Origin of the sequence: Sphingomonas sp. Leaf357, assembly GCF_001423845.1 — a bacterium.
Taxonomy (GTDB): domain Bacteria; phylum Pseudomonadota; class Alphaproteobacteria; order Sphingomonadales; family Sphingomonadaceae; genus Sphingomonas.
On the sequence record NZ_LMPM01000002.1, the window covers coordinates 1 to 55,115 of the forward strand.

The following is a 55,115-nucleotide window of genomic DNA, read 5'->3' on the forward strand; positions in this document are numbered from 1 at the left end:
CGAAGATCGGAAGGCATCGATACGGTATCGAGAAGCGGCGTGGTGCTGACGTCGGACATCGAACCGGTCTAGCCCAGCCCCAAACGCCTGTCGATTGCCCTGCATCAACCTGCATCGAAACGCTCACATCTTGACGCGTCCTTCGCCGCTGGTGGACACAACAGGCATGGGCGCCTTCACCGACCGCATCGCCACCGAAGCCGACATTCCGGCGATCGCCGCGCTGATGGACCGCGCGATCGATTCGCTGCAGACCGCCTTCCTCACCCCGGAGCAGATCATGGCGAGCCGGGTCAGCATGGGCCTCGACACGCAGTTGATCGCGGACGGCACCTATTTCCTGATCGAGGAAGAAGGCGCGCTCGCCGGATGCGGCGGGTGGAGCCGCCGTGCGACACTGTATGGCGGCAATCACAGCGCCGCTCAGCGCGACGATCGCCTGCTCGATCCCGCGACCGAGCCGGCGCGGATCCGCGCGATGTACACCGATCCGGCCTTCACCAGGCGCGGCGTCGGCCGCCTGATCCTCGGCCTCGCCGAGAGCGACGCCCGCAACGCCGGTTTCCGGCGCGCGGCGATGATGGCGACCCTGGCGGGCGAACCGCTGTATCTCGCCTGCGGCTACGCACCGATCGAACGGGTGACGAGAATGTCGGCGGATGGCCCTGCCGTTCCCGGTGTGCGCATGGGCAAGACGCTTGCATAGGTTCGCGCCGAACCCGCGCTAGGTATCGTATGTTATTAACCGATATTGTTGTCGGGTTTGCCGATTGGGCAGACACACGGTCCATGCCGCGATATTTCTTCAACATCCATAACGACACACTTACCCAGGATTACGAGGGTCGAGAATTCGCCTCGCTCGATGCGGCACGCGAATATGCCATCTCGGAAACCCGGATCCTCGCCGCCGAGTCGGTGCGAGAGTTGGGACACCTGATCCTGGATCATCGCATCGATATCCTGACCACCGGCCACGAGCGGGTCGCCACGATCAGATTCGGCGACGTCATCAAGATCAAGCCTCACGAGATCGGCCGAAAATCCTGATCTCCCGCACCATCCTATGTATGCCGCACCGCATTGATGCACCCCAAGGACGACCCGGCGATCGAAGCGTAACAGACCTCTAATGGCTGACAGCGAGACCAACCGGGTGCATCTGCAGAGGCTGATCGATCGTATCGGCGAGGCGCTGACCGCCGCCGATGCGGGCGACCAGCCATTGATCGCGGCGATGCTGTCGGACTGCCTCGAAAACGCGCAGCAGACGCTGGCGTCGCTGGGCCCCTCACCGATCCGGCCCTGATCCCGACGGAGACGTCAGTTCGGCGCGTCGCATTCCGCGCAGGTGCCGCGCACCTCGATCACCGGACGGATCGGCGAGAAGCCGGTCGCCTCCGCCGCCGATCGCACGCCCCTGGTGATGACGTCGTCGTCCAGATGCACCGTATTGCCGCACGAATCGCACACCAGGAAGATGCAGTCGTGCAGGCAATCCGGATGCGCGTTGGCGACATAGGCGTTGGCGCTTTCCACCTTGCGGGCGAGATTCGAGGCCACGAACAGGTCGAGAATGCGGTATACGCTGTTGGCGGCGACGCGGCGCCCCTCCGACTTAGACACCGCCTCGGCGATGTCATACGCGGAAGCCGGCTTGTCGAACCCGGCCAGCGCCTTGAAGATCTGAGCGCGCATCGCAGTCCATTGCTCGCCGGATTTCTCCAGCGTCGCTTGTGCTGCGGTGGCCAGATCGGGCCCCTGCGGTTCGTGGTGATGATGATGCGCGGCCATGACGGGAACGTAAGCCTTCGGGAGCGCCGCGGCAAGTTGCCCACGGCGCGGTTCGTCGTTCAGTTCACCGCGCGACGGTTCAGATCGTGGCCCAAGGCGAGCAAACCGACACCCACAAGCGTCCAGATCGTCTCATTGCCCGAACTGTCGTGCGGCAGGCTCATCGCGCCGGCCATGATGCCGAGGCCCAGCGCGCCGACCGCCGCCGGCATCATATAACCGTGCTGCACGATGCCGCGCCCGAGCGCCAGAATGCCGAACCCGATCGCGATCGTCAGCCCGACTTCATGAAATAAGGGATTGAGCAGCAACCCGCCCGCCGTCGACAACAGCGCCAGCAGGACCGCGCTGGTCAGGCAATGCACCATGCACAGCCCGGAGAGCCCGATCGCCAGGCGATCGGCATGCGACTCGATCCACTCGAGATAGCGGGGATGGGCATGGGACGACATCGTGCGGCGAATATGGCACGCGACCTGCGAAGTTACAATATATCATTTGAAAACGGATTTTCGTTAGGCGCGCGATATCGAGCAGGCTCATCCCCATCTCCGCCCGGCGATGTCGGCAACCGAAGTTCACACAAAGTCACGCGAAACCGCCCACCGCGACGAACTCGACGTCGGAGATTTCGAAACTGGCGAGCGCTGCGGTCATACGCCCGATACGACCAGCGGATCTCCAACATTTCCAGCGAATAGCGCCTATCGACGATCATGGACGGGCTGGCGGCGCTCAAGTAAGCGGCATCATGCTTCAGGCTTCCACCGACTCCCCCGCCCGCCCGCGCGCACTCTCCAACTGGCTGTTCGTCGTCGCGGCGCTGATCGTGCTGATCGTGGTCGTCGGCGGGATCACCCGCCTGACTGAATCCGGCCTGTCGATCACCGACTGGAAACCGATCACCGGGATCGTACCACCGCTTACCGATGCGCAGTGGCAGGCCGAGTTCGCCAATTACCGCAAGATCCCACAATATACCGAGTTGAATGCCGGAATGGGGCTGGCCGGATTCAAGGCGATCTTCTTCTGGGAATATCTGCACCGCTTCCTCGGGCGATTCATCGGCATGGCCTTCCTGTTGCCGCTGATCTGGTTCGCGGTGCGGCGGCGGATCCCGCGCGGTTATGCGCCGCGACTGGTCGCATTGTTCTCGCTGATCCTGCTGCAAGGAACGCTCGGCTGGCTGATGGTCCGTTCGGGACTGACCGATCGCACCGCGGTCGCGCCCGGCTGGCTCGCGACGCACCTGTTGACCGCCCTGTTCACGCTGGCGGGCATGGTGTGGACCGCGCTCGACCTGCGCGCGCTGGCGCGAGGAGAGACGCGGACGGCGCGGCTGACCGCGCTGACGATTCTGATCGGCATCGTGCTGTTCGTACAGATCCTCTACGGCGCGCTGATGGCCGGGCTGCGCGCCGGACTCGTGGCGCACGACTGGCCGCTGATGAACGGCGCGCTCTTCCCCGGCGCGAGCAACAGCGGTGAATCGATCGGGACGCTGCTGTTCGGCGATCCGGCGATCGTCCATTTCATCCATCGCTGGTGGGCCTGGATCGCCTTCGCTGCCCTTATCGTGCTGGCGCGCGCGGTGAAGCGTGCCGGGCAACGCCCCGCCGCGATCGCCATCCACGCCGCGCTCGGGCTGCAGATCCTGCTCGGCATCGCCACCGTGATGAGCGACGTTAACATCACGCTCGCCGCACTCCACCAGCTGGTCGGCGCGCTGTTGCTGATCGCCGCCGTGTGGGGCGCGCATGCGATCGGGCAGTCGCGCCGCGCCTGATACCAGCGCCGATCGACCTGCGGTATTCCGGCAGCTTTAAAGCGTGATAACCTCTTGCGGGATTTCAACCGTCCGTTCTTTTCGAGCGCGGTTACACAAAAAAAGCCGTCACCCCGGACTGGTTCCGGGGTCCACCAAGCGGCTTTCGACATGATTGTTGCAGACCGCCACGCTGGCGGCACGGTGGACCCCGGAACAAGTCCGGGGTGACGAGGGTCGGAAGCTTAAACGTATCGGAAGAATGACCGCCAGTCCGTCGCAAGGTTATGGTATCATGATACCCGTCAGGAAACCCGCGCAAAGCTTGACTTCGCGCACCCTTCCGATCATTAGGCCCACATTCGCGCTGTCGGGAAACCGGCGGCGCGTTCTGTTTAACCTGGAAGGTCTGCCATGAAGGCGCTGATGAAGACCACCAAGTCGGTCAAGCCGTACGAGGTGGAGAAGAAATGGCATATTATCGATGCCGACGGTCTGGTCGTCGGCCGCATGGCGTCGATCGTCGCCAACGTCCTGCGCGGCAAGCACAAGCCGAGCTTCACCCCGCACGTCGATTGCGGTGACAATGTCATCATCATCAACGCCGACAAGGTGAAGTTCACGGGCAACAAGCTCAAGGACAAGATCTATTACCGCCACACCGGCTATGCCGGCGGCATCAAGGGCGTTCCGGCCGGCAAGATCCTCGAGGGTCGCTTCCCGGAGCGGATCATCGAAAAGGCGATCGAGCGCATGATCCCGCGCGGTCCGCTCGGCCGTGAGCAGATGCGCAACCTGCGCGTCTTCGCCGGCAGCGAACATCCGCACGCCGCTCAGGACCCGCAGGTCCTCGACATCGGCAGCATGAACCGCAAGAACAAGGTGGGCGCATAATGTCCGACAACCGCCAGTCGCTTTCCGATCTCGCCGGCCTGACCGGCCAGGCTCCGGCCACCTCGAACAACGGCCAGGGCAGCACGCCCGTCCTCGCCGGTGACGAATACGCACCCGCCGCTCCGGTGGTCGAGCGCGAGCCGATGCCGCTGCGCGAGCAGATCCTCGACAAGCAGGGTCGCGCTTATGCCACCGGTCGACGCAAGGACGCGGTTGCCCGCGTGTGGATCAAGCCCGGCACCGGCAAGATCACGATCAACGGTCGCGACCAGGAGGTGTATTTCGCACGTCCGACGCTGCGCCTGGTGATCAACCAGGTGTTCGGCGTGACCGAGCGCGAAGGCGCGTACGACGTCAACTGCACCGTCAAGGGCGGTGGCCTTTCGGGCCAGGCCGGCGCGGTCAAGCATGGCATCAGCCAGGCGATCACCAAGTACGAGCCGATCCTGCGCGCACCGGTGAAGGCGGCAGGCTTCCTGACCCGCGACAGCCGCACCGTCGAGCGCAAGAAGTACGGCAAGGCCAAGGCCCGCAAGAGCTTCCAGTTCTCGAAGCGCTAAGCTTCCTTGGGTTTACCCAATCGCGAAGGGGCGGTCCGGCAACGGGCCGCCCTTTTTCGGTCTGGGCATCGCCGGCCGTGCGTCACTCGCCGCGATCCCGTCGCCAGGTCTGCGATTGGCAGAACATCAGCACGCATCCGCGCACGTCCAGCGTGCGGCCATCCGCCGTCGCGATGAACGAGCGATAGGTCCGCCCGCTGCGCGGATCATAGACCTGTCCGCGCCACCGCGCGCCATCCGCCACGAAGCCGGCAAGGATGACCACGCTATCCGCACGGCGATGGCGCAGGCGCGGGTCGGGATTGTTGACGTCGGTTTCCGCCGCACCGGGATCGCGGCGGAGGATCCGGGCGATGCGGCCGCACAGGCCGCCGCCGCACGGGCCGATCGCGATGATCGCCGCGCCATCCTGCGTGATCCAGCGGCCGACCGGCGACGGCGCGCCCGGCATCGCCGTTGCCGATCAGGCGAGCGTCATCGCCAGCGCCGCCGCCGCGCCGCTGCGCATCAGCCGATTACGTATCGCGATCACGACGCCGTACCGCAGGCCAGCGTCGCGCCGCGCAATTCATAGCCCGCGATCAACGCGTTCCATCCGATATCGGGTGCCCGCTCAAGTCGCAGGTTCGGCACGCGCAGCAGCCGATCGAGGAAGATCGCGCTTTCCTGCAACGCGACCTGAGCGCCCGGGCAACGATGCTCGCCATCGCCGAACGCCATGCCCGCGCCGCCGACCTTGCCGGCGATCGCACGGTCGGGATCGATCGCATGCGGACAGCGGCCGACGACGGCCTCGTCCGCATTGCTCGCGCGGATATCGATCCCGATCACCTCGCCCTTGCCGCGGGCGGCTTCATCGGCACCGAGGCGCCGATAGAGCATGCCGACGACCGGTTCGAGCCGCAGGATCTCCTCGAGCAATGCGATCCTGCCCGGCTCATCCGTGCTCAGGAAACGCTGCCGCAGATCGTCGCGATCGAGCAGATGCCAGCCGGCCATGGTGATGAATTCGCGCGTGGTGATCATGCCCGCCGCGCCGTACGTCAGGCACTCGGTCAGGATCTGGCGGTCGTTATACCCTTCAGCGAGCAGGTGGGAGACGACGTCCTCGCGCGGCGCGCGGCGGCGGGCGCGGATCGCCGGCTTCACGTCGCGGTAGAAGACGTTCATCGCGCGCGCCTGACCACGCAGATAGCCCATCAGCCGGGCCGGCCAGCTCGTCTGGTCCTGCATGCCGCCGGCCAGCCGTTCCAGACGCGTCGCCATGCCGGCGGGATCGCTGTCGGTCAGCCCGACGATCTCGGCGGCGACCGTCACCGCCAGCTCCAGCGACAGCGTGTCGAGATCGGCGCGGCCGTCGCGGACCAGCCGGTCGACCAGCAGATCGGTGGTCTGTTCCATCAGCGCGCGATACTCCGCCGTGACGATCCGTGGCGCGAAGAAGCGCGCGGTCGCGCTTCGTTGGCGGCGATGCGCGGCACCGCTGAGATACAGGACCGGTGCCCGCATCGTACCGAAGCGCGTGACGAGATCCGCGAGGAACCCCGCCTGCCGCGCCGTCGGATCGCGCAAGATCCGGCGTGCCTCGGCGAAATCCGCGCCGATCATGCGGGCCGCCACCATGCCGCCTCGCCTCGCGATGCCGGCGGACTTGCGCGCATCGGTGTCGGCAAGATGCGGGCAGGATTGGACCGATCGCCGTGGTTGGGCCATGATAGCCTCCAGTTATGATATACAGTGGATCATAAATGCGTATCGCGGCGAAAAGTTCAAGGGAAGATGCGCGAATCGGCAGAACGCGAGAGGCGCTGCAGACGGCGTTGATCGAGCTGATCGGGGCGGAGCCGTTCGAAACGCTGACCGTGACGGCGATCACGCAGCGCGCGAATATCGGCTATGCGACGTTCTTCCGGCACTATCCGGACCCGCAGGCGCTGCTGGCGGAGATTGCGGGCGGGTTGATCGACGAACTGATCGTGGCGATCGCGCCGCTGGCACTGGCGCAGGACAGTCGCGGCATGGCGCAGGTGCTGACGGCGTTCGTCGAGGACCGCCGCCGCCTGTGTCACGCGCTGCTGATCGGCGCGGGCGATGCGATGCGGCGCGAGATCACCGCGCGGGCGCTGGCGGCGGCGCGGATGACCGACGCGGCCACGCCCGCCGGGCTGCCGCGCGACCTAGCGCTGATCCACGGCGTCGGCGCGACCCTGACGATCCTGGCGTGGTGGCTCGGCCATGAGGAGGCCGAGATCGACATGGTCGCGATCCTGGAGCGTCTGGTGTTCGAACCGCTCAGCCGGACGATGCGCTGAACGGCGTCACTTGCCGTCCAGCCCGGCCACCGTGGCCGTCGTCGGCGCTTCGCCCTTCATCGCCGCCGCGACGCGCTCCGCGCCTTCCATCACGCGCAGTACGTTGCCGCGCGCCAGCTTCGCCAGATCGACGTCGCTCCAGCCGCGCCGGGCCAGTTCGGCGAAAAGAGCGGGATAGGTCTCGACCCCGCTCAGGCCCTGCGGCACTTCCTCCACCCCGTCGAAATCGGACCCGATGCCGACAGCATCGTGCCCGGCCACCTTCGCGACGTGATCGATATGGTCCGCGACCTCGGACAGCGTGACCGCCGGCTTGGGGTGCGCCTTTTCCCACTCGGCCAGCGCCGCCTTGGCGCGGTCGGGCTGGCCGATATACAGGCCGCCGAAGGGCGGCTTGTTGTAGCTGGCGATCTCGCCGTTGCGCGCGGCTTCCCAGCGGCGGCGCGCGTCGGAGACGTAGCTGGGCGCGTAATCGACCATCACCACGCCCTTGTTCGCCGCGACCTGCTTCAGCACCGCGTCGGACACGTTGCGCGGATGATCGTTCACCGCGCGTGCGCCGGAGTGCGAGAAGATCACCGGCGCCTTCGTCACGCGCAGCGCATCCAGCATCGTGCCTTCGCTGACATGGCTGAGATCGACCAGCATGCCGAGCCGGTTAAGTTCGCGCACCACCGCCTCGCCGAACTTGGTGAGCCCGCCATGCTGCGGATCATCGGTCGCCGAATCCGCCCAGGAGATCGTGCGCGAATGCGTCAGCGTCAGGTACGACGCGCCGAGTGCGCGATAGGCGCGCAGCACGGTAAACTGCCCGTCGATCTGCCCCCCGCCCTCGACGCCGAGCATCGAGGCGATCCTGCCCTGCGCCTGGATACGCCGCACGTCCGCCGCCGTCACCGCCGGCTCGAATACATTGGGATAGCGGCGGAAGATGTCGTGCATCAGCCCGATCTGCTCGAGCGTCTGTTCGACCTGTTCCGGCCCGGGCAATTTGGCGTCGACCCAGACCGACCAGAATTGCCCGCCGACGTGCCCGGCGCGCAGCCGGGTGATATCGGTGTGATACTTCGCCGGGTCGAGCCTGGTCAGGTCCATCGTCCAGCGCGCGTCGCCGGCCTTGCCGACAAGGGTTTCGGCCCAGTCGTTGTGACCGTCGATCACCGGGTTCGCCTTCAGCACGCGCTCGACGCGGGCCTTGATCACGGCGTCCCCCGCCGTCGAACGATCTTCGGGCGCGGCGGCGAGGAGCAGCGGCGCGAGGGCGAACAGGAGAACTGGCTTCATGCACGCCAGCATAGCCGCACGGACACCGCCTACAAGGCCTCGACATGCTCCCGGGGCAGGATCGTGTCTGGCCCCGGCCCGAACGTCCGCAGCTTCACGTCGAACGCGCCATCGGCGATGCGGATCTCGTTGAACGACGGCGGCATCTCGCGCGTGCGTTCGGACAAGGTGCCCGCGCCGATCATCCGCAGCGGGCGACCTGACACCTCATGCACGATATCGAACGGATCGTGGACATGCCCGGTGAGCACCGCCACCGCGCCGGCTTCGGCGAGTGCGGCGAACGCCTGCGGCCCGTGCCGCGTGTCCGACGTCGCCTGCGTTTCCGCCTCGATCAGCGGATGATGACAGGCGACGAACACCTGCGATCCGGCCGGCGCGGCCGCGATCCCCTTCAGGGTCTTGCGCAACTGATGGCTGGAGACATAGCCCTTGGACCAGTTGCGGAACTGGAAGCGAACCGTGGTGACCAGCGGCACGATCGCCACGCCGGGCAGATCGAGCGGCCGTTCGATCATGCGTTCGATCTTGTGGTAGCGGTGGTAGGGGCGAAGAAACCGCCGGAACAGGTTCCACAGCGGCAGATCGTGGTTGCCGACCTCCACCGTCACCGGCACGTCTAGCCGTTGCAGCCAGGCAAGTCCGGCATCGAATTCGGCCGACCGCGCGCGCATCGTCAGATCGCCGGTCATCACCACGGCGTCGGGCCGCTCGGCCTTCACCAGCGCCTCGAACCACGCCACCGCCGCACGATTCTCGCGGCCGAAATGCACATCGCTGACATGGAACAGGCGGATCATGCGAGGTCGAACGCGTAACTTGGGGGAAAGTCCCGTGCCAGGGCCCGTCCAACATTCATTGCCTTGGTGGGTTTATCCCAAATTTCCCGTCACCCCGGACGTGTTCCGGGGTCCACCGTGCCGCGAACTCGGCAGTCGCACCATTGTTCGTTTCGAAAGCCGCGTGGTGGACCCCGGAACACGTCCGGGGTGACGGTTCTATCGGGGAAACCGCTCTCAAAACCGTCGAAAAACGGAATAGCGGTTCCGCCTAGACGTCGGCCCAGCGGCGCAGGAGATTGTGGTAGACGCCTGTGAGCTGCACCACCGCCGCATCCCCCTGCCCCTGCGTCGCCGCGACCGATTGCACGGCGGAATCGAGATCGAACAGGATGCGGCGAGCGCCATCGTCGCGCACCATCGACTGGATCCAGAAGAAGCTGGCGGTGCGCGTGCCGCGCGTGACGGGCTCGACGCGGTGCAAGCTGGAGGCGGGATAGAGCAGCATGTGGCCGGCGGGCAGCTTGACCGATTGCACGCCGAACCGGTCCTCGACCACCAGTTCGCCGCCGTCATACGCCTCCGGCGGTTCGAGGAAGAGCGTCGCCGACAGGTCGCTGCGGATGCGGAAATCGCTGCCGCGCCGGATGCGGATCGCATTGTCGACATGCATGCCGAACGCCTGGCCGCCGGCATAGCGGTTGAACAAAGGCGGGAACACCTTGAGCGGCAAGGCGGCGGCGACGAACAGCGGCGCGGCGGACAGCGCATCGAGCACCAGATGGCCCGCGCGCCTGGCGGCATCCGAATCCTCCGGCAATTGTTCGTTGCGCTTGGCCAGCGCGCTCTGCGCGCCGGACGTGGCGTTGCCGTCGATCCAGTCGGCGGCATCGATCAGCGCGCGGATGCGAGCGACGCCGTCGGCGTCCAGCACATCGGGGATGGAGATCATCATCGCACGCCGCTCCTGAGTGCCGCGACGCCGTCCGTGGCGAAGCGCGCGATCCCGCAGGCCGTCAGCCACGCCGCGGCCTTTTCGACGAAGGCCGGCGTCGCCGTCTCGCCGATACGGCCGAGCCAGGTCAGCGCCTCATCGATCCGCCCAGCGTCGCCGAGCATCCGGGCATGATTGAACTGGCCGCGAAAATCGCCGCCTTCCGCCGCCCGTCTATAACAATCGGCAGCGGTCGCCATATCGCGCGCCACCACCCAGCCATCCTCGTGAAAGCTGCCGACGAAGTTGATCGCCTTGGCCCCGGCCAGACCGGAGCCCGACGCCGCCGCCTTGCGGAGCCAGTCGAGCGCCGCCGCCCGGTCTTCCGCCACGCCGTCGCCGAGCGCCAGCAGGGTCGCGTAATTGTACATCGCCCAATCGAGCCCCTGCTCCGCCGCGATACGATAGCATTCCGCCGCTCGCGCCTTGTCCGGCGCGGTGCCCCAGCCGAGATCGTAGCACCGCCCGACCATGTTGAGCGCCATCACATGATGCTGCGCCGCCGCCCTGGTGAACCAGCCGAGCGCGGCACGCGGATCCGCCGCGACGCCAGCGCCGTCGAGCAACATCTGCCCGTAGACCGCCTGCGCTTCGGCCAGGCCGGCCTCCGCCCCCGCTCGCACCAGCGCCGCCCGCTCCTCCGGCGAACCGGAGAGGCGGGCGGCGATTGCGTCGGGACTGAGCGTATCGAGGTCGATCGTCATCCGGTCCTTCAGAACTTTCCGTTGCCTAGACTCGTTTTAGATCAGGTCGAACCATTCCTCCGTTCGCTTCGAGCGACGTCGAGGAGCCAGTCCCCGACCAGTGTTTCCCGACTTCGCTCGAAACGAACGGAAAATCGGACGCGCAAACCAGATCGAGAACGAGTCCAGGGCCAAACCACAGTCGTTGTCGTGATGGGTTTTATCGCAAATTTCCCGTGGCGGAACCGCTCTCAAAAGCCGTCTGACAATTGAACGGCGATCCGTCCTAGAATTTGACCGCCACCGTGCCGAACACGGTACGGCCCGGCGCGATCGTCGCATAGTGGCTGGAATATGCCTGCGAGAAATACACCTTGTCGGTCAAGTTCTGCGCATTGATGCTGAGCGAGACAGTATCGGTGACGCGATAGCTCGCCCGCGCATCGAAACGCCAGTAGCTGGGCACTTCGCGGGTAAGCAGCTTGGTCGCTGCGTTGATCGTCACCACGCCCGCCGCATTCTGAGTCGCGCTGCGGTTGTCGGAATAGCCGCCGATCTGCTTGTCCATGTAGATCGCGGTGCCGCCGATCTGAAGGCGCGGCGTGACATCCAGATTGCTCGTCATCGTGAAGCTGTTCCTGGCCGTCTGGGGCACCTGCTTGCCGTTGCTGACCGACGGCACGTAGACGACCTGCGCGGCGCGATCGGTGATCACGACACCGCCCACCGTCCGCGTAAGTGCGGGTGCGGTCAGCGCGCTGTTGCCGGCATCGATGATCTTCGGGTCGAGATGCGTGTAGCCGCCGAACACCGTCCAGCCGGGCAGGATCGTGCCGCTGACGTTCAGCTCCACGCCACGAATGCGCGTCCGGCCGAGAAAGGCGACGGTATTGGCATCGACCTGCGTACGGGCATTGGTGATGTCCGTCTGGAACACCGCGGCCCCCAGCTGCAGACGCTCGCCGAACAGGCTCGCCTTGGCCCCGACCTCATAGCTCTTGGTCTTCTGCACCTTGAGCTGGTCGAGCAGGTTCTGCGTCGTCGTGGTGGTCGGCAGCGCATTGCCTTCCTGCCCTTCGCCGAGCAGGGCGTTGGGCGGAGTCGCGGCGGTGGCGTAGCTGGCGTAGAGGCTGGTGTCCTTGGTCGGCTTGAACACCGCCCCCGCCTGCCAGTTGAACAGTTCGTCCACCCGCGACACGGGCTGCAGCCCGGCGGAGATCGGCACGGTCAGCTTCGACTGGAAGCGATCGTAGCGCGCGCCGAGGTTGACGATCAGCGCCGGTACGATCGTGATCGAATCGAACGCATAGACCGCGCGGGTATTGGCGTCGTTCTGCGTCTCGCCGGCGGTGCCGATCTTGGCGATCGGCGTCTGCACGGTGGACGTGTCGCTGACGTAATTGACCCACGGATCGCTCGGATTGGGATTGAACAGATCGGTGCAGTTGTAGCGCGCCACGGTCGAGGTGTTGCAGCGCGGTGCCGCGGTCGCTCCGGTCGCCAGCACGAAGGTGCCGCGCCGGGTCTTCTCCCAGGCGAATTCGGTGCCGACCGAGAAGCTGTGCTCGATCGCGCCGGTGCTGAACTTGCCGAACAGATCGGTCTGGTCGATTAGGCTCTCGCTATAGCCGTAGCGGGTGTTGGCGCGGCGCCAGACATAGCCGCCGGTGAACAGATCGCCGCGCGTGCCCGCCGCGCCGGTGGTCGGGTTGGTCGCCGCCGTGCCGTAGACGTTGCCCTGCGTATCGTCCGGCTGGGTGTAGATATAGGCCTGGTAATTGTGGCTGTAGCGCGCGGTGTTGCGCAGCGTGACACCGCCGAAATCATGCTCGGCGCGCACCGTCACCTGATGCGTCCTGGCGTCGCGGAAGTCGCGATCCTCGAGCCCGTAGAAGGTGTCGCGCGCGACGACGCCGGTGCGGCCGCCCGCCGTGGTGATCTGGCCGATCGCCGGAAGCGAAGCGATGTTGCCGGTGCCCGGCGCGTTGCCGATCGTGTAGAGATACGGAATGCCGCTGTCGGGCAGCTCGTGGCTTTCGAGATAATAATAGCCGACCGTCAGCCGGGTCGGCGTGCCGAGGCCGAGCGTCACCGACGGCGCCACGCCCCAGCGCCGCGAATAGATCGCGTCGCGCCCGGCGACGTCCTGATCGTGCCACGCGCCCGAGACGCGGAAGGCGGCGATCTCCGACAGTTTGAGGTTCAGATCGCCGGAGACGCGCTTGAAATCGGCCTCGCCATAGCTGCCGCTGACCGACCCGAACGTGCCGAGCTGCGGCTGCTTCGACAGGATGTTGATCGTGCCGCCGGCGCTGCCGCGCCCGCCCAGCGTCGAATCCGATCCGCGCACGACCTGCACGGATTCGATCGCGAAGACCTCGCGGCTCTGCGAGGCGAGATCGCGCACGCTGTCGACATAGATGCTGCCCTGGCTGTCGAAGCCGCGGATGAACGGACGGTCGCCGATCGGGTTGCCGCCCTCCGCCGCGCCGAAGGTGATGCCCGGCACGGTGCGCAGCGCATCCTGCAGATTGACCGAGCCGGTCTGTTCGATGATCTCCTTGGGCAGCACGATCACCGAGCGCGGGGTGTTGACGATCGGCGCGACGTCCTTGGCCTGGCGCTGCTCCCGCACCCGCTGGCCGTTGACCAGAATGTCCTGATCGCCGGCGTCCGAGGTATCGACCGGGCCTGTGGCGTCGGCGGGATCGGCGGCCCAGGCGGCACCGCCGGCGAACGCGCCGACGCACGACATGGCGAGAAAGGCCGGCTTGATGACCGATGCCCGGCGATTGGACGTGCTCACGAATGATCCCCCTTTTGGTGTTGCAGGCCGGCTATTGCGAGTCACTCTCATTGTCAACGCTATTGAGACTAACTCGCACTTTTGATTATCGGCCGGTGTTGCCGGCGCGGAGGGTTGCGCGGCGCGGCCGATCGCGGCAGCGCGGGCGCATGGACCTCGACGCACTGCTGCAGCATTATTTCGACACCACCGACCTAGAGACGCTGGACGAGACCGCGTTCGCGCGCGGGGTGGAACGGCTCGGTACCGCGTTCGGCCTGGAACGCGAGCCCGGCCGGCGCTTCGCGCTCTGGTCGCTGCTCCACACGCTCGGCGATGCGCCCGATCCGGCGGTCGCGTTCGAGGATCCGCAGGAACGCCGCGCGGCGCAGGCCTATGCCAGCGTCGCCAGCCGGGCGACCGAGCGCTGATCGAGACGCTCACCCTGCCCCAGGCACGGCGGATCGCGCTCGCCGCGCAGGGCTTCGGCGCGGCGCATCCGGCGCGCGTGACGCAGGGGCACATGCGGCGGACGATCGACCGGCTTTCGCTGCACCAGATCGACAGCGTCAACGTGCTGGCGCGGGCGCATTACCTGCCGGCATTCTCGCGCCTCGGCGGCTACGACCGCGGCTTGCTGGAGGCGGCCGCCTGGGGGCGCAGGCCGGAGCGGCGGCTGTTCGAATATTGGGCGCACGAGGCGTCGCTGCTGCCGCTCGATCTCCACCCGCTGCTGCGCTGGCGCATGGCGCGGGCCGATCGCGGCGAGACCGGCTGGGCGGCGATGCGGCGCTACGCCACCGAAGGCCGGGTGGAGGCGGAGGCGATCCTCGCCCGCATCCGCGCCGACGGGCCGCTCGCCGCCTCCGATTTCGAGGAGGGCAAGAGCGGCTCCGGCTGGTGGGCGTGGGGGGACACGAAGCGCGCGCTGGAATGGCTGTTCTGGGCCGGACACATCACCACCGCGACCCGGCGCAACAGCTTCGAACGGGTCTACGACCTGACCGAGCGCGTGATCCCGCCGGCGATCCTCGCGCTGCCCACACCGGACGAGGCCGACGCCCACCGCGCGCTGATCGCCCGCAGCGCCGCCGCGCTCGGCATCGCCACGGAAACCGACCTGCGCGACTATTTCCGCCTCAAGCCCGACGACGCGCGGCCGGCGATCGCCGCCCTGGTCGAGGAGGGCGTGCTGATCCCGACCCACGTTGCCGGCTGGCCGAAGATTGCCTATCTCCACCGCGACGCCCGCCGCCCGCGTCGCATCCAGGGGGCCGCTTTGCTCGCCCCGTTCGACCCGCTGATCTGGGAACGCGCCCGCACCGACCGCCTGTTCGGGTTCCACTATCGCATCGAGATCTACGTACCGGCCGAGAAGCGCCGCCACGGTTATTACGTCCTGCCCTTCCTGCTCGACGATCGTCTCGTCGCGCGCGTCGATCTCAAGGCCGATCGCCAGAACGCCCGGCTGATCGCGCAACGCATCGGCCTGGAGCCGCATGCGCCGCCGGAAACGCTGGAACGGCTCCGGCTGGAATTGCGCCGCATGGCCGACTGGCTCGGGCTGGCGGAGGTGGTGGAGCGGGTGAAGGGAATCGAACCCTCGTCGTAAGCTTGGGAAGCTTCTGCTCTACCATTGAGCTACACCCGCGAGGCCCCGGTTGGGGCGGAAGCAGCCGATACAGAGGGTCCGGCGCTCGTGCAAGCGCTCTGTCCCGCGCTCAGCGATAGTTCTTCGGTACGCCGCTGACGTGGAACACGCCGCCGCGCTGCAATTCTATGATGTATTGCGCGCCGCGGTTGCACTCGACCGCCCAGGACGGCTTGCCGTCGATCTTGCCGCGCGACACGACGTTGACGATCGACTGGCAGTCGTAATCGGCATCGTTGATCGCGCGGAAGAAGGTGGTGCGCTGCAACGTGGGCAGCAGCGCGGCGATCTTCGCCTCCATCGGATCGGGGCCGGCCTCCGCCGCATTCGTCGTGCCACCGCCGCGCGGGGGCGGATCGCCACAGCCGGCGAGCATCGCGCAGCCCAGCAAGAGTCCCGTGATCGCCTTTCTCACATCCCGTCTCCCAAGATCAGATGCCGCCCGCCGTCACCGCGCGCCCGGTGGCGACCAGGGCTTCGGTCAGATCAACGATGCACGCGTCCAGAAGTTCGGCATCGGTGGCGCGGACGACGAAATTCGCGCCGGTCTGTCCATCGCGAAAGAACGGATAGCTGCCGATCGCGACGCCCTCATGAGTCTTCTCGGCGGTGCGCAGCAGGTCGGCGATCTCGCTCTCCGCCACCCAGCACCCGACCGTCGCGGACAAGACCGGCAGCCCGCCCTCGAGCGTGCCGGTCAGCGCATCGAGCATGCCCGCGGTGATGTGCGGCACGCCGGCCATGATGAAGATGTTGCCGATACGGATGCCCGGCGCGCCGGACATGCGGTTCTCGATCAGGTCGGCCCCCTGCGGAACGCGCGCCATGCGCTTGCGCGTCTCGGTCAGGCCACCGCGCGTTTCGTAATAGCGCTCCAGCACCGAGACGGCCTTGGGATGGAGCACGACCGGCACGCCCAGCGCCTCGGCGATCGCATCGACCGTAATGTCGTCATGCGTCGGTCCGATCCCGCCGGTGGTGAACAGATAATCGTTGCGCGCGCGCAGTGCGTTGACCGCCTCGACGATCGCCTCGGTCTTGTCGGGCACCACGCGCACCTCGGCCAGGCGGATGCCCTGCACGTTGAGCCACAGCGCGATCTGCGCGACGTTCTTGTCCTGCGTGCGGCCCGAGAGGATCTCGTCGCCGATCACCGCGAGCGCGGCCGTCCAGATGCGTTGGGTCATGAAAGAGGGCATAGACGTTCGCGCACCATCTCGCAAAGCCCGCGCGGTTTCGCTATATGGCCGTCATGACCGATTACGTAACCGTCACCGCCGACGCCCCGATGGGCCGCACCGGCGCGATCAAGCTCCATGGCCGCTACGCGTTCGACGCGATGCACAAGGCCGGCCGCCTCGCCGCCGAAACGCTCGACATGGTCGTGCCGCATGTCGTGCCCGGCGTGACGACGGGCGAGCTGGACGATCTGATCCGCACCTTCATCGTCGCGCGCGGCGGCGTGCCGGCGACGCTCGGCTATCGCGGTTATACGCATGCGAGCTGCATCTCGATCAACCATGTCGTGTGCCACGGCATTCCCGGCGTGAAGACGCTGAAGAGCGGCGACATCGTCAATATCGACGTCACGCCGATCGTCGATGGCTGGCACGGCGATTCCAGCCGAATGTATCTGGTCGGCGATGTGCCGATCAAGGCCAAGCGGCTGGTGGACGTGACCTACGAATGCCTAATGCTCGGCATCGAGCAGGCCAGGCCCGGCAACACGATGGGCGATGTCGCGCACGTCATCCAGAGCCATGCCGAAAAGCACCGCTACGGCGTGGTGCGCGATTTCTGCGGGCATGGCCTGGGACAATTGTTCCACGACGCACCGGAAGTGGTGCATGTCGGTCGCCCGGGCACCGGGCCGGAACTGAAGCCCGGCATGATCTTCACGATCGAACCGATGATCAATATTGGACGCCCGGACGTGAAGCTGCTCGACGACGGCTGGACGGCGGTGACGCGCGACCGATCGCTCTCCGCGCAGTTCGAACATTCGATCGGCATCACCGAGGACGGGTGCGAGATCTTCACGACCAGCCCGGGCGGGTTCGACAAGCCGCCTTACTGATCGCCGGCGGAGGGTTCAGAGCGCGATGACATGAGGGTGGACCACGTCCTCCGTCATTCCCGCGAAGGCGGGAGTCCATGATCACCGCACTTCGTGAGACTCACTAAGTTCAGCCAGTATCGATTCCCGCCTTCGCGGGAGTGACGATGGAGAGAAGGCGATTCAGACCAAAGTCAACACGCCCTAGCAGCGCCGAAGCCGGGCGCACTGGGCGCGGCCACCAGCCGCGACCGACGACGCGGCCTTGCCGCGGCGCGCGCCGCCTTTTTACCCGCAACCGATCGTCTGGACCGGATAGCGCTTGATGATCGCGTCTTCGGTCATGACGGTGATGGCCTCACACATCGCCTGAGCGACAATCATGCGATCGAACGGATCGCCGTGAAGGCGTTTAAGGTTCGAGACCGTGACGAGATGCTTGGGACCGACATCCAATTGGCCAACACCCGCCTGAGCAAATTTTCTCAGCGCCAGTTCGATATCGACCGTCAGCTTTCCCTGCCCAACCTTGATGGCAATCTCCCACGCTGAAGCGACGCTGAAGATCAGCGTGTTCTGCGCGTCGTCGATCAAGGATCGCCCACCGCGTCCCAGTTTCGGATTGTCTTCCAGCCACCACAACAGAACGTGAGTATCGAGCAACAGCCTCAATGTTCTGGCGGAAAGATATCCGCTTCCATGGCCGCTTCGATTTCGGGATCGGGATCGTTGAAATCGTCCGAAATCCACATCTTGCCCTTCAAGGCACCCGGGCGACGGAAGTTCGGCGAAGCGGGGTCGGCCGATGGCACCCAATCCTCCTCTTCGCTTGCCGGCGCGCGCAACTCCGCCACCTTCTTGCCCCGTAATACGATATCGAAGCTTTCCCCGGCAGCGACGCGGGCCAGATAGGCGCTGAACTTGCCGCGCATTTCGCGCACACCGACACTCTTTGCCTGGACAGTCATGGCGTCCACCTCATTGTGTACACATGATGTAGCGTCATCCCACAACGATCGCAACAATGCCACAAAAGCAGGCAGCGCCGGCGCGCTGCCCCCGCATTAGGCATTCCTTAACCCGCAAAATCCCTGGCCCCCGCGCATTCCCGCCTCTCGCGCGACTGGCACGCTTGTTGTAAGAGACGCGCACGGGCGATGCGTCTTTCGCCCATCCGAGGGGCCATTTCGTGAAAAAGATCGAAGCGATCATAAAGCCGTTCAAGCTGGACGAGGTGAAGGAGGCGCTGCACGAAGTCGGCGTCAGCGGCATCACGGTCACCGAGGCCAAGGGCTTCGGCCGGCAGAAGGGCCATACCGAACTCTATCGCGGCGCCGAATATGTCGTCGATTTCCTGCCCAAGGTGAAACTCGAGGTGGTGGTCGAGGACGCGCTGGCCGAGCGCGTGGTCGAGGCGATCGCCGCCGCCGCGCAGACCGGACGGATCGGCGACGGCAAGATCTTCGTCATCCCGGTAGAAACCGCGTTGCGCATCCGCACCGGCGAACGCAACGACGACGCGATCTGACGAATTGACGACCGGACGATTTGACGCAGCGCAACATTTCGTGACAGCGTCCCTGCGACCGGGGCAACTTCATTCCCGATTCTGTCGGGCAATCTATTCGATAACGAAAGGGCATGGGGCTTTATGGCGAACACCGCAAAAGACGTTCTGAAGATGGTCAAGGACCAGGAGATCGAATGGATCGACCTGCGTTTCACCGATCCCAAGGGCAAGTGGCAGCATCTGACGATGGTCGCCGGGGTCGTCGGCGAGGACGAGCTGGACGACGGCTTCATGTTCGACGGCTCCTCGATCGACGGCTGGAAGGCGATCAACGAATCCGACATGATCCTGAAGCCCGATCTGGACGCCGTCTGGACCGACCCCTTCTCGGCCACGCCGATGCTGATCCTGGTGTGCGACATCGTCGAGCCCTCGACCGGCGAACTCTATGCCCGCGACCCGCGCTCGACCGCCAAGCGTTCGGAGGCCTATCTCAAGACCACCGGTATCGGCGACACGATCTATATCGGGCCGGAAGCCGAATTCTTCATGTTCGACAACGTGCAGTTCGAGACGAGCTACGCCACATCGTACTACAAGATCGACGATATCGAGCTGCCGACAAACACCGGCACGTCGTATGAAGGCGGCAATCTCGGCCACCGTCCGCGCGCCAAGGGCGGGTATTTCCCGGTCGGCCCGGTCGACAGCGCGGTCGACATCCGGGGCGAGATGGTCTCGACCATGCTCGAAATGGGCCTGCCGTGCGACAAGCATCACCACGAAGTCGCCGCCGGGCAGCACGAACTCGGCCTCACCTTCGGCACGCTGACGCTGACCGCGGACCGCATGCAGATCTACAAATATGTCTGCCATCAGGTCGCGCAGGCATATGGCAAGACCGTCACGTTCATGCCGAAGCCGATCAAGGAAGATAACGGCAGCGGCATGCATACCCATCTGTCGATCTGGGAAAAGGGCGCGCCCCTGTTCGCCGGCAACGGCTATGCCGGACTCTCCGATACCTGCCTGTATTTCATCGGCGGGATCATCAAGCATGCCAAGGCGCTGAACGCGTTCACCAACCCGTCGACCAACAGCTACAAGCGGCTGGTACCGGGCTACGAAGCGCCGGTGCTGCTGGCCTATTCGGCGCGCAACCGCTCGGCCTCGTGCCGCATCCCGTACGGCACGGGTGCCAAGGCGAAGCGCGTCGAAGTGCGCTTCCCCGATGCGATGGCCAATCCGTACCTCTGCTACGCGGCGCTGCTGATGGCGGGTCTGGACGGCATCCAGAACAAGATCCATCCGGGTGAGGCGATGGACAAGAACCTGTACGATCTGCCGCCGGCGGAACTGGCCGAGGTGCCGACGGTCTGCGCCTCGCTGCGCGAGGCGCTCGAGAGCCTGGCCGCCGATCACGACTTCCTGCTCAAGGGCGACGTGTTCACCAAGGACCAGATCGAAAGCTATATCGAGCTGAAGTTCGTCGACGTGGCGCGCTGGGAGATGACCCCGAGCCCGGTCGAATACGACATGTACTACAGCTACTAAGCGCAGCCACGACCGCGCGGTGCGCGCAAGCGCACGGTCGCTGTCGCCCGGCGTCGCCATAGCGACGACCGACGACGTGGCTTCGCCACGGCGCAGACCAAAAAGAAGGGCGTCCGGATGATCTCCGGGCGCCCTTTTTCATCCGATTCGGCTGCTTGATATTGTTACGCACCCGATATCGTCATAGCACTGTCTATCATTGCGATCCGGGGGGATGAGACGGTGCAGATTCTTCGCTATTCGTCGGCGCTACTCGTCATGCTTGCGGGCTGCACGCACGACACGCTCAACAATGCGCTCGGCACGCCGAAGAACCCGACGGCGATATTCTCCGATCCGACAGCCGCGAAGGACAAGGTCGGTTCGCAGGACCGGATCATCATTCCGCTCTACAACGTGTTGCTGGAGGCGAGCGCAGGCCATGGCGATAATGCCAAACTCAACGGCGACGGGGACATGCGACGCTATCTCGGCGCCGGCTTCGCATTGTCCGACGTCTACTGCACGCGGTTCTTCGTCAAGACGGACGAGGCATATCGCCGCCGCCGGTTCGGCCGCACGCTGACCAACGATGTCGGCACGGTGATGACCACGGTGCTCGGACTGGCCAATGCCGGCGAGAAGGTGGTGACGGGCCTGGCCGGCGCGGTCGGCTTCGCGGATTCGGCCTGGCGCAATTACGACGACTCCTTCGTCGTCTCGCCGGATCTGAGCAATATCCAGTCCCTGGTGTTCGCCGCGCAGGACAATTTCCGCGCCCGATCCCTGGCCAAGGAGGCGGTGTTGCCGGCCGATTACGGCACCGCCCAATCGATCATCCTGCGCTATGCGAACATCTGTTCCTTCCTCGGCATGAAGGGCCTGCTGGATCAATCGGCCGCCAAGCAGAAGAACGACCTCAACACCGATACGGAAAAGGTCAACAAGCCGGCAGCGGCACCCGCCGTACCGGCAGCGCCGGCGCCAACGCCAGCCGCGCCGCGTGCACCGGCCGCCGCGCCTGCGCCAGCCCCTGCCGCCGCCACGATACGGCCCGAGATCGCCATCCCCTCGCTCGCCCCGAACAAGGACAATTGAGCGCGATCGGCGCTGGGCCGGATCGGCATTCAGCGATCGAAGGCGACAGTGTACGCGAAGGCGCGAACCTGAATGTCGGTTCGCCCTGGATGGGCGACGAGGGTGTGACGCTGCCGGGGCTTACGGCAGCAGCACCGTTGCCCCCTTAGTCTCGCCCGCCTCGAGAGCGCGGTGCGCGTCGGCGGCGTCTTCCAGCGCGAAGGTCTGGCCGATCTCGGCGGTGATCGCGCCCTTGGCGAGCATGTCGAAGACGCGCGCGAACCCGGCCTGCCGCTCCTCGGGCGTCACATAATAATCGAACATCGTCGGCCGCGTGACGAACAGGGAGCCGTTGCGCGCCAGCACGCCGAGATTGACGCCGTCGACCGGCCCGCTGGCATTGCCATAGCTGACGATCAGCCCGCGTCGCTTGGCGCTGGCCAACGACACCTGCCACATCGCCTTGCCGACGCCGTCCAGCACCACGTCCACGCCCTGACCGTCGGTCAGCGCGCGCACTTCCTTGGCGATATCGACCTGCTTGTGCAGCAGCACGTGATCCGCCCCGGCGGCCTTGGCCTGCGCCGCCTTCTCTTCGCTGCCGACCGTGCCGATCACCGTCGCGCCGATCGCCTTCAGCCAGCCGACCAAAAGATGCCCGACGCCGCCGGCCGCCGCGTGGACCAGCACCGTCTGCCCGGCCTGAACCTTCGCGCAGCGTTCGATCAGGAATTCGGTCGTCCCGCCCTTCAGCAGCAATGCCGCCGCCGTGCGATCGTCGACGCTGTCGGGCAGCGTGATCAGTTGCGCCGCTTCCACGTTGCGCGCGGTGGCATAGGCGCCGAGCGCGGGGCCGAACGTGCCGACCCGGTCGCCCACCGCGAAGCCGTCCACGCCGGCCCCCACGGCCTCGACCACGCCGACCGCCTCCGACCCCAGGCCGCTCGGCAGCGGCGCGGGATACAGGCCCTTGCGATAATAGACGTCGATATAGTTCAGCCCGACGGCGGTGTGGCGCACGCGAACCTCGCCTTCCGCCGGATCGGGCAGGTCGACATCGACCCATTCGATCACCTCGGGGCCACCGGTCTGCGTGATACGGGCTGCACGGTCCATCGGTCGATCTCCTCAAGCTGTCGGCTGAACGTAGGGCCCGCGTTTCAGGTTGCAACCGATCGTGCCGCGCGCCATCTAGGCGGCGGACGCGCGCGGCCGTACCGCATCTTCAAAAACATGGAGACGAGCATGAAGAGCTACCTCAAGCACTATATCGACGGCGCCTGGGTCGAGAGCGAGGGCGGCACGCGGCACGAGGTGATCGATCCCTCCACCGAACAGCCGGTCAGCGCGATCACGCTGGGCAGCCAGGCCGATGTCGACAAGGCGGTCGCCGCCGCGAAGGCCGCGTTCAAGAGCTTCTCGCGCACTTCCGTCGCCGATCGCGTCGCTCTGCTCGAGCGCATCATCGAGGAATACAAGGCGCGCATGCCCGATCTGGCGGCGGCGACGTCGGAGGAGATGGGCGCGCCGATCGGTTTCGCCAATGCCGCGCAGGCCCCCGCCGGCCTGGGCTATTTCATGGGCACGCTTAAGGCGTTGCAGACGTTCGAATTCAGCGAACAGGTCGGCAAGAATCGCGCGGTGCACGAACCGTTGGGCGTCGTGGCGATGATCACGCCGTGGAACTGGCCGCTCAACCAGATCTGCGCCAAGGTCGCCCCCGCGCTCGCCGCCGGCGACACGATGATCCTGAAGCCGTCGGAGGAAGCGCCGGGGTGCGCGGTGATCCTGGCCGAGATCCTCGACAAGGCCGGCGTTCCGGCGGGCGTGTTCAATCTCGTCAACGGCGACGGACCCGGCGTCGGCGCGGCGCTGTCCACGCACAAGGACGTGGACATGGTCAGCTTCACCGGATCGACCCGCGCCGGCATCGCGGTGGCGACCGCCGCCGCCGCGACCGTCAAGCGCGTGCATCAGGAACTCGGCGGGAAGGCGCCCAACCTCGTGCTGGAAGGCGCCGATCTCGCCACCGTCCTGCCGCCGACGGTGCAGGGCGTGCTCGCCAATTCGGGCCAGAGCTGCATCGCCCCGACCCGCCTGCTCGTCCACAAGAGCCAGGTCGCCGACGCCACCAATGTCGTCAAATCGATCATGGAAGCGGTCACGGTCGATGCCGCCAGCGTGATGGGCGCGCATATCGGCCCGGTCGTCAACAAGGCGCAGTTCGACAAGATCCAGGGCCTGATCCAGTCCGCGATCGACGAGGGCGCGACCCTGGTCACCGGCGGCACCGGCCGACCCGACGGGCGCAATGCCGGATATTTCGTGAAGCCCACCCTGTTCGCCGACGTGACGCCCGAGATGCGCATCTACCGCGAGGAAGTGTTCGGCCCCGTCGCGACGATCTCCAGCTACGACGATTCCGAACAGGCGATCGAGATGGCCAACGATACCGATTACGGCCTGTCCGCCACGATCTCCGGCGATCCGGCGGAGGCGGCCAAGGTCGCGCCGCTGCTGCGCGCCGGCATGGTGACGATCAATGCCTGGTCGGGCGGCGGCGGCACGCCGTTCGGCGGATACAAGCAATCGGGCAATGGCCGCGAGGGCGGCAAATATGGCTTGGCCGACTTCATGGAATTGAAGGCGATCGTCGGCGAGCCGGCCTGATCCCGGCATGACGATCACCGTCGACGTGCTGATGCCGGCGGAAGGCGATGGCTATGCCGAGGGGGCGGCGCGTGGGCTGGATGCCTATCGCGCCGCCTTCGCCTCGCACGGGATCGCGCTGAACGCCCGGCCTTGGACCGCCGGGCCGGGCAACGCGGATGCCACGCTGGCCCTGTTCGCCTGGGGCTATCATTTCGATGTCGCGCGGTGGCGGACGATGCTGGCGGATTGGCCGGTGGACCGGCCGTTGTTCAACGCGCCGGCCCTGCTCGCCTGGAACACGCGCAAGACCTATCTCGCCGAACTGGAACGGGCCGGGGTTGCGATCGTGCCGAGCCTTTTCGGCCGCGCCGACGCGGACAGCGTCGCTGCCGCCTTCGCGCGCTTCGGCGGCGAGGAATTGGTGATCAAGCCGCAGGTCTCCGCCGGCAGCGACCGCACCGTGCGCGTGAAGCGCGGCACGCCGATCGTGCCGATGGACGATGCGATTCTCCAGCCGTTTCTCGACGCGATCGGTGGCGAGGGCGAACTGTCCTTCCTGTTCGTCGGCGGCACTTTCAGTCACGCGGTGCGCAAGGTGGCGCTGAGCGGCGAATTCCGCATCCAGCCGCAATTCGGCGGGGTCTTCACCCGCTTCGATCCGGACGCCGACATCGCGCTTGCCGAACAGGTCATCGCCGCCTTGCCGGTCACGCCGCTCTATGCGCGGGTCGATCTCATCCGGCTGGCCGACGGCACGCTGGCGCTGATGGAGATCGAGGCGATCGAGCCCGATCTGTATCCGCACCTCGAACCCGCACTGCCGGATCGGCTGGCCGAAGCGATCCGGCAGCGATTGGCCGATGCGCGCGACGGCTGACGTTTGATCACCGCGGACGATGTAGCACGATCTCGAACCCCTCGTCCGGCGACGGAGCCACGAAGTGCCGGGTGAAAAGAACGAAGTCCTCATCGCTGGCGTTGAATTCGTGGCCGCCAGCCTCGTTCCTTCGATGAAGACGCGCCTTGCAGACCTCGTCCGTCACGTCGAGATAGTGAAGCTGGTGGGCGCAACCCGCGTCCTCGAAGAGTGTGCGCATCCACGCTCGACTGACCAGCGTGTCGGCGGGAAAGTCGAGCACGACCGATATTCCGTTGCGCAGCAGTTCGATCAGATGCGGGGTGATGGCGGCGCGCAGCCGGGTCGAATTGCGGAGATAGTCGGCGAGATCATTCTGTTCGCCGGGATAGAGGCGGGCCAGCCAAGAATCCTCCTTTACGACGATGGTGTTGGGCGCCTTTGCCAAGACTTCGGACAGTGTCGATTTTCCAGCAGCGATCTTGCCGCACAACAGGTGCAGTACGGGCGTTTTTGAAGACATGATTGCAGACCTTCGTTGACGCTCTCGGCGTCATGATTTTCACATGCGGACGTGCCCGACCTGACGCATCAGGCCGGGAGATTAATTCGTCCGCCGATCGCAACCGCGATGTGAATCATGAAGATCATTCGGCGAAGATGGCAAAATGCACGGGATCGATCCAGCGCCATTTTTTTTGGGCGGTCGAAATGTGGCCGCGTCAGCGGATCGAGTTCAGCCGCTTGTGCCGGACGCTTTGCCGACGTTCAGCGCGACCGCTTCGGCCACCAGCGTCTTGAAAGCGGCGGCATCCAAGTCGTCTCCCTCGCGGAGGTCGATCGCCCGCCGCGTGCCACCGCCGAAACCGGCGTTGAACAACCCGGCTGGATCGTCGAGCGCCGCCCCGCGCGCGAAGGTCAGTTTGACATAGGCCTTGTACACCTCGCCGGTGCAGATGATCCCGGCATGCTCCCAGGTCGGCACGCCCGACGGATTCGTGGGCTTGGCCCATTTCACCGTTTCGATCACCTCGGGATCCGCCGCGTGGATCAGCTTTCGCACCCGCGCCAACGCCTCGCCCCGCCAATCCGCGAGCGCTTCGAGTTTCGCGTCGATCCGGGAAGATGGGGATGATTCATCCGTCATACGGCCTCCTGAACGCTCGCCCGACACTTGCGTGACAAGACGCGGACGTCGGCGTCGATCCGATGGCTCCGGAATAAAGCCGGCGACGGTTTCGCGCAACCGCACTCGTCCCCGCCCGGGCCCTGGAGCCTGATGATATAAGGTTGAACCACATCCTCCATCATTCCCGCGAAGGCGGGAGTCCATAATCATTGCACTTTGTGAGCCTCGCTCGGTCAACCAGTATGGCTTTCCGCCTTAGCGGGAATGACAGCGGAGGGGAGGCGACTCAAACCAAAGTCATCACGCTCCAGAAGGCTGGTCTTCAGGCGAAAGTGTCGCCGTCAGGGCTGGCGTTGGCCCCGGAAAATCGCCACCAGCGCAATCCATGTCGATCGAACTTCTCATTACCCGCTACGGCCTGGTCGCCGTATTCCTCGGTGCCGGGATCGAGGGGGAGACGATGGTCGTCACCGGCGGGTTGCTGGCGCATGACGGGCTGATGCCGGTCGTGAGCGTGGCGATCGCCGCCGCCGCCGGGTCGTTCGTCGCAGACCAATTGTTCTTCGCCGCCGGCCGCCGCTTCCGCGACCATCCGCGCGTCAAGAAGATCGAGGCGAAGCCCGCCTTCGCCAAGGCGCTCAGCCTGTTCGAGCGGCACCCGACCGCCTTCGTGTTCGGCTTCCGCTTCCTCTACGGCCTGCGCACCGTCAGCCCGATGGCGATCGGCACCACCGCGATTCGCACGCGCACGTTCGCGGTGCTGAACCTGGCGGCGGCGGCCTTGTGGGCGGTGCTGTTCACGGCCATCGGGTTCGTCTTCGCGGACGGGATCGAGGAGATTTTCGGCAAGATCAAATCGGTCGAGCATGTGGCGATCGGCGTCGTGGTGGCGGCGCTGGCCGTGTTCGGCGCGGCGAAGCTGTGGAAATGGTGGCGAGGACGCTGATTTCCCACAAATCCGGCCGTCATCCCGGCGAAGGCCGGGATCCAACGGTCGGCATGCGCTGACATTCGTTACCGAGCACTTCCCGAGCTGCTAGTTGGATCCCGGATCAAGTCCGGGATGACGGAGCCCGAAGGCGGCCCTCAATAATCTTTCGACACCCGCACGTTGGCGCTCTGCCGCCCCAGCGTGGAAATGCTCGACAGCAGCGACAGCCAGCGGGTCACCTGATATTCCACCTGGGTCGCGGAATAGCCCTGCCCGTCGGTGATGATCTCCGCGAACAGCCGGCGCGTGACGTATTTGCCCGCCGCCACCGATGTGCCCTGCCCGGTCTGCGGATCGGCCGGCAGGATGCGCAATCGGTCGAGCCCCGCCGCGCGGCGCACCGCGTTGATCGGGTTCAGCCCGCCGCTACCGCTCTGCAAAGCCGCCACCGCCGCCGCCAATTGCAATGCCTCGGGCGCGGACAGGTTGGTGATCGAGGTGCCGAACAACAGCCGCGAGAGCAGTTCGTCTTCCGGCAGCGCCGGCACGCTGGAGAAGTTGATCTCGGGCTTCAGCGCGTTGCCGGTCACCCGGATCGTCGCGTTCAGCCCTGTCGTCCCGGCATTGGCGGCGATATCGAGCGAGGGATTGGCCGGCACCGATCCGTCGAACAGGATGATGCCGCGCTCCAGATCGAACTCGCGCCCGGAAAATTCGTAATTGCCGCGCACCAGATCGGCGCGCCCGGTGATCGCGGGATTGTCCGGCACGCCGCCGATCTTGAGGTCCGCCGACCATTCGCTCGCCAGCCCGAGGCCGCTGACCCGAAGCGCCTTGGTCGCGCGCGCGCGCACGTCCAGCCGCCACGGCTTGCGCACGATATCGTCGCCGGCATCCAGATCGCCGGGCACGTTGATCTCGCGCAGGTTCAGCTTCGGCACCGCGCTCGCCACCGTCGCGCGGCCCAGCCGGTAGCGGCTGTCGTTGAGCTTCACGTCGCCCGAGATCACCCCGCCCGATCCGTCCGACTTGAAGCTGAGCGGGCCGGTGACGGTCGCGCCGATATCGTCGCGGTTGATCAGCGCGGCGTGATCGGCCTGCACGTTCAGGTCGATGCCGAAGCCGTTGGCGGCGGACAGGTCGAACGTGCCGCTGCCCGTCACCTTGCCGCCCTTGCCAGCATCGGCGGTGAAGTTCGGGATACTGAGCCGCGACCCCGCGAACTGGCCGTTCGCCTGCACGTTGGTCAGCACCGTGCCGGTCGTGCCGCTCTCGATCTTCGCGCCGCGCGCCTGCACGACGCCGCGGATGCGCGGATCGTTGACCTTGCCGCCGAGATCGGCGGCGATCGCGACCGGGCCGGTCAGGTCGAACAGCTCGATATTGGCCAGCCGCCACAACGTATCCGCCGGGCCGGTATAGCGCAGCTGCGCGAACAGATCGGCATTGGCGAGGCGGCTGGCGAGATCGCCCGACCCGAGCGGCATCAATTGCGCCTGCGCGCGCCCGACCGTCCTGCCGCCGCTCGCCATCACCGCGCGCGCCACCGCCTTGTTTGGCTGCAGCACCGCCGCGACGCCGACATCGATCGGCTGCGAGGACAGGACCAGGCCGGAGCGCGTGAGCCCGTGCACCGTCATGTCGATCCGCCCGGTCGGTGCCTGCCCCTGCCCTTGCGCATAGGACAGCTTGCCCGACGCGCTGCCGCCGAGGCCGAGGCCCGGATAGCCGATGTCGAGGATCGCCAGCGGCATGCGCGTCAGGCTGGCGTCGATCGCGCTGGACGTGCCGGTGAAGCGCCCGCCGATCTCGGCCGTGCCGCCGGCGAAGCTCAACTGCGTCGGGGCGATCCGCCAGCCGTCTCCGTCGCGCGTGATGATCGCGGGCGTGAGCAGCTTGAGCGGCCGCCGGTCGAGCGTGCCCTGCGCGGCGACGCTGTAGCCGTCCGGCGTGACCTGAGTGACCGACTGGATATCGAACGCGCGGCCGCGATTGCCCGCGATCGACGCGGTCACCTGCCCCACGCCGCCGCGCAGCCTGGCATTGGCAGCGAAGCGTCCGACCGTCAGCCCACCGCGCCGCAGGCCGTTGCCGGTGATCGTCGCCTCGACCGTGGTGCCCGCCGGATCGAGCAACGCGACCATGTCGATCCGTCCGCGCCGGAGCGTCACCTGATCCGCCAGTTTGGCCGACGCGGCGTCGATATGCGCCTCGATCCGCTGCACGTCGCCGACCGGGCGGAACAGCAACTCGCCCGATAGACCGCCGCCCGCCACCGCCAGCCGCCCGTCGAACCCACCGGTCACGACGTTCAGCGCACCGCTGGCCCGCGTGCCCGACACGTCGAGCCGAGCGATCGCGATCGTCGCGTCGCCGCCGGGCGGCAACAGGATCTCGCCATCGCCGCTGAACGGCCCGAGCCGCGACTGGCCCTGCGCGGTAAAGGCGAAGCCGGCGGCATTGGGATCGAGATGGGCGGTGACGTTGCTCAATCCCAGCGTATCGTTCGGACGGTCGAACACCAGATCGAGCGTCGGCTTGTCGATCTTGCCGTCGAGCTTCAGCGTCAGCGGACCATAGGTCGCCTGTCGCCCGCTGCCCTCGAAATGGAATGTGCCGTCCCGCCTTCGGAAGCCGTTGCCGCGCAACTGTATCTGCGGCGCGGTGAGCACGAGATTCTTGAAGTGCAGCACGCCGTCCGTGGTGCGCTCCAGACCGGTCACCATGCGTGGCAGGCCACCGGCGAGCGAGCGGAAGAAGGCGTTGTCGAGCCGGATCATCTGCGCCGTGCCGGTCCCGATCACGCGCGTGCCATGCCCGTCCACGCCCGGCACGACCTGCAACTTCGTCATGACATCGACGACGCCGAGACCGGGGATGAGATAGCGCCCGAGCCCGCCGTTGAGACCGATCTCGTAGCGCCCGGTCTTGAGATCGAGGATGAGGTTGAAGCGCCCGGTCAACTTGTCCGACGTGAGTTTCAGATCGGAGCCGGTCACCTCCGCCGGCGTGATCTTCAGCACGCCCGCGACCTTCAGGTTGCGCAGGATGCCCCCGGCGACATCGCCCACCCCGGTGACGCGCTGCGCCACGAGCACGATCGGCACGCTGACCGGTGCCTTCGAGAACCGCCCCTTGCCCGCGGCATGCGCGCCCTCGAACCCGGTATCGTCGAAGGCGAAGCGATCGGCGGTCAGCCGGTAATCGAACCCGGCGGTGGCGAACGCCCCGTCGAGGATCGCGCGCAACGCGATGTCCCGCCCGGTCATGTTGGGGAACAGGGCCGATGGACGCAGCAGGCGCGCGGCGATGCGCACGTTGCGATAGGCGTTCGCGGCAAGATCGATCGTACCCGTCGTATCCACGCTGAGCGCCGCCGAGCGCAGCGACACCCTGCCCTCCAGCCGCCGGTTGGCGAGCATCGCGCCGCCCGTCACCAGCACGCGCGGCGAGGTCAGCCGCATGCCCTTGCCGTGCAGGAACGGCGCCGGAACCAGCGTGCCGCCCAGCGTATAGGCACCGCGTTTCGCGCCGAGCTTCAGATCGACCGCGCGGATATCGCCGATATCGGCGGTCGCCGCGCCGTGCCACGCGCTCCAATTGCCCTCGCCCGACACGTCGAGCGCGATCGGGCGGCCCAGGCCGGACAGGTTGGCCATCACGCCGTCCGCCGTGCCGCGCGCCTGGACCGACAGGTCGAACCGATCGCGATCCGGCTCGGCATCGAGCGTCATCTTCAGCGTGTCCTTGCCCTGCACCGCCGCCGAGAGATCGACCAATGCGCGCCCGGCATGGGTATCCGCGCGCCCGCGGATCTGCGCGATGCGCGGCGTGCCGGCGATTGCCGCCCCGATCGTCAGCCGATCGATCCTGAGCGCGCCGATGCGGATGTCGAAATCGGGCAGGATCGGGCCGGTCTTGCCGGTCGGGATCGTCTGGGGCAGCCGCGCGAGGATCGCGCGCGGGATGATCAGGCGGCTGATGTCGAGCCGGTTCGAGATCCATGCGAACGGCGTCCAGCCAAGGTCCGCGCGTGGTGCGAAGAAGAACACGCCCTTCGGATCGCGCACCCGCACGTCGATCAGCACGGCGTTCGAATAGAGCGATCCGTCGATCCGCCCGACGCTGTAGCGCAGCCCGTTGGACGGGCGCTGGCCGGCGATCTGGTTGGCGACCCAGCGATGCCCGACGCTGGTATCCAGCACGAACAGCACCAGAGCGATCAGCCCCACGAGCCCGAGCAGGATATAGACCGGCCAGCGCCACCAGCGAGGCGGGCGCACGGCCGTTTCAGGCGCGGCCTCGTTCAAAACGCCTGACCCAGCGACACGTAGACCGCGACGCGCGCATCGCCCGGCTGCGGGTTGAGCGGGGTGCCGACATCGACCCGGATCGGCCCGAAGTTCGAATAATAGCGCACGCCCAGCCCCGCGCCGAAGCGGAACTCGCTGAACTTGGGCAAGGGCGAGGTGTAGATGTTGCCGCCGTCGAGGAACGGTACGACGCCGAAATTGCCGAACGCCTTCACCCGCGCCTCGAGCGAGAATTCGGTCAGGCTGCGTCCGCCGACCGGATCATTGTTCGGGTCGCGCGGCCCGATATCCTGATAGCCGTAGCCGCGCACCGACGCGCCACCGCCGGCATAGAAACGCCGCGACGGCGCCACCGCGTCGCGCGGCGCGCCGACGATCGTGCCGAGCCGCACGCGCCCGGCGACGATCAGCGCCGGGGTGACCGATTTATAGGTGCTGGCGTCGACCTGCACGCGGGCATAGCCGAACACCTTGCCCTGCAACGACACTTCCGGCGACACCCGCCCGCCGAGCCGGAAACCGCGCGTCGGGTTGAGCAGGTCGTCCGACCCGTCATAGGTCAGGCTGGTTGGCAACGCGCCGATGAAGAAGGTCCGCCGACGCGGCTGGCCGGTATCGAGGATCACGTCGCGTTCGTCGGTCGCGACCAGCTCGGCCCCCAGCGACCAGGTCCAGGTCTTCTGGAAGAAGATGTTGGTCTGCCGCTCCAGCGTGCCGGACAGCGAAAAACTCGTCGCCTGATAGGCATCGCGCAGCAGGTTGGAGGCGACCGCCTGGAACGTCAGCACGCGATCGCGCGCGTGGAAATTGTTGCGCCGGAAGACGACGCTGCCGAGCTGTTCCTTGGTGCCGAGCACGCCCCGCAAGGTCAGCGCGCCTTCGGGCGGGAACAGGTTGCGGTGCGTCCAGCTGACCTCGGCACGCGCGCCTTCGCCGGTGCCGTAGCCGAGTTCGCCGGCGATGGTGTGCGGCGGGGCCGGTTCGACCGCGATGGCGATATCGACGACGCCCGGATCCGTCGCCTGTACCGGCTTGATATCGACGGTCGAGACGAGCCCGGTCTGGATCAGCGCGCGGCGCAGATCGGCGATCTGGACATCGCTGTATGGGTCGCCCGGCGCGAAGCGTGCGATGTCGGCCATGTGATCGGCATCGAACACCTTGTTGGGCGGGCTGGTGATCTTCCCGAAACGCTTCTCGCCGCCGGGCTTCACGGTCATGTCGAGCGTCGCGGTGCGCGTGGCGCGATCGACCACGATCTCGGGATCCCCGACCTGAGCGAAGGGAAAACCGTCCGCGCCGATCTTGCGCGTCAGGTTGGTCTGCCCGGCGACGATCGTGTCGGCATTGACCGGATCGTCGGGCTTGACCCCAAACGCGCTGCGCAGGTCGTCGCTTTTGGCCCCGGCCTCGGTCAGCCCGTTCAGCGTGACCCCGGCGAAGCGGTACAGCGTGCCCGGCTCGGCCTCCAGCGTGACCAGAGGCTTGCCGCCATGCGGCTCGATCCGGCTCGTCACGCGCGCATCGTAATAGCCCTCGCCGCGCAGCAGGCCGGTGAGCAGATCGACATCCTCGCTCGCGCGGCGATCAAGCTGGGCGGCGTTGGCGGGAGCGTTCGCATGCTGCTTCAGCGTCGAGAGCTCGTCGAACCGCTGGCGCAGCAGCGGGCTGGCCACCGCATCGATCCCGTTCACCGCATAGGAATAGCGTGCGTCACCGACCAGTTCGAGCGTCGCGGCGGGATCGGCCGGCTCGGGCGGCGCCTTGGCGAGATCGGGCCAATCCACGCCGAGATCGGGCAGTGGGGCCATCGGCGCATTGGGATCGAGCTGGGTCACATCCGGCGTACCCGGTGCCGGAACACCGGCCGGCGCGGCGACCTGCGCACGGGCCGCGGGGGCCGTGACGGCGAGGAGAACCACGGCGGCACCACACATCGCGCCATGCCGTCCGACCGGAAGAGACATTTACCCGCTCTAGCGGCACTCGCGCGCCAGCGACAGGCCCCCGCGGGCGAATTCTGGGCGGTGCCCGCTTAGTGGATCGTACCCACGGCACGATTGACCGACAGCAGCACGATCAGCCGCTCGATCTGGCGCCAGCGACAGAAATGCACGTGGTTGCCGACATCGCGGCTGCGGTCCGCACGAGCGGCCGCCTCGAACCCGGCATCGTCGCCGAAGGTCGACATCAGGTCCGCCGCGTCGAACACTTCGGCACGGTCGGCGAGGTACGGCAAATAAGACATCAGATTCCCCGGCATATCCAACGCACTAGGGTTGCATTGCCCGTGCCAGAAGCGCGCGGAGACCGCGCAGCGCGGCAGACGGTGGTAAACGATTTTCGCGATGCCGTTCCGCCGGTCCCGCCGCGGGACGCTGGCGTGCCGGCGCGGGACATGGCAGGAGGCATGGATGGCGAACCTGACCCCAAACACCCCCCCGAACCACCAGGCCGGCGGCTTCCTGATCGCGGTCGGCGCGATGCTCGGCGCGGGCATCGGGTTCCTGTACGGACAGGCGACGCCCGGCTTCCTGATCGGCTCCGGCGCCGGGATCGCGCTGGCCGTGGCGATCTGGCTAATCGATCGGCGGCGGGGCTGATCGTTCCTGCTCCCCCCCTGGAAGGGAGGGGAGTGAGGCTAACGCAACGCCCGCGAGAGCCACACCACCTTGCCGATCACCTCTACCTCGCCCGCGTCCCGCGTGGGGATCGCCGGATAGTCCGGATTGTCGCTGGCGATCGTCATCCGCCCGTCCGCCAGCGCCACACGCTTGACCATCAACGCACCGTCGAGCCGGATCACGTAGATCCCGCCGCGCGCGCCGACCCGGCGATCCGCCTCGTCGACCATGATCCGGTCGCCATGTTCGATCCCCGGGGCCATCGAATCGCCGGCCGCATCGATCATCGCGAGTTTCGTCGAGCGGATCCCGAGCCCCTCCAGCATCACGCGATCGAACGCTAGGGTCGCGGTCGCTCGCTCCGCCTCGACCAGTCGGCCCGGCCCGGCCGACGCCGCGATGTCGAGCATGCGCACGGCGATCGTCGGCGGCGGCGCGGCCCTGACCGGCCCACCCAACACCGACTCGTCCACGCGGAAATAGGCCGACAGCACCCGCCGGTCCTGCTCCGCCAGCACGCGCGGCGTACCGCGCCGCACGAATTGCTGAAGGTACGCATCGTTGCGCCGGAGCATGCGCGACAGCGCGGTGAAGCTCTCGCCGCCCCCCGTGACGAGATCCTCCAGAACCCGGCGCGGATCGGCTTGCTCCATTATCGAGCAATAGCCCTAGGAAATTTCCTAGACAAGTTGGAAAGTGGAGAACATTTCAGGAACAGAATCGAGACTCAGGGATGATGGAGATCGAAAATGTCTGTGCTGAGAAAGATCGAACGCTACCTGCGGACGAGCGATATGCCGGAAACGAAGTTCGGGCGCCTGGCGCTGAACGACCCTCGGCTGGTGCGCGATCTGCGCAACGGGCGCGAGCCGGGCGCGCGGGTGACGGCGCGGATCGAGGCGTTCCTCGCCCGTCGGGTGCAGCCATGAGCCGCGGCCCGGAAATCGGCGCGGCACTGGTCCGCACGCTCTACCGCGACTCGGTCACCAAGCGCTGCCCGCTGACGTTCGTCGCGTCGGACTGCGTCCGCTGGGCGAGCGCCACCTTCGTCGGTGCGCGGCATGCGATGACGTGGACCGCTTTGCCCTCCCCGGCGCTGGACGAATGGCTCGCGGATCTGCCGGACGCGGAGTTCGACCTGCGCGGTCACCTGCTCGCCGACATCGATGTCGTCGCGGTCACGCGGACGGCGACCAGCGTGGAGATCGAGATGGAGGCGCTGACGGTGGAGGCGCTGGACGTCTAGCGACGCCACTTCCGTTCGCCCTGAGCCTGTCGAAGGGCATGTTCGGGGCATGTGCTTCGACAGGCTCAGCACGAACGGAGGAAGAGGATTGAGCCGGCCTTGATCCAACGCGGATCTTTAGCGGGTCGCCAGCCGGCGCAAGGTCGTCAGCGCTTCCTGCAACGAATCGTGACGCGGCGGTACGATCGGGACGACGATTTCAGGCTCGCGCCGCGCGACGCTCTTCTCCAGCCGGTCGAGCAGCGAATGAATGCTGGCCGAGGCATCGAAGTCGGATCGCGCGGGTTTGGCGGGCGCGGGCTTCAGTTCGAACGTCTCGAACCGCTCGCTGGACGTGAAGGTCTGCGGGCGCTCGGGCTGGACCGACGGCGCGGCCGGCGGTGTCGGCCGGGGCGGCACGAACCACGCGATCGGCTCGTCGGGAATCGCCTGCGGGTCGAACGCGGCCAGCGGCTGATCGAGATCGACCGGGAGCGGCGCCTCGACCGGCGGCATGCGCACGGCCGGTGCGACGACCGGCGGCGCGGGGGCGAGCGCGGGCACCGCCTCTGCAAGCTCTTCGGCGGTGATATGCACCGGCGCGCGGACCTCGAGGAACGGCGTGCCGAGATCGCTGTTGGCGAACAGCGGCCGACGCGCCGGGGCGTCGGGATGCGCGTCGGCCCGGCGCAGGACGGGAATTTCGGCACTCTTCGACGCATCGGATCCGAGGATCGCGATCGATCGCGTGCCGATCAGCAGATACAGCGCGAACCACGCGATCAGCCCCACGCCACCGCCACCGATCAGCACGAGCAGCGCGCGCGCGGTGAGGCCGAGCGGCGGTTCGGCGGCCGGGATCACCGCCGCGATGCCGCTGTCGAGTACGAGATTGTCGAGGATGCCGCCGGGCAGCAGCGCGAAGACCAGCGCCGTGATCGTCGCCACGGTGCCCGCCGCCAACGGCGCGACGGGAAGGTTCAGGCGCTTGCGACGGGATATCTCGACCATGTCCCGTTAGATGCACCAGCTTCGGTAAGTTTTTGGTAAACGGGCGCATAACGGGCAACGTTAACGGACCAGTTGCGCTCGTCCTCGACGAACGCCCGCCCGCGTGTCCGCCGCGCCTCCCACAGGTGACGGTCGCCGAGCAGTTCGCCGAGCGCCCGCGCCATTGCCGCCGGATCGTTCGGGGCGAACAACGTGCCCGTCTCCCCGTCGCGAATCAGTTCGCGATGCCCGCCGACATCCGATGCCGCGACCAGCCGCCGCTGCGCCATCGCCTCCAGCGGTTTCAGCGGCGTGACCAGATCGGTGAGGCGCATCTGCTTGCGCGGATAGGCCAGCACGTCGATCAGGCTGTAATAGCGATCGACCTCGTGATGCGACACGCGCCCGACGAAGCGGATATGATCGGCGACCGGCGAGGCGGTGGCCTGTGCGCGCAACGCCGCTTCCATCGGTCCGCCGCCGACCAGCACGAGATGCGCGTTGGGCCGAGTCGCGACCAGCATCGGCATCGCGGCGATCAGATCGTCCAGCCCCTCATAATCGTAGAAGCTGCCGATGAAGCCGATTACGTCCTTGCCCGTCAGCCCGAGCGACAATGCGAGCGGCGCATCATATTCGAGCGGCGCGCCGAACATCTCCAGATCGACGCCGTTGGGCGACACCAGGATCTTCTCCGCCGGCACGCCCCGCTTGACGAGATCCTGGCGCAATCCGTCGCAGATCACCGCGACACCGTCCGCCTTGTTCACCGCCCAGGTCTCCAGCGCGCGGATCGCCTTGTATTTCAGTGACCCTTCCGTGCCCGTCCCGTTGCCGACCGCCGCATCCTCCCAAAAGGCGCGGATTTCGTAAAGCAACGGCAGGCCGTGCGTCTTCGCCACCTTCAGCGCAGCGAGCGCATCGAGCACCGGCGAATGCGCGTGCAGGATATCTGGCCGGAAGGTCTCGATCGCCGCCTCGATCCGCCGGGCGAACGCGGAAATCTCACGCAGCTCGCCGAACGGGCTCGGCCAGGGGCTCAGGGCGGGCGTGCGATGGAAATCGATCCCGTCGACCGTCTCCATCCCCGCATCGTGGCTCCCGTGCCGCGGCCCGGTGACGGCGGCGACCTGCCACCCCCGTCGCATCTGGCTCTTCAGGATCGCCCGGGTGCGGAAGGTGTAGCCGCTCTGCAGCGGCAGACCATGATCGAGAACGTGGAGGATGCGCATCGTGACCGCTCCCTGCCACGCCAGTGTTTAACGGCCCGTCAACCCGGCGAAGATCAGGCCGCCATGTTCAGACGCTTCACCACGATATCCTGTTGGTGCGCCCGCGCCTGGGCCAGATCGTAGGCCGTCTGCATCCGCATCAGCGTATCGGCACTGATGCCGAACGCCTTTTCGAACCGGATCGCCATGTCCGCGCTCAAATCCTGTCGGCCGTTCATCAACTTGCTCATCGTCGGGCGCGAGACGCCGAAATGCGCCGCCAGTTCGGTGACGTTCAGGCCGTGAGGTTCCACGATCTCGGTGCGCAGCCAGTCGCCTGGATGCGAGAGAAGCGAAGGGTGAAGCTTGAGCGCCATCAGTGATAATCCTCCAGATCGAGATCGACGATTGCATCCTCATCATCGACGCTGAACGTCATGCGCCAATTCTTGGACACGGTGAGCGCCCAGACGCCTGCCCGGTCGCCGGTCAACAGGTGCGCGCCATAGTTTGGTGGAACGCGTAACTCCTCGACCGCATCGATCGCGACCAGAAACGTCAGCATTTTCGCAATCCGTGCGACGAAGCGGGAATCGAGACCGCGAGATCGTCCGGTGAGGAAAAACTTCTCCAACTCCCTGTGACGGATCGAGGCGATTTCCATTGCGCCCGACTAATCGAAAAAGCGTAGCGCGTCAAGTTACGCTTAACGACTCCAGGCGCTTTGGCCGTGTTTAACGGGCCGTCAACCCGGTGCGCTTAAAACGACCCCAATAGCCGTCCGTGCTGAGCCTGTCGAAGTACCGCCCTTCTTCTCGACCGTCGAAAGAAGGGCAGTGCTTCGACAGGTTCAGCACGGACGGGATATGGGAATTTGGGCCGCTTATGATCGACAACCTCGCGCTTGCCATCAGCCACGGCCTGATGCTGCTGGCCGCGTGGCTGCTGCTCAAGCGGCCCGATCTCGACGACGATTCCGCGACCCCGCCCGCGCCGAAGCCGAAGCCGAAGAAGGGCGATCCGCGTGCGTGATCTCGTCTTCGTCGCGTTCCTGGCCGCGTTCTTCGCGTGCGGTTTCAAGCGGCCATTCATCTTCGTCCTGTCCTATGTCTATATCGACATCGTCAGCCCGCAACGCCTGACCTATGTGCTGCTCAACTCGGTGCCGATCTCGCTGATCGCGGTCGGCCTGGCGGTCGGCGGGTGGGTGCTGACGGACAAGAAGGCGGACAGCCGGGTCGCGCCGCGCCAGCTGCTGATCGTGCTGCTGCTGGTCTATTGCTACATCACCACGCTGACCGCCGATTTCCCGGTCGAGGCGCGCGACAAATGGGATTGGGTGTGGAAGGCCCTGGCCTTCGCCGCCTTCCTGCCGCTCACGCTGCGCACGCGGCTCAGGATCGAATCGCTGCTGCTGTTCATGATCCTCGCCGCGTCCTCGATCATCATGGTCGGCGGGATCAAGACGATCGCGTCCGGCGGCGGCGGATACGGCCAGCTCGACCTGATGGTCGCCAACAATTCCGGCCTGTACGAGGGCAGCACGATCAGCACCGTGGCGATCGCGATCATCCCGCTGATCCTGTGGTTCAGCCGATACGGCACGGTCTTCCCGCCCGACTGGAAGGTGAAAAGCTTCTGCTACGGCCTGGTCTTCGCCTGTCTGCTGATCCCGGTCGGCACCTCGACGCGTACCGGCCTGCTGTGCATCGGCCTGCTCGCGGTGCTGATGTTCCGCGATACGAAGCGCAAGCTGCTGTATCTCGGCGTGTTGGCGATGGCCGGCGTGGTGGCGGTGCCGTTCCTGCCCAGCACCTTCACCAACCGCATGAACACGATCCAGACCTACAAGGGCGACGAATCCGCCTCCACCCGCCTCGCGGTGTGGAAGTGGACTTGGGAGTATGCGCAGGATCACCCGCTGGGCGGCGGATTCGAGATGTATCGCCAGAACCAGATCCGCTACGACACCGACATGCTGGAGCGCGGCGACGACGGACAGCAGCGGATGGTCCACAAGGTGCTGGTCGACAAGGCGCGCGCGTTCCACAGCGCCTATTTCGAGACTTTGGGCGAACAGGGTTTCCCGGGACTGATCATGTGGCTGATGATCAACGTGATCGGCCTGTTCCGCATGGAGGTGATCCGCCGCCGCTACCGCAGGCCGGATGAGGGCAAGGAATGGGTCGCGCCGCTCGCCGGTGCGCTGCAGGCGGCGCAGCTCTGCTACCTGCTCGGCGCGACGTTCATCGCGATCGCGTTTCAGCCGTTCATCTACATGCTGCTCGGCGCGCAGATCGGGCTCGACACGTATCTGGCCCGCAAGCGCAAGGAGACGAGCTTCCGCCCGATGCGCAAGGCCCGCCGCCCCATGCCGGAAGCTGCGCCGGAAGCGGTGCCGGCGTGAGTGGCAAGCCCGAACTCCGCGCGCTGACCAGCGTGCGCGGCATCGCGGCGTGGTTCGTCGTACTCTATCACATTCGCCTGTCGGTGGCCGGATTGCCGGCGGCGTGGGTCGCCGTATTCGCCAAGGGCTATCTCGCGGTCGACTTCTTCTTCCTGCTCTCGGGCTTCGTCATCTGGCTCAGCTGGAACGAGAAGCTGCGCGCCGGCGGATTTTCCGCCGTGCCGGGGTTCCTGCGCAAGCGGATCGCGCGGATCTGGCCGCTGCATCTGTTCGTCCTCGGCGGCACGGTCGCGCTCGCCCTGCTGCTGCTCGCCACCGGGCGGCACGACGCCGCGAAATATCCGTTCGATCTGCTGCCGCTGCACGTGCTGTTGCTGCAGAACTGGGGCTTCACCGATCGGCTGGCGTGGAACGACCCGAGCTGGTCGATCAGTGCCGAACTCGGCGCGTATCTGCTGTTTCCGTGGCTGACGCTGGCGATCGACTGGCGCCGCGTGCCGAGCTGGGCGATCGTGATCGCGCTGGTCGCCTTGGCGCTTATCCTCGATGCGGTGTTCGCGAGGTCAGGTCAGGCATCGCTCGGCTATGACATCGCCCGCTTCGGCCTGATCCGCTGCCTGATCGAATTCGCTGCCGGGACCGCGATCTGCGCCCTGTGGTTGCGCTTCAGGGACCGCCCTGCCCGTCCGGCCGCACTGTCCGCCGCGGTCGCCGTCATCCTGGCGTTATCGTGGGATACGGTCCTGCCCGAACCGCTCGCCGTACCGCTGCTGTTCGGAGCGCTCTTGCTGGCGCTTGCCCTAACGTCGGGCATGCGGCGCAATCCGCTGGATACGCTCGCGCTCCACTACCTCGGCGAGATTTCGTACGCGACCTATCTCGGCCATTTCATGCTGTTCGTCGCGTTCAAGCTTGTGCTGGTGGACGACGCGCACGCCATCCACCCGCTGCTTATCGCGTTGTACTTGGCGCTCGTCCTCGGCAGTTCGATCGCGCTCTACCATCTCGTCGAACGCCCGGCGCAACGCTGGATCAACGGCCTCGACCTGCGCATCCGCAAGCCGAGGCCGTCCCTGACCCGTTAAGCCACCGGTTAGGCGGCGACCGGTTCCGTCTGCAAGGCGGCGATCAGGGCCTTGCTGAACGCCGGGATATCGTCGGGCTTGCGACTGGTGATGAACTGGCCGTCGGTCACGACCTCCTCGTCCACCACGTCCGCGCCGGCATTGGCCAGATCGGTGCGCACCGATGGCCAGCTCGTCATGCGCACGCCGTCCACCACGTCCGCCTCGATCAGCAGCCACGGCGCGTGGCAGATCGCCGCCACCGTCTTCCCGTCGTCGACGAACTCCTGCACGATCTCCACCGCGCGCTCCTCCATGCGCAGCGCATCGGGGTTGGCGACGCCGCCGGGCAGCAGCAGCGCGGTGTAATCGTCGCTGTCGACGTCATCCAGCGTCAGGTCGGGCGTGATCGTATTGCCCTTCTCGTCATGCTGCATGCCCTGGATCGGATCGGTCTTGATCGACGCCAGGGTCACCTTCACGCCGGCATCGAGCAATGCCTGGCGCGGATCGAACAATTCCGCCTGCTCGAAGCCGTCGGTGGCGAGGATCAGGACGTGCGCTTGCGAAGAATCGGCCATGAAACGAGTTCCTTATGCGTGGGAGAGAGCAGCCCGAACCCACGCCGCGCCGCCCTGTTCCGGAACGAAGCGACGAGCCGCGCATTTTCAGGGGTCTGACGAGGACGCCTGATGAAGATCATCTACCACGACGATTCCGACCCCGGCATCACGCGCAAGAAGATGTCCCATGGCTGGGGCTATTTCAGCCCCAACGGCGACCGCATCACCGATCGCGACGAGATCGACCGGCTGAATGCGATCGGCCTGCCACCGGCCTATCGCGACGCGTGGTTCTGCCCCAAGCCGAACGGCCATATCCAGGCGGTCGGCTGGGACGAGAAGGGCCGCAAGCAATATCGCTACCACCTGCAATTCCGCGAGAGGCAGGAAACCGCGAAATACGATCTGTGCGCCGCGTTCGGCCGCGATCTGCCGAAGCTGCGCGCCCGGGTGGACAAGGATCTCAAGCGGCGCGGGCTCGGCAAGGATGCCGCGGTCGCCGCGATCGTCCGCCTGCTCGATCTCGGCCATGTCCGCATCGGCAACGAGGGCTATGTCAAGGAGAACAAGTCCTACGGCGCGACCACGCTGCGCAAGCGCCACGCCAAGCTCAGCGGCCAGACGCTGAAGCTTCAGTACAAGGCGAAATCCGGCAAATTGCGCATGCTGACGATCACCGACGGATCGCTCAGCCGCTTCGTCAAGAAATGCTCCGACCTCAACTGCCAGCACCTGTTCAGCTGGGTGGACGCGGACGGCGGGTGCCACCCGGTCACCTCTTCCGACGTCAACGAATATATCCGGGAGGCGATGGGCGACGATTACACCGCCAAGCATTTCCGCACCTGGAGCGCGAGCGCCATCGCGTTCGAGGCGATCGCAACGGCGGATCACGATCTCGGCCTGAAATCGATGCTCGAACCCGTCACCGAGGCGCTGGGCAACACCCCGGCGATCGCGCGCAAATCCTATGTTCATCCCGCGCTCATCGCACTCGTGAAACAAGGGCAGACCAAATTCCGCCAGGGTCTGACGCTACCGCGCAAGACCCAATATCTGTCGCGGGCCGAACGAGGGCTGATCGCTTTCCTCGACCATGCTAAGCCGGGGCACACCGCCAAGGCCGCCTGAGAGTTCGAATGACCAACAAAACGGCCGCCGAGCCGATCATCCCCGCCGCCGATCTCGGCACGCAGGCGCAGAGCCTGTTCCATGTCAGCTACGCCTGGATGCACACGCACTGGCTGCAGATCATCATCGCCGGCGCGATCGGCACCGGCATTTTCCTCGCGCTCCACGCCGGGCGCAAGCTCGGCGACCGCCTGTGCCGGGACAGCGCGAGTCCGGCGGGATGGGGCACCGTGTTCGGCCGCGCGATCTCGCGCACCGGCAATTTCTTCATGCTGATGGTCGCGATCAAGCTGGTGGCGGGTTATGCCGGCGCGCCGGCGCAGGTCGCCACCACGATCACCTTCCTGTTCACCATCGCCGCCGTCTTCCAGGCGGCGATCTGGGCGCGCGAGATCATCCTCGGCGCGATCGAACATCGCACGATGTCGGAAAACTATTCCGGCGAGGCGCTGGGCAGCGCGATGGGCATCATCCGCCTGCTCGTTACCTTCGCCTTGTTCGCGATCGCGCTGATCGTCGTGCTCGACAATCTCGGTGTGAACGTGACGGGCCTCGTCGCCGGGCTCGGCGTCGGCGGCATCGCGATCGGTCTCGCCGCCAAGGGCATCTTCGACGATCTGTTCGCCGCGCTGGCGATCATCTTCGACCGGCCGTTCCGGCGCGGCGACGCGATCACCTTCGGTTCGTCGGCCGGTTCGGTCGAAGCGATCGGCCTAAAATCGACCCGCATCCGCGCGACGAACGGCGAAGAGTTGATCATCGCCAACAAGAACCTGCTCGACAAAGAGATCATGAACAACACGCGGCGCAACTATCGCCGCATCAAGTTCACGCTCGGCCTCGTCCAGTGGACCCCGGTCGAGGTGATGGACCGCGTCCATGACATCCTGAAGGAGGAGATCGAACGCTGCGGCCTGAAGTTCGTACGCGCGGGCTTCTTCCAGTTCGGCGCGAGCAGCTACGATTTCGACGTCGAGTTCGATTCGGAGAATGCCGCATTCCAGGATTTCTTCGATGCGCGCCACACGGTCGGTCTGGCGATCATCCGCCGCTTCAACGCGGAAGGAATCGAGTTCGCCTATCCCACCCAGACCGCGTTTACCGCCGCGCCCGACGGCCGCATGATCCTGCCATATGAGAGCCACGCGCCGGCGCAGCCGGAAAGGCCCCGCAACGACGGGCCTCCGCCTGCCCCGCGCGAGAAGTCGACCGACCGCTCCGCGGTGGACGGATGATCTGAACGCCAGAATTTTTCACGCTAAGGCGCGAAGACGCGAAGACGCGAAGAAATCGGTTCGCGAAGCCGCGAAGAATACGGAAACAAGGTCAGGCTGCACGAGGGACATTCGAGCTCTCGCGCGAGCGGACCACTCTTGCGCTTCGCGCCTTCGCGCCTTCACGCCTTCGCGTGAAACCCACTTCCTCCTTTGTGTCCTCTGCAGCACCACGCAATAATTTTTCCGCGATTCCCGGAACTTTTTGAATGTCGGGTTCGCTATCCTCCCCCTACGGAAAGCGTCCACTTCCAGCATCGGGTCGGTTGCAGGCTTGCGTCGCGCCGGCCGTGGTGCCATTTGCGCAGCGCAACATCTTTTCGAGGAAGCGCACCGTGACGACGATCACCGCACAGGAAATGGCCGGCCGCATCGGCAAGGAAAGCGTCTCCGAATGGGTCGAAGTGAGCCAGGAGATGATCGACAAGTTCGCCGAGGCGACCGGCGATCACCAGTTCATCCACGTCAATCCGGCAATGGCCGCGATGACCCCGTTTGGCGGCACGATCGCGCACGGTTTCCTCACGCTCTCGCTGATGCCGCTATTGTCGTCCAAGATCATCGATCCGGTGACGATCGATGGCGTCAAGATGGGCGTGAATTACGGCGGCAACAAAGTTCGCTTCCTCACCCCGGTCCGCTCGGGCAGCAAGGTTCGCGGCCGTTTCAAGCTGCTGTCGTTCGACGAGAAGAAGCCCGGCCAGTGGCAGCAGACCAACGAATTCTCGGTCGAGATCGAAGGTGCCGAAAAGCCCGCGATGATCGCCGAATGGATCAGCCAGATTTTCGTCTGAGCTTATTAAAGCCCCTCCCCTTCAGGGGAGGGGTCGGGGTGGGGCCGTGCCGCAAGTAATTACGGTCGGCCGCATCCCACTCCCCCACCCCAGCCCTCCCCTGAAGGGGAGGGAGTAGTAAGGAAGTTCTCCATGCGTTCAGCCGTCATCGTCTCCACCGCCCGCACCCCGATCGGCCGTGCCTATCGCGGCGCGTTCAACAACACGCCCTCCCCGACGCTGGCGTCGCACGCGATCAAGGCCGCCGTCGAGCGCGCCGGGATCGAGGGTGGCGAAGTCGACGACGTCGTGTTCGGCTGCGCGCTGCAACAGGGCCATCAGGCCGGCAACATCGCGCGCACCTCGCTGCTGCGCGCCGGCCTGCCGGTCACGGTCAGCGGCATGTCGGTCGATCGGCAGTGCGCATCGGGCCTGATGGCGATCGCCACCGCCGCCAAGCAGATCGTCACCGACAATATGGACATCACCATCGGTGGCGGCGTGGAGAGCATCAGCCTCGTCCAGACCCCGCAGATGCGCGTCGCGCCCGATCCCGAGCTGATCGCGATGCACCGCGACGTCTACATGCCGATGTTGCAGACCGCCGAAGTCGTCGCCAAGCGCTACAATATCAGCCGCGACGTGATGGACGAATATGCGCTCCAGTCGCAGCAGCGCACCGCCGCCGCCCAGGCCGCCGGCTATTACGACAAGGAGATCGTGCCGGTCACCGCCAATATGGCGATCGTCGACAAGGAGACGAAGGCGGTCTCCTACAAGGAGGTTACCCTCGCCAAGGACGAAGGCAATCGCGCCGACACCACGCTGGAAGGCCTGAAGTCGCTCAAGCCCGTGATGGGCCCGGACTTCACGATCACCGCCGGCAATGCCAGCCAGCTGTCGGACGGGTCGTCGGCCAGCGTGCTGATGGAGGAGTCGGTCGCCTCGAAGCGTGGCCTGCAGCCGCTCGGCCGCTATATCGGCATGGCTGTCGGCGGCACCGAGCCGGACGAGATGGGCATCGGCCCGGTCGTCGCGATCCCGCTGCTGCTGAAGCGTTTCGGTCTCAAGATGGACGATATCGGCCTGTGGGAACTCAACGAGGCGTTCGCCGTGCAGGTCCTGTATTGCCGCGACAAGCTCGGTATCCCGGACGAGCTGCTCAACGTCTCGGGCGGCGCGATCTCGATCGGCCACCCTTACGGCATGACCGGCGCGCGCGCGACCGGCCACGCGCTGATCGAAGGCAAGCGTCGCGGCGCGAAGCATGTCGTCGTCACGATGTGCGTGGGCGGCGGCATGGGTGCGGCCGGTCTGTTCGAGGTGCTGTGAGGCATTCTTGAAATTTAACCCCGATACGATATGTATTGGGTAGGCGATGTCATAGGCGCCTTTCTGTGAGCCCCGGTTGTGTCAGCGACCGGGGCTCAAATGTTTCTGCGGCACCGACGTTTGGGGCGCAGCTGTCAGACCGCGCCCCGCCCGTGTGCCTCAATCCTTGCGCGACACTTCGATGATCTTCACGACCAGGGTCGCGAAGGCAAAGAGTACGCCCAGGATCAGGCACAGATCGGCAACCGTCATAGGTCATCCTTTCTGTTTGGCGGCAGGAACGCCGCCGCCCTCTTTTCTGCCGAGCGAACTGCGCTCGCGCAACTGGACGGAAACCCTTTGCCTCCGGCGCGTTACCCTCCCGAACCGATCGAGGAGCATGACGATGGCCGACACGAAAGAGATCAAGCAGACCCTGTGGGACAAGATGTCCGCCAGCCCGTTCGTCATGGTCGGCCTGACCGATGGCCAGCATAGCGAGCCGCTGACCGCACAGCTCGACAAGGATCAGGTCGACACGTTGTTCTTCTTCATCGGCAAGGACAATCGCCTCGCCGGCGGCGGCGATGCGATGGCGCAGTTCGTGTCGAAGGGCCACGATTTCTTCGCCTGCCTCAGCGGCACGGCGCGCATCGACAATGATTTCGCGATGGTCGATAAGCTCTGGAACAAGCAGGTCGAGGCCTGGTTTCCGGGCGGCAAGGACGATCCCAACCTCGCGCTGCTGCGCTTTGACATCGCCAGCGCGGAATTGTGGGAGGCCGACGTGTCGCTCACCGGCAAGCTGAAGATGCTGTTCGGTGGCACGATCAAGCCGAGCGAGGCGGGCAGCCACGCCAAGGTCGATACGACCGCGACGTAACCGCCCCCAATAACAACCCCAAACACAAGTACGTCACACCAGCGCAGGCTGGGGTCTCAAGCGTCGGGCGTCACGCCCACCCCGCGGAGACCCCAGCCTGCGCTGGGGTGACGACGTTTCCGGAGGTCACGACCTTCGAACGGGGAGCGGCCTCGCACTCAGGCGGCGAGCATACCCCCCACCCTTCAGGCAGCGTTATCCGCCATCCACTTGACCACCACTGGCGCGATCTTGTCGCGCCAGCGGCTGCCATTGAAGATGCCGTAATGGCCGGCCCCTTCGGCCATGTAATATTTCTTCTTCGCCGCCGGCAGCTTGGTGGCGATGGTAAGCGCCGCCTTGGTCTGGCCGAGACCCGAGATATCGTCCTTCTCGCCCTCGATCGCGAGGATGCCGATATCGGTGATCGCCGCCGGATCGACCGTGCGGCCGCGATGCTGCATCGTGCCCTTCGGCAGCGCATGATTCTGGAACACCACGTCGATCGTCTGCAGGTAGAACTCCGCCGTCATGTCGCAGACCGAGCGATATTCCTCGTAGAAATCCTTCGACAGATCGGCGCTGTCCTCGTCGCCCTGCACGAGGTGTTTGAACATCTCGTAATGCGACATCATGTGGTTGCCGAGATTCATCGACATGAAACCGGCCAGTTGCAGGAAGCCGGGATAGACCCGACGTCCGGCCCCCGGATAGGTCGCCGGGATCGTCGCGATCACGTTCTGCGAGAACCAGGAATGCGGCCGCTCGGTCGCCAGCGTGTTGACGGCGGTCGGCGCCTCGCGCGTATCCACCGGCCCGCCCATCATCGTCAGCGTCGCGGGGCGATGCGGATGCTTGTCCGCGCTCATCACGCAGGCGGCGGCGTAGCACGGCACCGACGGCTGGCAGACCGCCAGCATATGCGGGCGCTTGCCCTTCGCATCGCCGTCGCCGCCCTTGCCGATCGTGTCGAGGAACTCGATCACGTAATCGACATAATCGTCCAGGTCGAACGTCCCGTCCGACAGCGGCACCTGCTTCGCATCGCGCCAGTCGGTGATGTACACGTCCGCCACCGGCAGCATCCGCTCGACCGTCCCACGCAGCAGCGTCGCGTAATGGCCGGACATCGGCGCCACGATCAGCAGCTTCGGCCCGCCGGTCATGCCCTTACGCTTGAACCGCTTCAGTTGACCGAAAGGCTTGCGCAGCACGATCTCCTCCTCGACCGCGACCTCCTTGCCGTCGATGATCGTGCGGTTCAGCCCGAACGCCGGCTTGCCGCGCGGCGCGGCCGCATGCGCGAACACCTCCAGCGCGGAGGCCAGCACCGTTCCGCCGCCGAGATAAGAGAGCGGATTGGCCGGATTGCTCAGCCACCCCGCGCTGAAATCGGCCATGGCGCTGGCACCGGCCAGCATGGATTTCTGCATTTCGTAGGCGTTATACAGCATTGCATACCCAAACTTTGAAATTCGATCTTCTCGCACGTGCAGCAATACGCCTAACGGGCAAAGGTTACAATGACACAAAGGAGCAACACACCATGCGCTCCATGGCCCGTTGAGGGACCGCCCCCACCCTGCTAGCGCTGCGCGCGATGTCCGACATGCCCCCGATCCCGACTCCGCCAGCCTCGGCTCCGGCGGACCCCGCGCCGAAACGCCGTCTCGGCGATCTCGCGATGGTGTGGCGGCACGCGCGCCGATATCCGCGCCAGATCGCCACCGCCGGGCTCGCGTTGATCTTCACCTCGGCGGCGACGATCGGCATACCCTACGGCTTCAAGCGCGTGATCGATCGCGGCTTCGGCCCCGGCCAGGACGGGTCGGTCGATTCCTCGTTCCATTATCTGCTGATGATCGTCGTCGTCCTCGCGCTGGCGACGGCAGTGCGCTTCTATTACGTGTCGTGGCTGGGCGAGCGCGTCGTCGCGGACATCCGCACCTCGGTACAGGCGCACCTGCTGACGCTGACGCCGCGCTTCTTCGAGGAGAACCGCCCGTCGGAGATCGCATCGCGCCTCACCTCCGATACCACACTGATCGAACAGGTCGTCGGCACCACCGTCTCGGTCGCGCTGCGCAACAGCTTCACCGGCGTCGGCGGGCTGATCTACCTGTTTGCGATCTCGCCCAAGCTCGCCGGCATGCTGATGCTCGGCATCCCGGTCATCATCCTGCCGATGGCCCTGCTCGGCCGCCGCGTGCGCAACCAGTCGCGTCAGTCGCAGGACCGCGTCGCCGATGTCGGATCGATCGCGGTCGAGACGCTGGGCGCGATGAAGATCGTCCAGGCGTTCGGGCAGGAAAGTCGCGAGGCCAAGCGCTTCTCCGATGCGGTCGCCGCCACCTTCTCCGCCGCCCGCCGCCGCATCGCGCTGCGTGCCGTCATGACCGCGATCGTCATCGGCCTGATCTTCGGGTCGATAACGCTCGTATTGTGGGAAGGCGCGGTGGACGTCGCGGCGGGCCGGATTAGCGGCGGATCGATCGCCGCCTTCGTGCTCACCGGCGGGATCGTGGCCGGCGCATTCGGCGCGCTGACGGAAGTGTATGGCGACCTGCTGCGCGGCGCCGGTGCCGCCAGCCGCCTGGCGCAATTGCTCGCCGAACGGCCCGAGATCGCGCCGCCCGCGCATCCCGTCGCCATGCCCGATCCGCCACGCGGCAGCCTCACCTTCGATCATGTCGAATTCCTTTATCCCACGCGGCTCGACATGCCGGCGCTGCACGATTTCTCGCTCGACATCGCGCCGGGCGAGACGGTCGCGGTCGTCGGGCCCTCGGGTGCTGGCAAGACGACACTGTTCCAGCTGATCCAGCGGTTCTACGATCCCGCTGACGGCGAGATCCGCCTCGACGGCGTGGCGTTGCGCGATGCCGATCCGGCGGAGATCCGCCGCCGCATCGCGATGGTGCCGCAGGAGACCGTGATCTTCGGTGCCTCGGCGCGCGACAATCTGCGCTACGGCAAATGGGAGGCGGGCGACGACGAACTCTGGGCCGCCGCCGAGGCCGCCAACGCCGCCGAATTCCTGCGCAAACTGCCCGACGGCCTGGATACCTTCCTCGGCGAAGGCGGCGCACGCCTGTCCGGCGGCCAGCGCCAGCGCGTCGCCATCGCCCGCGCTCTGCTCCGCGATGCGCCGATCCTGCTGCTCGACGAAGCGACCAGCGCGCTCGACGCGGAGAGCGAACGCCTCGTGCAACAGGCGCTCGAACGGCTGATGTCGACCCGCACCACGATCGTCATCGCCCACCGCCTCGCCACCGTCCGCGCGGCGCAGCGCATCATCGTGATGAGCGACGGCCGCATCGTCGAAAGCGGCAATCATGCCAATCTGATCGGCCAGAACGGCCTCTACGCCCGTCTCGCCAGCCTGCAGTTCAACGAAGCCGCCTGACCTCCCCACCGCCCCACGTCATCCCCGCGAAGGCGGGGATCCCGCTTCTTCCCAACGCGGAGCAATCAAGAGGATTTGACTCGCACGAAGACACGAAGACGCAAAAAGGAGATCTGCGGTTAGCCCTCTTTTTTCTCTCTCCTCTTCGTGTCTTCGTGTCTTCGTGTCTTCGTGCGAGTCCCCCTTCTTCTTCGAAAGCCTGCGGCGGCAGACACCGATCCCGCTTTCGCAGGACAAACGGAGGGCGTAGGATCGCCCGACAGGAGAGAGACCATGGCAAAAGACTTCGACATCATCGTCTACGGCGCCACCGGCTTCACCGGCCGCCTCGTCGCCGAATATCTCCTCGCCCGGAATGCCCCGCGCTGGGCGATGGCCGGTCGCTCGCTGACCAAGTTGCAGGAGGTGCGCGACGAGATCGGCGCGCCGGCCGACACGCCGCTGATCGTCGCCAACAGCGACGACCCCGCCTCCCTGAAGACGATGTGCGAGCGCACCGCCGTCGTCCTCACCACCGTCGGCCCCTACCAGCTGTACGGCAACGATCTCGTTGCCGCCTGCGCCGAAACCGGCACCGCCTATGTCGATCTGTGCGGCGAGCCGGCCTGGATGCGGCACATGATCGACGCGCACCACGAGACCGCCAGGCGCACCGGCGCGCGGATCGTGTTCAGCTGCGGCTTCGATTCCATCCCGTTCGACCTCGGCGTGCTGACGCTGCAGGAGGCGGCCAAAGCCAAGTTCGGCCACCCCGCCCCGCGCGTGAAGGGCCGCGTGCGCAAGATGCGGGGCACCTTTTCCGGCGGCACCGCGGCCAGCCTGAAGGCGACGCTCGCCGCCGCCGCGCGCGAACCGAGCATCCTCGGCCTGCTGATCAACCCGTTCGCGCTCACCCCCGGCTTCGACGGGCCGAGCCAGCCCAAGGGCATGCTGCCCGAATATGATAGCACGATCGGGGCCTGGGTCGCGCCGTTCATCATGGCACCGATCAACACCAAGAACGTCCACCGCACCAACTTCCTGCTCGGGCAGGCGTACGGCAGCGACTTCGTCTATGACGAGATGATGGTCGCCCCCGGTCTCGGCGACATGGGCAAGGCCGCCGCCGAAGCGATCGCCCGGATCAATCCGATGGCGAGCGACAAAGGCCCGAAGCCCGGCGAAGGCCCCTCGAAGGAGGAACGCGACAACGGCTTCTACGACCTGCTGTTCATCGGCGAGATGCCCGGCGGCGAGCGCATCGACGCCGTCGTGACCGGCGACCGCGACCCGGGCTATGGCTCGACCAGCAAGATGATCGCCGAGGCGGCTTTGTGTCTGGTCAACGACGTAGAGGGCGACGGCGGCATCTGGACCCCCGGGGCGCTGATGGGCGTGCCGTTGCGCAAACGCCTGATCGAGCATGCCGGGCTGACGTTCACCGCCGCCTGAAAAACTTGAGCCCCTCCCCTTCAGGGAAGGGGCTTAGAAAAGGCCGCCCCTTCACCGCACCGCGGCGGCCGCGCGCTTCAGATACGGTTTCACATCCACCGATACATAACCCGGCACCGTCGCCGCGAAGTGTCGCAGCCAATATCCGTGCCCAGCGCCATACACCACGAGCACGCGATCCCCCGGCGTGGCGACGTTCATCAGCTTGGCGAAGATCTTGGCATTGCGCAGATACCACATCGCGTTGAGGTCCGCGCCCGGCTGCCTGTCGCCGTCGCCGAACGCCAGCATGCCATAGGACACCTGCTGCCCCGCCATCGGCGACGCCTCGTCGTTATAGGGGACGAGCAATTGCGGGATCGTCTGCGTGGCCATGCGCGCTTCGGCCGCCTTGGCCGCCGTCTTCAGCGGCGCAAACACCGCATCCAGCTTCGCCTCTTCGCCCTTGTCCTTGGCATAGGCCTGCACCTTGTCGAACGGGAAATAGTCCGGCTCGTCGCCCTGCGGCTGCTCGTCGATCCCCTGCACGGATTTCAGACCGGCGCGGGCGGCGATGCGAAAGCCCAGCTGCACGGTCTCGTCCGGGTCCTTGCCCAGCACCGCCGGCGTGAAGGCGGCATATTCCTTGACGTCGTAGGCCGGGCCGGGCCGCTGCCGCTCGACCATCACCCGCGTCGGCTTGAACGTCGCGATCGCCTCGGCCAGCGCCGCCAGTTCGCGCTGCCGTTTCGGCGTCCTGACATCGTCGGCCTTCACATTGACGACGTCGCGACCGGGATTGTCGAAATGATAGCTGCCGAGCACCATCACCTGCACCGGCGCGGGCGGCGTGGCCCCTGCCGTTGCCGCCGCCGCCGCTGCGGCCATCACCATCCCGATCATCCGACCCTCCTTTGTGTGCTATCTACATAATACACTCGGAAACGAGGCTGTCGAGATGTTATCGCGACATTCAGCGCTTCTTGCCCTGATGCCGGATATTCGCCGGCCGCCCGCGCCGCTTGATGACCCGCGCCGGGGTCACGCCGCGCTCGCGGTCCGGCCGGTCCGCTTTCCCGTCGACCATCTCGAAGCGCAGCCCGCCCGACACCGGGTTCGCCTCCGCCAGCCGCAATTGCAGCCGCTGCCCGCTGGCGAAGGTCGTGCCCGAATGCTCGCCGACCAAGGTCCGCGCCTTCTCGTCGAAGCGGAAATATTCCCCGCCGATATCGCGCACCGGCATCAACCCGTCGCCGCCGATCCCCTCGACCGTCGCGAAGAAGCCGAAATTGGTCACGCCGGTGATCCGCGCGTCCACCACGTCGCCGACCCGTTCGGCCAGGAACGCGGCGACATAGCGGTCGATCGTATCGCGCTCGGCCTCCATCGCGCGGCGTTCCAGCGCGGAGATGCCCTCGCCGATCCGCTCCATCCCCGCCGCCTCGCCGTCGGTCAGCCCGCCCGGCCCGAGCTTGAAGGCGCTGACGAGCGAACGATGCACGATCAGATCGGCATAGCGGCGAATGGGTGACGTGAAATGCCCATAGCTGCCCAACGCCAGCCCGAAATGCCCGAGATTGGCCGGGGCATAATAGGCCTGGGTCTGGGTCCGCAGCACCTGTTCCATGATCTGCTGCCGGAAATCCGCCTCCCCTACGCGGTCGAGAATGTGATTGAAGGTGCGCGGCTGGACCACCTGCCCGAGCGCGAATTCCACGCCGAACGTCTTCAGATAATCCTTCAGCGCGACCAGTTTCTCGCGGCTCGGCGGTTCGTGCACGCGGTACATGACCGGTGCCTTGCGGCTTTCCAGCGCCTTGGCCGCCGCGACGTTCGCCGCGATCATGTAATCCTCGATCAGCCGCATCGAATCCAGCCGCTCGCGTGGCGCGACCGACATGATCCGCCCCTTCTCGTCCAGCACCACGCGGCGCTCGGGCAAGTCCAGATCGAGCGGCCCGCGCTTCTCCCGCGCTTTGTACAGCGCACGCCAGCAGGCCCAGAGGGGCTGGAGCATCGGCAGCAAATCCCCCTCCCGCTTGCGGGAGGGGTTAGGGGAGGGCATGTCCGCAAGAGCCGTCTCTTCAGACTGGCCCTCCCCCAGCCCCTCCCGCGAAGCGGGAGGGGAGCCAGAAGCGTCGATCGCCGCCTGCGCATCCTCATACGCGATATTCGCCGCCAGCCGCACCACCGCCCGCGTGAACCGCCAGCTCTTCACCTCGCCGTTCTTGCCCACGCGCAGGTGACACGCCAGGGCCGCGCGATCGACGCCCTCCTTCAGCGAGCACACGTCCGCCGACAGGATCTCTGGCAACATCGGTACGACCCGATCCGGGAAATACACCGAATTGCCCCGCCGCCGCGCCTCGCGATCCAGATCGGAGCCGGGCCGCACATAGAAGCTCACATCGGCGATCGCGACGATCGCCTTCCATCCGCCCTCGTTCGCGGGGTCGTCATCCTCCGCCGCCCAGACCGCGTCGTCGTGATCGCGCGCATCCGCCGGATCGATCGCCACGATCGGCACGTCGCGCAGGTCCTCGCGGTCGTCGCCCAGCGGCAGCGCCGCCATCCGCGTCGCCTCGGCCAGCGTCTCGGGCGAGAACACCGTGGGTATGCCCAATTTGTGGATCGCGATCAGCGAAAAGCTGCGCGGCGCGAACGGATCGCCCAGCACTTCCGTCACGCGCACGGTGATGCGCGGCGGCCGCCCACCTTTCTCCGCCAGCACCAGATCGCCCGCCTCGGCCCCGCCGGCATCGGCCACCAGATATTCGCTACGGTCGCGCTTCTCGACGCCGGTCAGCCACAATTTGCCGCCCTCCTGCCGCAGCACGCCGAGCACCAGTTCCTCGCCCTTGGCCAGCGCCTTCATCGGATGCGCGATCCAGCCCGCGCCCGCTTCCTCGGTGCGTGCCAGGATCCGGTCGCCGATCCCCAGCGCGCCGCGCCGGCCCTTCTCGCGCACGCGCAGTTTCGGCGGCGGCGTCTCGGCGTGCCAATTCTCCGGCACCGCCCACACGTTGCCGCCGTCATCGACATCGGCGATGCGCAGCACCGTCACGCGTGGCACCCCGCCCATCTTGTGGAACGCCCGCGCACCCGCGCTGTCGATCAGCCCCTCGTCGGCCATGTCCTTCAGCAGCGCCTTGAGCCCGATCTTCTCCTGCGCGGTCAGCCCGAACGCCTTGGCGATCTCGCGCTTGCCCGCCGGCGTGGCCGAGGTGGAGATGAAATCGATGATCTGGTCGCGCGATGGAAGGCCGGTGGATTTCTTGGACATAGGCGTCAGCCTAGAGCGTCACG

57 protein-coding genes and 1 tRNA gene are annotated in these 55,115 nt (G+C 66.2%); 29 read left to right on the forward strand and 29 right to left on the reverse strand.

Annotated features, from left to right (window positions below; translation table 11 throughout):
• Window positions 1–166: 166 nt before the first annotated feature.
• From ASG11_RS12980 to ASG11_RS18790, 3 genes are all read left to right on the forward strand, one after another.
• Entirely contained in the window at window positions 167–706 is a 540-nt protein-coding gene (locus ASG11_RS12980; RefSeq protein WP_055780880.1) for a GNAT family N-acetyltransferase, read from the forward strand.
• 29 nt (window positions 707–735) lie between these two features.
• Complete coding sequence (locus tag ASG11_RS12985) at window positions 736–1,050, forward strand: DUF6894 family protein (RefSeq protein ID WP_156363809.1); 315 nt, start codon at window positions 736–738, stop codon at window positions 1,048–1,050.
• A gap of 82 nt (window positions 1,051–1,132) precedes the next feature.
• A complete protein-coding gene (locus ASG11_RS18790) occupies window positions 1,133–1,309 on the forward strand; it encodes a hypothetical protein (RefSeq protein ID WP_156363810.1) in 177 nt (58 codons plus the stop codon).
• 14 nt (window positions 1,310–1,323) lie between these two features.
• Here ASG11_RS18790 and ASG11_RS12990 read toward each other — a convergent pair whose 3' ends face one another.
• Together ASG11_RS12990 and ASG11_RS12995 are read right to left on the reverse strand one after the other, a co-directional pair.
• On the reverse strand, window positions 1,324–1,794 hold the full coding sequence (locus ASG11_RS12990) for a Fur family transcriptional regulator (protein WP_055780885.1): 471 nt from the start codon (window positions 1,792–1,794) through the stop codon (window positions 1,324–1,326).
• Between the two features lie 59 nt (window positions 1,795–1,853).
• Entirely contained in the window at window positions 1,854–2,246 is a 393-nt protein-coding gene (locus ASG11_RS12995; protein ID WP_055780888.1) for a MerC domain-containing protein, read from the reverse strand.
• A 299-nt stretch (window positions 2,247–2,545) separates the two neighbouring features.
• On the opposite strand from ASG11_RS12995, the gene ASG11_RS13000 reads away from it, so the two are divergent.
• The 3 genes from ASG11_RS13000 to rpsI all read left to right on the forward strand — a co-directional run bounded on the left by ASG11_RS13000 (window position 2,546) and on the right by rpsI (window position 5,013).
• Window positions 2,546–3,580 carry a COX15/CtaA family protein gene (locus ASG11_RS13000; protein ID WP_055780891.1) on the forward strand — a complete coding sequence of 345 codons (1,035 nt, stop codon included), beginning with the start codon at window positions 2,546–2,548 and terminating at the stop codon, window positions 3,578–3,580.
• A 393-nt stretch (window positions 3,581–3,973) separates the two neighbouring features.
• The gene (gene rplM, locus ASG11_RS13005) at window positions 3,974–4,453 is read left to right on the forward strand and encodes a 50S ribosomal protein L13 (RefSeq protein ID WP_055780894.1); all 480 of its coding nucleotides are present in this window, start codon (window positions 3,974–3,976) and stop codon (window positions 4,451–4,453) included.
• Complete coding sequence (gene rpsI, locus ASG11_RS13010) at window positions 4,453–5,013, forward strand: 30S ribosomal protein S9 (protein ID WP_055780897.1); 561 nt, start codon at window positions 4,453–4,455, stop codon at window positions 5,011–5,013. The genes rplM and rpsI overlap by 1 nt, the downstream gene beginning before the upstream one ends.
• Window positions 5,014–5,095: 82 nt before the next feature.
• On the opposite strand, the gene ASG11_RS13015 is transcribed toward rpsI, so the two are convergent.
• Window positions 5,096–5,464 carry a DUF2147 domain-containing protein gene (locus ASG11_RS13015; protein WP_055780899.1) on the reverse strand — a complete coding sequence of 123 codons (369 nt, stop codon included), beginning with the start codon at window positions 5,462–5,464 and terminating at the stop codon, window positions 5,096–5,098.
• A 77-nt stretch (window positions 5,465–5,541) separates the two neighbouring features.
• Complete coding sequence (locus ASG11_RS13020; protein WP_082472840.1) at window positions 5,542–6,726, reverse strand: cytochrome P450; 1,185 nt, start codon at window positions 6,724–6,726, stop codon at window positions 5,542–5,544.
• Between the two features lie 107 nt (window positions 6,727–6,833).
• Between ASG11_RS13020 and ASG11_RS13025 the strand changes: the two genes are divergently transcribed.
• The gene (locus ASG11_RS13025) at window positions 6,834–7,325 is read left to right on the forward strand and encodes a TetR/AcrR family transcriptional regulator (protein WP_055780902.1); all 492 of its coding nucleotides are present in this window, start codon (window positions 6,834–6,836) and stop codon (window positions 7,323–7,325) included.
• Between the two features lie 6 nt (window positions 7,326–7,331).
• On the opposite strand, the gene ASG11_RS13030 is transcribed toward ASG11_RS13025, so the two are convergent.
• The 5 genes from ASG11_RS13030 to ASG11_RS13050 form a co-directional block, all read right to left on the reverse strand.
• A complete protein-coding gene (locus ASG11_RS13030; protein WP_055782635.1) occupies window positions 7,332–8,609 on the reverse strand; it encodes a dipeptidase in 1,278 nt (425 codons plus the stop codon).
• Window positions 8,610–8,638: 29 nt separating this feature from the next.
• Window positions 8,639–9,409 carry a metallophosphoesterase family protein gene (locus ASG11_RS13035; RefSeq protein WP_055780905.1) on the reverse strand — a complete coding sequence of 257 codons (771 nt, stop codon included), beginning with the start codon at window positions 9,407–9,409 and terminating at the stop codon, window positions 8,639–8,641.
• A gap of 250 nt (window positions 9,410–9,659) precedes the next feature.
• The gene (locus tag ASG11_RS13040) at window positions 9,660–10,343 is read right to left on the reverse strand and encodes a Fe2+-dependent dioxygenase (protein ID WP_055780908.1); all 684 of its coding nucleotides are present in this window, start codon (window positions 10,341–10,343) and stop codon (window positions 9,660–9,662) included.
• Entirely contained in the window at window positions 10,340–11,086 is a 747-nt protein-coding gene (locus tag ASG11_RS13045; RefSeq protein WP_055780909.1) for a tetratricopeptide repeat protein, read from the reverse strand. The genes ASG11_RS13040 and ASG11_RS13045 overlap by 4 nt, the downstream gene beginning before the upstream one ends.
• 265 nt (window positions 11,087–11,351) lie before the next feature.
• A complete protein-coding gene (locus ASG11_RS13050; protein ID WP_330218905.1) occupies window positions 11,352–13,871 on the reverse strand; it encodes a TonB-dependent receptor in 2,520 nt (839 codons plus the stop codon).
• A gap of 149 nt (window positions 13,872–14,020) precedes the next feature.
• Here ASG11_RS13050 and ASG11_RS19290 point away from each other — a divergent pair, with 149 nt between their 5' ends.
• Complete coding sequence (locus ASG11_RS19290) at window positions 14,021–14,281, forward strand: hypothetical protein (protein ID WP_055780913.1); 261 nt, start codon at window positions 14,021–14,023, stop codon at window positions 14,279–14,281.
• Between the two features lie 92 nt (window positions 14,282–14,373).
• On the forward strand, window positions 14,374–15,462 hold the full coding sequence (locus tag ASG11_RS18435) for a winged helix-turn-helix domain-containing protein (RefSeq protein ID WP_236697516.1): 1,089 nt from the start codon (window positions 14,374–14,376) through the stop codon (window positions 15,460–15,462).
• Here ASG11_RS18435 and ASG11_RS13060 read toward each other — a convergent pair.
• The 3 genes from ASG11_RS13060 to ASG11_RS13070 all read right to left on the reverse strand — a co-directional run bounded on the left by ASG11_RS13060 (window position 15,428) and on the right by ASG11_RS13070 (window position 16,688).
• Window positions 15,428–15,501, reverse strand: a tRNA-Gly gene (locus ASG11_RS13060). The genes ASG11_RS18435 and ASG11_RS13060 overlap by 35 nt on opposite strands.
• A 70-nt stretch (window positions 15,502–15,571) precedes the next feature.
• The gene (locus ASG11_RS13065) at window positions 15,572–15,916 is read right to left on the reverse strand and encodes a hypothetical protein (protein WP_236697517.1); all 345 of its coding nucleotides are present in this window, start codon (window positions 15,914–15,916) and stop codon (window positions 15,572–15,574) included.
• Between the two features lie 16 nt (window positions 15,917–15,932).
• Window positions 15,933–16,688, reverse strand: a complete 756-nt coding sequence (locus ASG11_RS13070) for a competence/damage-inducible protein A (protein ID WP_055780916.1) — start codon at window positions 16,686–16,688, stop codon at window positions 15,933–15,935.
• Window positions 16,689–16,753: 65 nt separating this feature from the next.
• On the opposite strand from ASG11_RS13070, the gene map reads away from it, so the two are divergent.
• Window positions 16,754–17,578 (forward strand): type I methionyl aminopeptidase, encoded by an 825-nt coding sequence (gene map / locus ASG11_RS13075; RefSeq protein WP_055782644.1) that lies wholly within the window; start codon window positions 16,754–16,756, stop codon window positions 17,576–17,578.
• Window positions 17,579–17,845: 267 nt separating this feature from the next.
• On the opposite strand, the gene ASG11_RS13080 is transcribed toward map, so the two are convergent.
• The gene (locus ASG11_RS13080; protein WP_201781346.1) at window positions 17,846–18,220 is read right to left on the reverse strand and encodes a type II toxin-antitoxin system VapC family toxin; all 375 of its coding nucleotides are present in this window, start codon (window positions 18,218–18,220) and stop codon (window positions 17,846–17,848) included.
• Window positions 18,221–18,225: 5 nt separating this feature from the next.
• Window positions 18,226–18,588 (reverse strand): type II toxin-antitoxin system Phd/YefM family antitoxin, encoded by a 363-nt coding sequence (locus tag ASG11_RS13085; protein WP_156363811.1) that lies wholly within the window; start codon window positions 18,586–18,588, stop codon window positions 18,226–18,228.
• A gap of 158 nt (window positions 18,589–18,746) precedes the next feature.
• Between ASG11_RS13085 and ASG11_RS13090 the strand changes: the two genes are divergently transcribed.
• The 3 genes from ASG11_RS13090 (at window position 18,747) to ASG11_RS13100 (ending at window position 21,698) form a co-directional block, all read left to right on the forward strand.
• Window positions 18,747–19,085, forward strand: a complete 339-nt coding sequence (locus ASG11_RS13090) for a P-II family nitrogen regulator (RefSeq protein ID WP_055780924.1) — start codon at window positions 18,747–18,749, stop codon at window positions 19,083–19,085.
• A gap of 123 nt (window positions 19,086–19,208) precedes the next feature.
• Window positions 19,209–20,621: a type I glutamate--ammonia ligase gene (gene glnA / locus ASG11_RS13095; RefSeq protein WP_055780926.1), complete on the forward strand. Its 1,413-nt coding sequence runs from the start codon at window positions 19,209–19,211 to the stop codon at window positions 20,619–20,621.
• A gap of 222 nt (window positions 20,622–20,843) precedes the next feature.
• A complete protein-coding gene (locus tag ASG11_RS13100; RefSeq protein ID WP_055780928.1) occupies window positions 20,844–21,698 on the forward strand; it encodes a hypothetical protein in 855 nt (284 codons plus the stop codon).
• A gap of 120 nt (window positions 21,699–21,818) precedes the next feature.
• Here ASG11_RS13100 and ASG11_RS13105 read toward each other — a convergent pair whose 3' ends face one another.
• Complete coding sequence (locus ASG11_RS13105; RefSeq protein WP_055780931.1) at window positions 21,819–22,793, reverse strand: quinone oxidoreductase family protein; 975 nt, start codon at window positions 22,791–22,793, stop codon at window positions 21,819–21,821.
• A gap of 129 nt (window positions 22,794–22,922) precedes the next feature.
• Here ASG11_RS13105 and ASG11_RS13110 point away from each other — a divergent pair, with 129 nt between their 5' ends.
• Together ASG11_RS13110 and ASG11_RS13115 are read left to right on the forward strand one after the other, a co-directional pair.
• Complete coding sequence (locus ASG11_RS13110) at window positions 22,923–24,347, forward strand: aldehyde dehydrogenase family protein (RefSeq protein ID WP_055782647.1); 1,425 nt, start codon at window positions 22,923–22,925, stop codon at window positions 24,345–24,347.
• A 7-nt stretch (window positions 24,348–24,354) separates the two neighbouring features.
• On the forward strand, window positions 24,355–25,206 hold the full coding sequence (locus tag ASG11_RS13115; RefSeq protein WP_055780933.1) for an ATP-grasp domain-containing protein: 852 nt from the start codon (window positions 24,355–24,357) through the stop codon (window positions 25,204–25,206).
• A gap of 7 nt (window positions 25,207–25,213) precedes the next feature.
• Here ASG11_RS13115 and ASG11_RS13120 read toward each other — a convergent pair whose 3' ends face one another.
• Together ASG11_RS13120 and ASG11_RS13125 are read right to left on the reverse strand one after the other, a co-directional pair.
• Window positions 25,214–25,708 (reverse strand): AAA family ATPase, encoded by a 495-nt coding sequence (locus tag ASG11_RS13120; RefSeq protein WP_055780936.1) that lies wholly within the window; start codon window positions 25,706–25,708, stop codon window positions 25,214–25,216.
• 213 nt (window positions 25,709–25,921) lie between these two features.
• The gene (locus tag ASG11_RS13125) at window positions 25,922–26,431 is read right to left on the reverse strand and encodes a DUF1801 domain-containing protein (RefSeq protein ID WP_330218906.1); all 510 of its coding nucleotides are present in this window, start codon (window positions 26,429–26,431) and stop codon (window positions 25,922–25,924) included.
• 268 nt (window positions 26,432–26,699) lie between these two features.
• Here ASG11_RS13125 and ASG11_RS13130 point away from each other — a divergent pair, with 268 nt between their 5' ends.
• The gene (locus tag ASG11_RS13130) at window positions 26,700–27,260 is read left to right on the forward strand and encodes a DedA family protein (protein WP_055780942.1); all 561 of its coding nucleotides are present in this window, start codon (window positions 26,700–26,702) and stop codon (window positions 27,258–27,260) included.
• A 140-nt stretch (window positions 27,261–27,400) separates the two neighbouring features.
• Here ASG11_RS13130 and ASG11_RS13135 read toward each other — a convergent pair whose 3' ends face one another.
• From ASG11_RS13135 to ASG11_RS13145, 3 genes are all read right to left on the reverse strand, one after another.
• Window positions 27,401–31,528 (reverse strand): translocation/assembly module TamB domain-containing protein, encoded by a 4,128-nt coding sequence (locus ASG11_RS13135; RefSeq protein ID WP_236697518.1) that lies wholly within the window; start codon window positions 31,526–31,528, stop codon window positions 27,401–27,403.
• A 23-nt stretch (window positions 31,529–31,551) separates the two neighbouring features.
• Complete coding sequence (locus ASG11_RS13140) at window positions 31,552–33,525, reverse strand: autotransporter assembly complex protein TamA (RefSeq protein WP_055780946.1); 1,974 nt, start codon at window positions 33,523–33,525, stop codon at window positions 31,552–31,554.
• 68 nt (window positions 33,526–33,593) lie between these two features.
• Window positions 33,594–33,806 carry a hypothetical protein gene (locus ASG11_RS13145; RefSeq protein ID WP_055782652.1) on the reverse strand — a complete coding sequence of 71 codons (213 nt, stop codon included), beginning with the start codon at window positions 33,804–33,806 and terminating at the stop codon, window positions 33,594–33,596.
• A gap of 166 nt (window positions 33,807–33,972) precedes the next feature.
• Here ASG11_RS13145 and ASG11_RS13150 point away from each other — a divergent pair, with 166 nt between their 5' ends.
• On the forward strand, window positions 33,973–34,161 hold the full coding sequence (locus ASG11_RS13150) for a hypothetical protein (RefSeq protein ID WP_055782656.1): 189 nt from the start codon (window positions 33,973–33,975) through the stop codon (window positions 34,159–34,161).
• A gap of 38 nt (window positions 34,162–34,199) precedes the next feature.
• Here the strand turns inward: ASG11_RS13150 and ASG11_RS13155 are convergent, their stop codons facing one another.
• Complete coding sequence (locus ASG11_RS13155) at window positions 34,200–34,835, reverse strand: S24 family peptidase (protein WP_055780950.1); 636 nt, start codon at window positions 34,833–34,835, stop codon at window positions 34,200–34,202.
• A 96-nt stretch (window positions 34,836–34,931) separates the two neighbouring features.
• Between ASG11_RS13155 and ASG11_RS13160 the strand changes: the two genes are divergently transcribed.
• Window positions 34,932–35,111 (forward strand): hypothetical protein, encoded by a 180-nt coding sequence (locus tag ASG11_RS13160; protein ID WP_055780953.1) that lies wholly within the window; start codon window positions 34,932–34,934, stop codon window positions 35,109–35,111.
• Window positions 35,108–35,428, forward strand: a complete 321-nt coding sequence (locus tag ASG11_RS13165) for a hypothetical protein (protein ID WP_236697519.1) — start codon at window positions 35,108–35,110, stop codon at window positions 35,426–35,428. Before ASG11_RS13160 ends, ASG11_RS13165 begins: the two co-directional genes overlap by 4 nt.
• A 117-nt stretch (window positions 35,429–35,545) precedes the next feature.
• Here ASG11_RS13165 and ASG11_RS13170 read toward each other — a convergent pair whose 3' ends face one another.
• The 4 genes from ASG11_RS13170 to ASG11_RS13185 are packed head-to-tail and all read right to left on the reverse strand — an operon-like array spanning window position 35,546 to window position 38,272.
• The gene (locus tag ASG11_RS13170; RefSeq protein ID WP_055780956.1) at window positions 35,546–36,418 is read right to left on the reverse strand and encodes a hypothetical protein; all 873 of its coding nucleotides are present in this window, start codon (window positions 36,416–36,418) and stop codon (window positions 35,546–35,548) included.
• The gene (locus ASG11_RS13175; RefSeq protein ID WP_055780957.1) at window positions 36,388–37,629 is read right to left on the reverse strand and encodes a TIGR04063 family PEP-CTERM/XrtA system glycosyltransferase; all 1,242 of its coding nucleotides are present in this window, start codon (window positions 37,627–37,629) and stop codon (window positions 36,388–36,390) included. The genes ASG11_RS13170 and ASG11_RS13175 overlap by 31 nt, the downstream gene beginning before the upstream one ends.
• 53 nt (window positions 37,630–37,682) lie before the next feature.
• Entirely contained in the window at window positions 37,683–37,985 is a 303-nt protein-coding gene (locus ASG11_RS13180; RefSeq protein ID WP_055780960.1) for a HigA family addiction module antitoxin, read from the reverse strand.
• A complete protein-coding gene (locus tag ASG11_RS13185; protein ID WP_055780963.1) occupies window positions 37,985–38,272 on the reverse strand; it encodes a type II toxin-antitoxin system RelE/ParE family toxin in 288 nt (95 codons plus the stop codon). Before ASG11_RS13185 ends, ASG11_RS13180 begins: the two co-directional genes overlap by 1 nt.
• Window positions 38,273–38,493: 221 nt before the next feature.
• Here ASG11_RS13185 and ASG11_RS19020 point away from each other — a divergent pair, with 221 nt between their 5' ends.
• From ASG11_RS19020 to ASG11_RS13195, 3 genes are read left to right on the forward strand one after another with little or no spacing between them, the layout of a single operon-like run.
• A complete protein-coding gene (locus ASG11_RS19020; RefSeq protein WP_168371744.1) occupies window positions 38,494–38,640 on the forward strand; it encodes a hypothetical protein in 147 nt (48 codons plus the stop codon).
• The gene (locus ASG11_RS13190) at window positions 38,633–40,015 is read left to right on the forward strand and encodes a putative O-glycosylation ligase, exosortase A system-associated (RefSeq protein ID WP_055780966.1); all 1,383 of its coding nucleotides are present in this window, start codon (window positions 38,633–38,635) and stop codon (window positions 40,013–40,015) included. The genes ASG11_RS19020 and ASG11_RS13190 overlap by 8 nt, the downstream gene beginning before the upstream one ends.
• Window positions 40,012–41,100 (forward strand): acyltransferase family protein, encoded by a 1,089-nt coding sequence (locus tag ASG11_RS13195; RefSeq protein ID WP_055780969.1) that lies wholly within the window; start codon window positions 40,012–40,014, stop codon window positions 41,098–41,100. Before ASG11_RS13190 ends, ASG11_RS13195 begins: the two co-directional genes overlap by 4 nt.
• An 8-nt stretch (window positions 41,101–41,108) precedes the next feature.
• Here ASG11_RS13195 and ASG11_RS13200 read toward each other — a convergent pair whose 3' ends face one another.
• Entirely contained in the window at window positions 41,109–41,660 is a 552-nt protein-coding gene (locus ASG11_RS13200; protein ID WP_055780972.1) for a type 1 glutamine amidotransferase domain-containing protein, read from the reverse strand.
• A gap of 111 nt (window positions 41,661–41,771) precedes the next feature.
• Between ASG11_RS13200 and ASG11_RS13205 the strand changes: the two genes are divergently transcribed.
• From ASG11_RS13205 to ASG11_RS13225, 5 genes are all read left to right on the forward strand, one after another.
• Entirely contained in the window at window positions 41,772–42,773 is a 1,002-nt protein-coding gene (locus tag ASG11_RS13205; RefSeq protein ID WP_055780975.1) for a DNA topoisomerase IB, read from the forward strand.
• Window positions 42,774–42,781: 8 nt separating this feature from the next.
• Complete coding sequence (locus ASG11_RS13210) at window positions 42,782–44,008, forward strand: mechanosensitive ion channel family protein (protein WP_055780978.1); 1,227 nt, start codon at window positions 42,782–42,784, stop codon at window positions 44,006–44,008.
• A 398-nt stretch (window positions 44,009–44,406) separates the two neighbouring features.
• Entirely contained in the window at window positions 44,407–44,841 is a 435-nt protein-coding gene (locus ASG11_RS13215) for a MaoC family dehydratase (RefSeq protein WP_055782662.1), read from the forward strand.
• Between the two features lie 132 nt (window positions 44,842–44,973).
• On the forward strand, window positions 44,974–46,152 hold the full coding sequence (locus ASG11_RS13220) for an acetyl-CoA C-acyltransferase (RefSeq protein WP_055780981.1): 1,179 nt from the start codon (window positions 44,974–44,976) through the stop codon (window positions 46,150–46,152).
• A 385-nt stretch (window positions 46,153–46,537) separates the two neighbouring features.
• On the forward strand, window positions 46,538–47,014 hold the full coding sequence (locus ASG11_RS13225) for a pyridoxamine 5'-phosphate oxidase family protein (protein WP_055782665.1): 477 nt from the start codon (window positions 46,538–46,540) through the stop codon (window positions 47,012–47,014).
• Window positions 47,015–47,199: 185 nt separating this feature from the next.
• Here ASG11_RS13225 and ASG11_RS13230 read toward each other — a convergent pair whose 3' ends face one another.
• Window positions 47,200–48,447 carry a polyhydroxyalkanoate depolymerase gene (locus ASG11_RS13230; RefSeq protein ID WP_055780984.1) on the reverse strand — a complete coding sequence of 416 codons (1,248 nt, stop codon included), beginning with the start codon at window positions 48,445–48,447 and terminating at the stop codon, window positions 47,200–47,202.
• Window positions 48,448–48,602: 155 nt separating this feature from the next.
• Here ASG11_RS13230 and ASG11_RS13235 point away from each other — a divergent pair, with 155 nt between their 5' ends.
• Both ASG11_RS13235 and ASG11_RS13240 read left to right on the forward strand, forming a co-directional pair.
• Window positions 48,603–50,399: an ABC transporter transmembrane domain-containing protein gene (locus ASG11_RS13235; RefSeq protein WP_236697561.1), complete on the forward strand. Its 1,797-nt coding sequence runs from the start codon at window positions 48,603–48,605 to the stop codon at window positions 50,397–50,399.
• A gap of 273 nt (window positions 50,400–50,672) precedes the next feature.
• Window positions 50,673–51,830 carry a saccharopine dehydrogenase family protein gene (locus ASG11_RS13240; protein ID WP_055780989.1) on the forward strand — a complete coding sequence of 386 codons (1,158 nt, stop codon included), beginning with the start codon at window positions 50,673–50,675 and terminating at the stop codon, window positions 51,828–51,830.
• A 51-nt stretch (window positions 51,831–51,881) separates the two neighbouring features.
• On the opposite strand, the gene ASG11_RS13245 is transcribed toward ASG11_RS13240, so the two are convergent.
• Entirely contained in the window at window positions 51,882–52,712 is an 831-nt protein-coding gene (locus ASG11_RS13245; protein ID WP_055780992.1) for a DUF5694 domain-containing protein, read from the reverse strand.
• Between the two features lie 70 nt (window positions 52,713–52,782).
• Entirely contained in the window at window positions 52,783–55,092 is a 2,310-nt protein-coding gene (locus ASG11_RS13250; protein ID WP_055780995.1) for a ribonuclease R family protein, read from the reverse strand.
• Window positions 55,093–55,115: the final 23 nt, after the last annotated feature.

What these genes read in the sequence shown, in the direction of transcription:
- ASG11_RS12980 (WP_055780880.1), top strand. Translation starts at nt 167, where the DNA reads ATGGGCGCCTTCACCGACCGCATCGCCACCGAAGCCGACATTCCGGCG.
- ASG11_RS12985 (WP_156363809.1), top strand. Translation starts at nt 736, where the DNA reads ATGTTATTAACCGATATTGTTGTCGGGTTTGCCGATTGGGCAGACACA.
- ASG11_RS18790 (WP_156363810.1), top strand. Translation starts at nt 1,133, where the DNA reads ATGGCTGACAGCGAGACCAACCGGGTGCATCTGCAGAGGCTGATCGAT.
- ASG11_RS12990 (WP_055780885.1), bottom strand. Translation starts at nt 1,794, where the DNA reads ATGGCCGCGCATCATCATCACCACGAACCGCAGGGGCCCGATCTGGCC.
- ASG11_RS12995 (WP_055780888.1), bottom strand. Translation starts at nt 2,246, where the DNA reads ATGTCGTCCCATGCCCATCCCCGCTATCTCGAGTGGATCGAGTCGCAT.
- ASG11_RS13000 (WP_055780891.1), top strand. Translation starts at nt 2,546, where the DNA reads ATGCTTCAGGCTTCCACCGACTCCCCCGCCCGCCCGCGCGCACTCTCC.
- rplM (WP_055780894.1), top strand. Translation starts at nt 3,974, where the DNA reads ATGAAGGCGCTGATGAAGACCACCAAGTCGGTCAAGCCGTACGAGGTG.
- rpsI (WP_055780897.1), top strand. Translation starts at nt 4,453, where the DNA reads ATGTCCGACAACCGCCAGTCGCTTTCCGATCTCGCCGGCCTGACCGGC.
- ASG11_RS13015 (WP_055780899.1), bottom strand. Translation starts at nt 5,464, where the DNA reads ATGCCGGGCGCGCCGTCGCCGGTCGGCCGCTGGATCACGCAGGATGGC.
- ASG11_RS13020 (WP_082472840.1), bottom strand. Translation starts at nt 6,726, where the DNA reads ATGGCCCAACCACGGCGATCGGTCCAATCCTGCCCGCATCTTGCCGAC.
- ASG11_RS13030 (WP_055782635.1), bottom strand. Translation starts at nt 8,609, where the DNA reads ATGAAGCCAGTTCTCCTGTTCGCCCTCGCGCCGCTGCTCCTCGCCGCC.
- ASG11_RS13035 (WP_055780905.1), bottom strand. Translation starts at nt 9,409, where the DNA reads ATGATCCGCCTGTTCCATGTCAGCGATGTGCATTTCGGCCGCGAGAAT.
- ASG11_RS13040 (WP_055780908.1), bottom strand. Translation starts at nt 10,343, where the DNA reads ATGATGATCTCCATCCCCGATGTGCTGGACGCCGACGGCGTCGCTCGC.
- ASG11_RS13045 (WP_055780909.1), bottom strand. Translation starts at nt 11,086, where the DNA reads ATGACGATCGACCTCGATACGCTCAGTCCCGACGCAATCGCCGCCCGC.
- ASG11_RS19290 (WP_055780913.1), top strand. Translation starts at nt 14,021, where the DNA reads ATGGACCTCGACGCACTGCTGCAGCATTATTTCGACACCACCGACCTA.
- ASG11_RS18435 (WP_236697516.1), top strand. Translation starts at nt 14,374, where the DNA reads ATGCGGCGGACGATCGACCGGCTTTCGCTGCACCAGATCGACAGCGTC.
- ASG11_RS13070 (WP_055780916.1), bottom strand. Translation starts at nt 16,688, where the DNA reads ATGACCCAACGCATCTGGACGGCCGCGCTCGCGGTGATCGGCGACGAG.
- map (WP_055782644.1), top strand. Translation starts at nt 16,754, where the DNA reads ATGACCGATTACGTAACCGTCACCGCCGACGCCCCGATGGGCCGCACC.
- glnA (WP_055780926.1), top strand. Translation starts at nt 19,209, where the DNA reads ATGGCGAACACCGCAAAAGACGTTCTGAAGATGGTCAAGGACCAGGAG.
- ASG11_RS13105 (WP_055780931.1), bottom strand. Translation starts at nt 22,793, where the DNA reads ATGGACCGTGCAGCCCGTATCACGCAGACCGGTGGCCCCGAGGTGATC.
- ASG11_RS13110 (WP_055782647.1), top strand. Translation starts at nt 22,923, where the DNA reads ATGAAGAGCTACCTCAAGCACTATATCGACGGCGCCTGGGTCGAGAGC.
- ASG11_RS13115 (WP_055780933.1), top strand. Translation starts at nt 24,355, where the DNA reads ATGACGATCACCGTCGACGTGCTGATGCCGGCGGAAGGCGATGGCTAT.
- ASG11_RS13120 (WP_055780936.1), bottom strand. Translation starts at nt 25,708, where the DNA reads ATGTCTTCAAAAACGCCCGTACTGCACCTGTTGTGCGGCAAGATCGCT.
- ASG11_RS13130 (WP_055780942.1), top strand. Translation starts at nt 26,700, where the DNA reads ATGTCGATCGAACTTCTCATTACCCGCTACGGCCTGGTCGCCGTATTC.
- ASG11_RS13140 (WP_055780946.1), bottom strand. Translation starts at nt 33,525, where the DNA reads ATGTCTCTTCCGGTCGGACGGCATGGCGCGATGTGTGGTGCCGCCGTG.
- ASG11_RS13145 (WP_055782652.1), bottom strand. Translation starts at nt 33,806, where the DNA reads ATGTCTTATTTGCCGTACCTCGCCGACCGTGCCGAAGTGTTCGACGCG.
- ASG11_RS13150 (WP_055782656.1), top strand. Translation starts at nt 33,973, where the DNA reads ATGGCGAACCTGACCCCAAACACCCCCCCGAACCACCAGGCCGGCGGC.
- ASG11_RS13155 (WP_055780950.1), bottom strand. Translation starts at nt 34,835, where the DNA reads ATGGAGCAAGCCGATCCGCGCCGGGTTCTGGAGGATCTCGTCACGGGG.
- ASG11_RS13160 (WP_055780953.1), top strand. Translation starts at nt 34,932, where the DNA reads ATGTCTGTGCTGAGAAAGATCGAACGCTACCTGCGGACGAGCGATATG.
- ASG11_RS13165 (WP_236697519.1), top strand. Translation starts at nt 35,108, where the DNA reads ATGAGCCGCGGCCCGGAAATCGGCGCGGCACTGGTCCGCACGCTCTAC.
- ASG11_RS13170 (WP_055780956.1), bottom strand. Translation starts at nt 36,418, where the DNA reads ATGGTCGAGATATCCCGTCGCAAGCGCCTGAACCTTCCCGTCGCGCCG.
- ASG11_RS13175 (WP_055780957.1), bottom strand. Translation starts at nt 37,629, where the DNA reads ATGCGCATCCTCCACGTTCTCGATCATGGTCTGCCGCTGCAGAGCGGC.
- ASG11_RS13180 (WP_055780960.1), bottom strand. Translation starts at nt 37,985, where the DNA reads ATGGCGCTCAAGCTTCACCCTTCGCTTCTCTCGCATCCAGGCGACTGG.
- ASG11_RS13185 (WP_055780963.1), bottom strand. Translation starts at nt 38,272, where the DNA reads ATGGAAATCGCCTCGATCCGTCACAGGGAGTTGGAGAAGTTTTTCCTC.
- ASG11_RS19020 (WP_168371744.1), top strand. Translation starts at nt 38,494, where the DNA reads ATGATCGACAACCTCGCGCTTGCCATCAGCCACGGCCTGATGCTGCTG.
- ASG11_RS13200 (WP_055780972.1), bottom strand. Translation starts at nt 41,660, where the DNA reads ATGGCCGATTCTTCGCAAGCGCACGTCCTGATCCTCGCCACCGACGGC.
- ASG11_RS13205 (WP_055780975.1), top strand. Translation starts at nt 41,772, where the DNA reads ATGAAGATCATCTACCACGACGATTCCGACCCCGGCATCACGCGCAAG.
- ASG11_RS13210 (WP_055780978.1), top strand. Translation starts at nt 42,782, where the DNA reads ATGACCAACAAAACGGCCGCCGAGCCGATCATCCCCGCCGCCGATCTC.
- ASG11_RS13215 (WP_055782662.1), top strand. Translation starts at nt 44,407, where the DNA reads ATGGCCGGCCGCATCGGCAAGGAAAGCGTCTCCGAATGGGTCGAAGTG.
- ASG11_RS13220 (WP_055780981.1), top strand. Translation starts at nt 44,974, where the DNA reads ATGCGTTCAGCCGTCATCGTCTCCACCGCCCGCACCCCGATCGGCCGT.
- ASG11_RS13225 (WP_055782665.1), top strand. Translation starts at nt 46,538, where the DNA reads ATGGCCGACACGAAAGAGATCAAGCAGACCCTGTGGGACAAGATGTCC.
- ASG11_RS13230 (WP_055780984.1), bottom strand. Translation starts at nt 48,447, where the DNA reads ATGCTGTATAACGCCTACGAAATGCAGAAATCCATGCTGGCCGGTGCC.
- ASG11_RS13235 (WP_236697561.1), top strand. Translation starts at nt 48,603, where the DNA reads ATGCCCCCGATCCCGACTCCGCCAGCCTCGGCTCCGGCGGACCCCGCG.
- ASG11_RS13240 (WP_055780989.1), top strand. Translation starts at nt 50,673, where the DNA reads ATGGCAAAAGACTTCGACATCATCGTCTACGGCGCCACCGGCTTCACC.
- ASG11_RS13245 (WP_055780992.1), bottom strand. Translation starts at nt 52,712, where the DNA reads ATGATCGGGATGGTGATGGCCGCAGCGGCGGCGGCGGCAACGGCAGGG.
- ASG11_RS13250 (WP_055780995.1), bottom strand. Translation starts at nt 55,092, where the DNA reads ATGTCCAAGAAATCCACCGGCCTTCCATCGCGCGACCAGATCATCGAT.